Origin of the sequence: Ornithinibacillus xuwenensis (assembly GCF_039614845.1) — a bacterium.
Classification (GTDB): Bacteria; Bacillota; Bacilli; order Bacillales; family Amphibacillaceae; genus Ornithinibacillus; species Ornithinibacillus xuwenensis.
Map to the genome: position 1 here is coordinate 1 of NZ_JBDIML010000009.1, position 57671 is coordinate 57671.

Genomic DNA, 57671 nt, shown 5'->3' on the forward strand with positions numbered 1-57671 from the left:
GCCGCCCAAACATTTAATTTACCAATGGATATTGAAAATAAACCAACGAAAAATGGTTCCAATCATCATTTTTTGATGTTTGGAACCACTTTTCATTTATTTTTGGCTAGTTATGTCCCAGCCTCTTCACAAAATATCTATTCAAATAGCTTATTATTAGAGTTTAAAACGATCCACTAAACCATTCAAATCGTCTGCTAATTTTGCTAATGTTTCCGCATTATTCGAAACCTCTTCCATCATGGAAGCTGATTGTTGAATTGTTGCGGAAGTTTCTTCTACACCAGCACTTGATTCCTCAGAGAATGCAGCAATTTCTTGTATCGTATCATTCATACTAGAGCTGTCTGCTGCAACTGAGCTTAAGTTATTCGCGATATCTTTAATATGCTCCACCATATTCGTGATCGAAGAATTTATATTAATAAAGCGGTCCTCAGTAGATTTAATCTGAACTGTACCTTGCTGAACCTCGCCATACCCTGAATTCAACGTCGTAACAACCTTGCCGGTTTCGTTTTGAATATCCGTTACAATCGTCGAAATATCTTTTAGTGATGCCGACACTTGCTCCGCTAGTTTTCGAACTTCATCCGCTACAACAGCAAAGCCCTTCCCATGCTCCCCAGCTCTAGCAGCTTCAATCGCTGCATTTAAAGCTAATAGGTTGGTTTGTTCTGAGATATCCTGAATAACAGAAACCAATCCAGAAATTTTCTGTGACTTGGAATCTAAGCCCTCGACTCTTTCTACCGCATCTTTTACTAATTGATCAATCCTCACCATTTGCTGTGTAGACTGATTAATTAATTCTTTCCCCTCAGTAGCCATCTCCAAAACATCATAGGATGAAGCTTGTACATTATCGCCTTTTTCACTAGTCTCTTGAATCTTTCCAGAGAACTGATACATGATAGAAGCCAAATCACTCGTATTATTAGCTTGTTTTTCTGAGCCTTGAGCTATTTCCTGCATCGTTACTGCAATATTCTCTGAGCCAGTCTTTACCTCATCTGCAGACTTTAATAGCTCCTCGCTACTACTAGTGACTTGTTTGGAAGCCTGGTAAACCTCTGTAATTATTTGATGCAAGTTATCCTTCATTAGTCGCATAGAATTTGATAATTGCCCAATTTCATCTTTGCTTTTCACTTCCGCTATCTCGATATCTAATCTACCTTTTGATAGCTCGATCATCGATTCAGAAACCTGTTGAATAGGTTTTGAGATTGCCTTACTTACTCGTATGGAAATTAGTAATACAATAAGTGTTGTAACGAGCACTAATGCAATTGTCATTGTGATAATATTATTTCCTGTTTCACTAATAACAGAGATATCCTGCGTAATTCCTACCATTCCAATAATCACCTTATTTGTTGGATCATACATTGGCAAATAAGTGATTGCTTCATTATCTTCTTGAACGGAATACGCTTTGCCATTCTCTACTTGGGTTAACACGTCTTTATTTTCTAAAGACTGTCCAACACGATCTTCAATCGAGGATAATACAATTGCACCTTCTTCATTATAGAGGTCTATTGTTACCCCTTTAAGCATTTCTTGTAAATCAGCTAGGAATGAAGCATCAAATCCCGTTTGCAAGGTTCCGATTACTTCATTATTATCGACAATTGGTACAAATGCACGAACGGATAACCCACTACTTCCAAATTCAAATCCTGACATAGATTGTCCATCAAGCGCTTGTTGAATAGAAGGAAGGTCTCCTTTTTCATCACCGTATTTCGTTGGATTATGTCCTCGATAAACTACGGTTCCGTCTGCATCTCCAATTTCAAATACTTCTAATTTATTCTCTTTTTCAACTCGTTGGTATAAATCGTCTACATACGCAGCAATTGCTTGACGATCACCTGTTTTTAAAACTTTCGCAAATGCCTCATCACTTGCATATATATTGGTTAAATACAAAAGCTCATTAGCAACTTGGTCTAATTGCGTTTGTACGGTATGTGTTGCTTCATCTTGCTTCTGAGTACTAAGCTCTGAAAAACCTTTATTGGATACATAAAACACAAGTGCAGCCAATATCATTATTGGAATTACTGTTAACGTAAGAAAGTAACTAATTAATTTTCCGCTAATACTATGTCGATTAAATATTTTTTTCATTATGCAGATCCCTTCGAAGTATAGTCAATATTTACTATATCATAAATAATGCGACTATTATAGTAAATCTTATATGGATTCGGAGGTAAATAATGGTTGATTAAGAACTCTAATACGATTTCCATCAATATTGCTTATTCTATATACTTTATTAGCATATTTTGCAAAAGTCCCTTTTTCCATATATTTACTTCCTTTATTTGGTTTTTAACGCATATATCAAATATATAAAATGTTAACGCTTTACTTAAGAATATAGATTTCTAAATTTATTTGCTGCTCTTAAACGTTTCATAAAGTTAATTAAAGCATCACTATCGGATTAAAATTACTTTTCTGAAATAGGATTAGCTCTTGCATCCGAAGTATATACCTTCCATTTACTACCCTCTAGTAGAATTCCAACCTCATTAGGCTTAATCGAGGTATTATTTAAGTTGTAAGAACTTAACTTTTCAGAATCTATTATTTTTTTAACTTCATTAATATCCGTATAATTTTCCTTGTTAGTTAACAATTTTCAATAATCCAAGTTCCTATAAAATCTATAGCATTTTCTTACAATTCATATACAAAACAATACTCAAAGATAGTAAAACCATCATTATCTATGATCTTTTTTAGCTTTCCTGTGCATAAAATTCTCACAACAAATATAAAGCACTTGTTGCCTGTAGGACAACCAAGCGTTATTTTGAGAATACTAAAAAGCACTCGTTGCCTTAAACGCAATCAAGTGCTCTATTTATGTAATACTTGGTATCTAATACAGTATTAGTCATGTAACTTATTAAGAAATTCCGTAAATGTTGCTGCAACGTAAAATACATTTTCTCTTGCACGTTCTTCAGCCTGTTCTTCTGTTAACCCTTCTTCTTCCATTAACATTTCTTTTTCCCATGCACCTTCATGATACCAAAAAACAACAATAGGTTCTTCCTTATTTCCCTTATAATCGAAACAGATTAAATTACCTGCTGGATCAATACCAAAAGGGAAAATATCATTTGGCAAGGTATCGCGATAGTTACCATATTCCTCCACTAGGTTATCATTACTCTCTTCATCATAAGAAAGTAGTGTACCAAAGGCCCTCTCTATTCCTTCAGCATCAAATCTATAAGGTATTACGTTGGCTCCATGATTAACCTTTGCACACTCGATATAATCCTGCGGAAACTTAACTCCTAATGATTCCCCTACTTTTTCAATTAATTCTCCTGTAACTGGATCATCTGCATACTTCCACACTAGATTTGTCATCTAATACCGCCTCCCCATAAACTATTTCCACCTAAGTGATTTACGCTATGAACTTTTTTTAACACTAATTGCATTTTTCCAGGTACTTGATGATGATGCCATACCAATCCATCGATTCTTGGCAATCCATCTTCTATCTGAGCCAATTGTTTTTTTGTAAAGAGCTCCTTCGGTACTTCTCCTTTATTAATTGATTCTCTTAATTTTTCGGTGCATTTCAAAAATTGATCGGTATCTTTCATGATATAGTAGTCTTTCTCTAATTTTAACGAGAACTTTACATCATCACCTTTAAATATTGGAAATCCTATTACATCATATTCTACACCTTTCACATGTTTTCCTCCTGCTAATCTTTTGTTTAGAATGTTGTTCTTAGGCGACGCATTTAAATAATCTTCTACATGACCTACTACCATTTTGAACTCTTCAACACTATCATAACCAAATTCCTTTATAGTTGTATCATCTACTACTTTCAAAAAGTCGTCAACACTATCATAACCTTTAGGAACCACAGATCTATTAATCAAGTTTCCATTTATATCGTAATCATTTTTAATTACTTCATCAATTTCTGTATGATGAACTCTATTACCCGTACCCTTAACACCAACACTTGCCGCGTCATCTGATACACCCATCATATCACTAATTTTATTCGCAAAAAAGTGTGTGTTTTCTGCCGGTATATGTACGCTTCCAATCTCATCAATCGCCATGACATTTCTAGGGGAGGTGATGTTTTTCGCAGATGTTATAACTGAATCGACTGCTCTTCCTACTTCCACAGCATCTCTTGCTAGTTTATCTTTCACTACTCTAGTTGCGTCCTTGATTGCCCCTCCTGCGTTACGCAAACGTGTTTCGGTTTGTTTTCCTGCAGTAATGACCATGTCACCTACATGCTTCAGTTCTTGTTGAATACTAGTTTTAAGACCTGATTTTAGGCCAGCCTGCCCCACATCAACTGCTTGATTGGCAAATCGAACTCCAGAACTGAATCTCTTAAGTCCTGATACGCCAGGAACAATGTCTAAAGGAGCGAGTAAACCTCGAAACCAGCGTTCTCCAGTATCCAGTTCTCTACCCGAGATCCAGTCCTTTCCTGAAATAGCACTACTGAGTTCTAATCCACTGTAGGCGACACCTAAACTCAAGCCAGCAGGTGGACAAATGATTGTTGTGGCAACTATTACAACCAGAGCAGCGATATTCACCCAGAATTCTTTACTATATTGTTGGTCCTTGATAGATTCATATTCAAATGCTCGCATGTTGACAGCGGCCATTCGAAACTCTTCCTGCGAGAAGTCTTGATCAGGATTCTCGGCTTTCCACATATCATATTGAATTTTCAGCTCTTCGGCGTAGTAATTATCACCGCTTAATAAATCATCTAAGCTGACTTCTGCTTTTGGAACCTTTCGAGTCTGTTGTGCTGCAGGACCATAACCATAATAGACAATTTGTTCTTCTGTCGCCCCAATTCGATTCTCGGTTGTGTAATTCGATATTGTAGCATCGCGCATCGCTTCGACGAAAGAATCGATATCCTCGTAGAATGGCTCTTCAATGACACGCTCTACAATATCACCTACTTTTCCTGTAAATTTATGTAATACCTTGAAGTCCTCAAACAAGGATTGATAGGTATTTTCCCTATCTTTATGACTGAAGGAGATTACGCCGTCACTATCATACTTTTCAATATCAGATTGTGCATCTTCTAGGTTTTCCGTAATATCCTTCAAGTCATCTATCATTTCTTTTCCATAACGATCTAATCCAATTAGATCGCCTAGACTTGATCTCATCTTATCCCAGTCTGCAGGGATGTATTTTACATCCATCGCATCAGACCTCCATCTATGAAATAAATACTATTAATCTTCAATTCTTATATTTTATACGCCTAATTTAGTTATGCTTTTTTGACCTTAATCACAAACCAATTTTTCGTAGCATAAAAGATAGTAGCAAAACAACTAACTATTCCTAGAACAGTTAAAACAGGTAATAATAGAGAACCAGCAAATATTAAAGCCATCGAAAGGAACAATAACAACATTGCAATAGGATTTATTGTAATTTCTACATTAGAATCATCTTCCACTTCCATTTCTGGACTTCCAAAATACCATTGTTTCGCTTTAATTTTGGTGGGGATATTAGTTGAATCAACGATAAACTCTTCATTTTCACTTAATTTAGCAGCTTTCTTGCTATCTATTAGTAATGATACACTCATCATTCCGCCCATAACACCTGTGTTTCTTCTCACTTTTATACTCATTTCTTCTCTCCTTATAATTTCTTAACACTTTTATTGGTTATTGCTTAGTCCTCACTTCAAAATTAGATGGGGCAATTAGTCTAGTAATTCCATCTTTTCATCAGTTAATAGTGATGAGATAACTAGCTTCAATCATTCCTACCAGTCATACATTTAGTTCTTCCAGTTGTACACTATTTTCCTTTAGAATCTTAAATGACTTACTAATAATATAGACTTCTACATTTATTAGCTGCTCATAAACATTTAAATAAGGCATCACTTTCGGATTCAAAATACTATTCTGAAATAGGTTACCTAATTATTTTTGAATATCTTTTCGTTGCTCCATTAGTAGAACTTCATCTTTTAACACCCATTTCTCGTAATAATATTTATCCGTTCTCTCAAAATTTAATTTTTTTGCTAATTTAGCATCACCAGTACCTAAACAAACTTTCCCATCACGTTCACGATTGCCAACATTAAATTGAGATCCTTTGTAATTGGCTTGTGGCTTTATATAATAAAATTCACTAAGTTCATTTTGGCTTATTTTCTTTGTATAGACACCACTACCATAAGTATCTACAAAATCATCTGTAATTTTAGCGGGATCATCTGTCATGATTAAAACATTGTTATCATTATCTTCAACGACCTTATACTCTTTTCCATTATAAATCCCGAAATATCCTTTTTTAATCATGTTTAATTTCCTCCACTATTTACTGAAACAAATTTTTCACCATCAAATGTTCCAACTAATTCTTCTACACCATTCTCCACTTTATATAGTTCTGCCCCTACTTTAGGAGAATGTCTATCTTCAAATCGCCATTCAGGAATAATTTCATCGTTTCTTGAGCCTGTAAAACCATTTAGCGTACATGGAGGTCCATCTGAATTATTTCCTCCAAGCCTTTCTCCATATGGTATTTCAATGTCCTCTACAGCACTTGTTTTAAATTTAATTTTACCGTACACATTCCCATCCTCAGGAAATGGCCTACTGCCATCCCATGATGTATAGTCTAATCGAGAGGACTCAACCACATCAGTATATCTATTAATGTGTCCAACATCATCAGCTTTTGCAACATAACCACCGATTTCCGTGTAGTCACCAGATAAATATTTTTCGATGTCCGTTGCAGGTATTGTTTTTTGCAAAGTAGTTTCTGGAGTTGGTTTAGGTACAGAATCTCTAATTTCTTTCATAATCACTAATTCCCTATTCGATAGTTCATCTATCGGCTTTAGCTTCACTTCATGGAACTTTTCGATATCCCAATCATATTTTTCTAATACTTCACCAATCTGGTTTTTAAAAGCATTAGGAGAAGCTTTTGGATCTAGTAATCTAGTAGTTCCTCCACCATTAACTCCTTCCGCCTTACGTAACGTATCCCTTATCCTATTCTCAAAAAAGTGTGTATTCTCTGCTGGCATTTGCATTCTTCCTACATCGTCAATTGCCATGACGTTACGCGTGGATGTGATGTTTTTGGCTGATGTTATGACCGAGTCTACTGTTCTTCCTACATCGATGGCATCACTTGCGAGTTTATTTTTTACTACACGAGTTGCGTCCTTGATTGCTCCACCTGCATTACGCAAACGAATTTCTGTTTGTTTCCCTGCGGTAGTTACCAGGTCTCCTACATGCTTTAATTGTTGCTGTAGGCTGGTTCTTACTCCTGTTTTCACGCCGATTTGCCCTAGATCAGCTGCCTGATTGGCGAAACGGACTCCAGTGCTGAATTTTTTAAGTCCTGCTACACCTGGCACAATATCTAACGGTGCGAGTAGACCTCGAAACCAGCGTTCTCCTGTATCCAATTCTCGACCTGATATCCAGTCTTTTCCTGAAATTGCAGTGCTAACCTCTAACCCACCGTACGCAATACCTAACGCTAATCCTGCTGGTGGACATATGATTGATGCACCAATAATTACAACCAATGCACCAATATTCACCCAGAATTCTTTGCTATATTGTTGATCCTTGATAGATTCATACTCAAACGCTCGCATATTAACAGCGGCCATCCGAAACTCTTCCTGGGAAAAGACCTGATCAGGATTCTCGGCTTTCCACCTATCATATTGAATTTTCAACTCTTCGGCATAGTAATTATCACCGCTTAGTAAATCATCCAAGCTGACCTCTGCTTTTGGAACCTTGCGAGTCTGCTGTGCTGCAGGACCATAACCATAATAGACAATTTGTTCTTCTGTCGCTCCGATTCGATTCTCGGTTGTATATTTTGATATCGTAGCATCTCGCATTGTTTCCACAAACGCATCGATATCCTCGTAAAATGGCTGGTCAATGACACGTTCTACAATATCGCCAACCTTCCCTGTAAACTCATGTAAGACGTCGAAATCATCAAACAGGGATTGATAGCTATTCTCACGATCTTTATGGGTGAAGGATATTACACCATCACAATCATATTTGGCAATATCGGATTCCGTATCCTCTAGATTTTCTGTAATATCTTTGAGGTCATCAATCATCCCTTTTCCCCAACGACCGAGTCCAATAAGGTCACCTAGACTAGCTCTCATCTTCTCCCAATCTGCGGGGATGTATTTCACATCCATCGCATCAGACCTCCAGCTTCGCGATAATCTGCTCGGCAACTGCTTGGTCTGTTGCCATCATTTTATTCAGCACCTCTATGACCAATGATGAAGCCCGCAGGTAATTATCGTATAAATCTAGCATTTTTTCATTTGCCTCTCCATAAGCCTCCATCGCTTTTTTGGCTTTTCCATCCTGATAGAAGTCTAATTCTCCAAGTCTTTGGATATTTGGCGTTACATTGCTCTCTAGCTCCGTAATAATAGCTTGTAGCTGATTAAAAATTGATGTAATTTCATCTGTATTAATCGTAATATTCGAAGCTCCTGAAGCAGTACCGGCTGTCTCGATTAATTTATGCATTTAATTGGCCTCCTTGTACGGAAATTCCATTTCATCAAAGAGTATTTTTAAAAACCAATATTGACTTGCCTGATAATATTTACGCGCTACCGTATCAACCATGAACAGGTTTTCCTCATTCGTAAAAGCTAGCCATTGTTGATAAAAAGAAGGATTGGTAGCTTCCTGTGGTTTTTCATCTAAATGGAAAAATTCTAGATTTAGTAATGAATCTCCTGGATCATATTGCTCAATCTCATGTCGCTCTTGATTGGTTAATTCTTCCTTCAAGTAGGTTTTCTCTTCCTCCTGAGGTTCACGAATAACAATCGGGAATCGCTCGCCTAACATTTTTAAAACAATCGCTTTTGATACAACAAATAATTTATAGAGTGACTTTTCCTCTAGCTCCACTAATAGGATTAATTCATCCTCATGATGAGAGCTAAATGCAAACATTAAATTATTGATTCGAACATATTTCTTGCTTTGATGGTAATATTCTATTGCTTGGATGATAATTGCGCCTGCTTTTGTAACTTTTCCATCTGGTGATAGAATTTGTTTTTCGATTAGACGCTTATGGGCCTCTTCAAAAACTTCCTCACCCTTTAATTGATAGATTTCCTTTTCAGGAAGTCCAAACAATACATTTCCACCGAAAGCAGCCGCCAATAAATATAGCTCAGGGACATTGAAGGCGTCTGTTGACTGATATGTCATAGGTTTCTCACTTCCCTAACAGAATTGTCTTTAGAAAAATCATCAATATATCCATCTAAGTTATTAAGTGCCTTTGTTTGTAAGCTTGCTGCCTTTTTTAAATCCTTATGGTACTGATAAATAATTTCCAAATACGTGATAAACGCATCGCGAGATTTACCTTCCCATTTCGCTGATTGAACAAAAGAAATCAAGTCTTCACATTGGCTATACGTGGATTTTAGTGAAGACTCCAACGTTTTCGCCGCATTTTTTGCCTCATTTAATCTGCCTTCATCGATTCTAACGTCGCCCATTTAATCTCTCCCATAGCTCTTTCAATTCTTTTTCCCTTCTTGCTCTTTCCGCCTCTTCTTCTCTTATTGCCATTGCTTTATAATGCTCATATCGTTCATATGCCTTAGAAGCTGCATCCACAATATCATTACGTTTGTTTTTTTCGTAATCAAAGTATTTTAGTAATTTGGCATTTAATTCCTCACGCTTTGAATCAAAATCATTAGTAGGTATTTTAAAATTTGACATGTAAGGAGCAGAGCGAATATATCTTGAGTAAGCATCCTCTGCATCACTTACTTTCTTATCATGATAGTCTCTTGCTGATTGCAGTTTTTCATAGAGTTTATGATAGTCATCTCTTTTCTTCTCGGTATCTGTTTTAATCCATAAGATCATAAGCTAATACTCCCCTCTATTTTAAAAAGGTGCTACAATTTTTATCTTCTCAGCCTTGCCCTGCTGGATATAATACGCTTCGTAAGGTAATAAATTATTCTCACGATATGGTCTATTGGTAACCTCTAATATGTTTTGATCAGATATTCTACCAATTAATACTCCATTTTTCTGCTTCTTCACTACTTTTGTAACATCATCATACAATCGGTCAATTGCACTGTGAACAGCACCAATAATAAAATAAATTCCCATCCGTGGTCCATTTTCAATTAGCTTAGAAATGGTCGTTTGTGTAGACAACGATACATGGTCAATGACATAGGATACATCGGTGATTAGTATAACCATTGGACGAATATCTTGGAGAAAATCATTTACGGTTACTTGACCATTTGTCTTACTTTGTGCTTCTCGATAAGCGTCTTCTCTCGCTTCATATAGCGCTTGAACACTAATGGCAAAGTCTTCCATTGTTGTTGAATCGCTAGCGTACACATTCGTATTGTCTTTATAGGCTCTGAATCTGGTTGATTGGTTATCGATTAAACCAACATCGATATGGTTATTTGCTGCAATACAGGTCATCAGTGTCAAGAACGTTTCCTCAATAGAATCCGTCATATCACCTAAGACGAGTGTACTTTGATCCTTTATCACGCTTATCTCTAATGGTTCAACTAATTCAAAATCAACAGCAAATGGAATACCGCCTCTGGATATCATATCCTTGGTGTTTGGATTTTGTATAAATTCATCTAGTGTTATTTTCTCTGGGACAACCGGTATTTCCTTAGGTCGATCCCCATCCCAATATGCATTCATTTCTTTTGCTAGCTGTTGAATAGCGTCAATTATTTCTAGAGACTCCTCTCCAGCTGTCGGTAGCATTGCTTGAAATAATGTCGGATTATCCAATTTGATAAGACCTCTTCCAGCTATCTCTTCGATTTGAATATCCGTTTTTCCAACGATTGCTCGTGCCTCGGTTGATTCAATTAAATATAGTGGAATCTGTGTCTTTATATTCGATAATAACGGCATCTTCATAGCGCTCTGTCTTCCAGCACTAATGGCCAAATGAATTCCAACACTTACACCCTCACGAGCGATTTGTGTGATTAGCTTTTCAATTTCTTCCGCGAAATCTGCGTCACGAATAGAGTCGAAATTATCAATCATAATGATGATATTCGGGACGATATCTCCGCTCGCCTTCTCATACATGGCCATATTCGCAACCCCGTAGTTACTCAGCTTTTGTTTTCGTTCCTTTATGGTACTTGTGAGAATCCGAATAAACTTACCAATCTTCTCTAAGTCGTCTATTAAAAGGGTGTCCGCCACATGCGGGAGATTTTTCAAAGGTAATAACCCATTGGTACCAAAATCAAGTAAATAAACATGTAAATGCTCTGGGTTATACTGGCGCATAAGGTCCATGGCAACAGTCTGCAAAAAGGTTGATTTCCCATATCCAGGACTGGAAAATACGGCAATATGCCCATCCTTCGTTAAATCAATTGTTAGTGGTGATTGCTGCTGTAATTCTGGCTGGTCAAGTAATCCAATCATTGCTTGCAATGGCTTCTTAGGCTCCTGCCATGCCTCTTGATAGTTTACTGGATGCAAATCTGGAGCATAGATGCGCTCTGGTAATGGTGGTAGCCAAGGTCTTAGAAGCTGCTCTATTTGTTGTTCTACCGTGTAATTTGCAATATAGTCAATAACGGCATCTAGCTCAGATGGTGTTTTCGAAATTTCTTCTTTTTTCTCGAGTCCACTTAAATCCTCTGTTAAAATTTCATACTGCCCTAAATCATTAATCGCATAAATTGTTGTATCGACATAGTCTTGATTATCTTTATCTGGAACATAATCTGCACCACTCCAAGCACTTTGGAATAATTCATAAATCTCGTTGTTCCCAACCTGTAAATACGCTCGACCTGGTAGTGTAATTTCTGCGGCATCAGGCGTTTTAAGAATCTCGTTGGAATCACTTGCATTCTGTACCTTTAATGCTAATTTAAACTTAGAGTTGGACCAGATTTGATCATCGACCACACCACTAGGTTTTTGGGTTGCTAGAATTAAGTGAATACCTAAGGAACGTCCAATCCTTGCTGTTGACACAAGCTCCTTCATAAAATCAGGCTGCTCTGATTTCAGCTCCGCAAATTCGTCTGAAATCAAGAACAAATGCGGCATTGGCTCATTTGCTTCACCTTGCTTATAAAGCTTTTGATACTGGTTAATATGATTCACATTATGTTCACCAAAAAGACGTTGTCTCTTCTGTAGCTCTGCTTTAATGGAAGCGAGTGCACGCATGGATTGACCAGCATCCAGGTTCGTTATCGTTCCCACTAAATGAGGTAGGTTTCGAAATAAGTTCGCCATTCCTCCACCCTTATAGTCAATTAGTAGAAATGCAACTTCATATGGATGGAAATTAACAGCAAGGGACAATATGTATGACTGAATAATCTCTGATTTACCTGAACCAGTCGTCCCAGCAACTAAACCATGGGGACCGTGCGCCTTTTCATGTAAGTTCAATTGCACAATATCATCTTTCCCGCGAAGCCCCAGTGGTACAGCTAAGCTTTTGTATGTCTCATTGTTCCTCCATCTGTCGGAGATAGCTAATTCCGATACCTTTTCCACGCCATACATGGTTAGGAAGGTGACACTTTCTGGGATAGAGTTCTTTAAGTTCTGCAAATGGTTAATCGGTGCTAAAGCACGAGATACTTCTTCTTTATCAAAGTTATTCGGAAAGTGGTCTGGGATAAATTGACGATTAACCAGCTCCCCCTCCTCCAAAATAATGTTGCCGTGTTTCGCATCCCGAATATCAATAACCGTTTTTACATGCTCTGGGAGGGCATGCATGACATCCTGAACAAATACAAGCGAGATACCCAGTTCACTCGGATCTTCATTAAAAAACTCCATAATTGTGTGATCCAGAATCAGTTTTTCGTCTGTGATTAATACTGTATAATGCGGTGTAAAATAGGTTTTCTCATGTTTGTTGGACTTTTCTTCTAATGTCTGTTTTCGTTCCTTAATAATTTGATACATGGAATGTAGTACTTGATCTCTTGAACGTTCGTGATACACAAAGCCTCGGACATTTACATCTCGAACACTAGCATGTGGTAGCCAGCGCATCCAGTTCCATTCATCCTTCTCCTCTTCGGGAAAAATCGTAATAAATTGCAATTCGTGGTAACTGTGAAACATGGCTAGTTGTATAACTAATTGCTGCAATTGCTCGAGTACAAGCTTTCTATGTCCGATATAACCCACAGGTCCTTTCATCAAGGATGTCATTACCGGAACATGTTCAATCTCCTTATACTGAGAGAGTAAATCTCGTGCAACATCAACTAATTCATCCTTATCCTGGGTAAATTCCTCTTCATTAAACTCGATGTCAAAACTCGAATCGACCTTCCCTAGGCCAGCACGAAAGTTTAAGAAATCATGATGATAAATGGTTTTTTCATAGATTCGAGCATCTACACTTACTGCCATTTCTCTTATTTCATCCACATCTGGATAATGATAGGTTAAAGCATGTCGCTGTTCCTCACTTGTTAGATAAAGCTCTTTTGTTTTGCGCTGTAAATATTCCTTATAGCTTTCATCCCGTTCCTTCATGTCCGTCTTATACTTTTTTACATTTTTCACATAAGAAGTGATGGAAAATATAATCGTCACGATTGTCATGGAGAGCATCGCGATAATATAGATCCCTCTTGGCTGAACCAACGAAATGAGGACGAGTGCAGCAATCATTACTAATGGTGGTACTATCGTTCGTGCCAATTGCTCACTTGGTTTTGAAGGTTTATTCGATGGCTTAGCAATTATCTTTTTTTCCTCTGGCTCGCGATAAATAATCCGCGGAGAACGGTGGAAATTAGGATATTCATCTTGGTAAGGATGGTCCACTCCCGGTAATTCTACTAGTTTAGAAGACACCTGCTTCTGTGATGGGATAACTTGAATATCTCTTTCACCAAAGATAAACAGAACACCATCTGCAAATAGCTGATCACCTGGTTGTACATGAGCATTATCAAGTACTCGAGAGAAATTGTGATAAACATTTCCTTGCTGAATTTCCAGTGTAAAGAACGAGTCTTCATCATGATTAACCAGTACTAAATCTGAACGAAGTCCTTCAATTGCCAGATCATCAAAATCATTCTCACCTATTGTTAACGACTGTTTCCCAGCAAAATCATAAATATGAACCTTCTCTAAGCTTAGTAGATAAAACTCCATTGGGTGACCTGAAGCTGTGAAATTATAATATTCGTTTACGACTTCTTCCCCTATGCAACAATTGCCTCCATCCCACTCGACCGTTAAAGAGCCTTCCATGTCCTGAAACGTAATGGTATCTGCCCATTGATTACTAATGGTTATGGTTTTTGCTTTATTCCCCCATAAATGGCATTTATGTAATTGGTTTCGATATAAGATCATGAGTAATTTTTGTGCCATCTGATTACTTCCTCTCTATTCCAACCGCAGAAGTTATGCTTTCAATGAAACGACTATTCCCCTTGATTACTCGTTTCATTACCCTCTTCTACCTCTTCTGTACTGGTACTATCTGTATTTTCACTTTGCTCTGTTTCCGTAACAGGATCTCCAGTGCTATCTTCGTTCCCACCTAAGTTATATTCCTCTCGGTATCTATCTAGCTCTTCTTGTAGAGAACGTACCGTTTCGTCACGTTCAGTCCCGGTTAGGTTAGGATTGTTTTTTGCCTGTTCTATTTGTTTAATTAATCCATACATAATTAACTGTGGATCATCAAGATATTTAGCCTTTTCAATTGACTTCTCAAATTCACCACGTCCATTATAAATCCAATATAATAAATAGTCCGTATCACTTCTTAAGCTTACATTTTTCATAATGGTCTCTTTTTCCGAATCAGATAATTTCTCTACACTAATATAGGAATGGGAAAGAATATATTTAGTCCTGTCAGGAAGCTTCTCTGGATCCTCATCTTGTAAGGTCGAAATGACATTCCCATAATTAGAGGCTAAGTATTCACCATGTGCATCCAATAATGTTTCTTGGTAAGGACTTTTTACAAACCCGTAATACACGAGCGGTGCAGCCAATAACACAGAGACGATAATCATGATAATGGATAACTGCTTAAATAAACGAAATCGCTTAGTAGAAACTAACACCATCGTGTTTTCTACTTTTTTCTTTTCCTTCTTATAGCTGTCTACTAGTAATGAATACAAAGCACTCAGGTCTTGTACTTCACTTACTTGACGCTCAAATTCTGTTTCTTTTGCGTTATTCAACGAACCATTGTATAACTGCTCAAAATCATATTTCTTTGAAAAAAGAGCAATAATAAGGCATTTGAATTGGCGTAAAAATACTTCCTCATCCATTTCATATGGCGGAACTACATTTCGAATTCCTCGATAAACAACCTTAGGCATTAAATTATCATCGAAAACTAAATTATCTGGATGAAGGAAAAATGTGATTCTAGTTGATAGGAATCTTTCTAGTTGTGCCACATTGCAAAGTAGGCGTAATTTATCATTTCGATTAAGCTTTTTCACCTGTTCCCAGCGCTTCATTGCTGGATCGATGCTCATATGAAATATAAATAAATCTTCTTGTTCTTCTATAGACAGCGGTAGAAAATAATCAGATGGATCCTTAATTAAATCAAGTTGCCTAACACTCTTCATGCTTGTTTCTGACTTAGGTAGTGAGAATTGCCAACTATCCTTATCCATCTTGACCTGAAGTCTGAGCTTATCAATTTGTATTGTTTTTTCCTGCATAATAGTTGACCCCTTTGTTAAATTGAAACGGTTTTAGTATGAATCTTTACCTTACTGTTTCATTGTCGTTACGTGAAACAAACACCAAAGTTCATTTCTCCTGTCCAATTGATGCTACTAACATAGATAAAATTGTTATAATACGATAAAAATATCTCCATCCGTAATAGGGTAATCGGATAAGATATCATCATCTGTCAGCAATAGATTTTTCGTAAGAACTTTAATGGCGCAACGTGAATCAGAGCCATTATCAACATTTACAATTTCCATGACATTTTGAAGTAGATGCTTAACAGTCAGTTGGACTGGAATACGTAAATCGTATTTCATCTCTGAATTCGTCCGTTTGCTAAAATCAAATGTCACATTAATATGTGTACGCTCCGACATCATGCACTCTCCTAATCTAGCAATTTACGCATCAAGACATATACCCCACCACATAATAAAAGCGCAAAGCCGATAAACACAGCTATAATAGGCGTGCCCCAGCCTGATTGCTTACGATCTTCTTGCTCTTGTACGGTAGTAGATGCTGATGCGCTATATTCTTCTGTAAACAATGTTTGCTTAATATCCTCAAGGGTTTCGTAGGACTCTGTCTCCATAGAAAACAGAGATTGCTCTAGTTCTTCTAAGGATTGTTCCTCTTCAATTTGTTTTGCTTGAATATTCGATTCTATTTCTTCAGTAAACAAAGTCGGAAATACTTTTTCCAGTTCTGTTTCACGAATTTCTTTGTCAGTTTCATTACCTTTTTCGATACGATCAATCTTAAATTCAAGATTCCCTCGATCATTAGAACTAGATTCAGCTGATACTAGATGTGCATTGCCACCTAGTATCAGTAGAATAGAGGAACATAATAGTACCCGCTTAACTAGCTTTAGCTGTACTTTCATCTTCTAGTTCTCCTTTTGATTGATTTCGATGTATGACAAATAAATTAGCTAGAATTCCTACAATTAATAAACCTAATAAAAACAACGTTGCTAAAGCATAATTAGGATTCCCTTGGATTATCTGTTGTAATAGCGTATCGACATACTGTAATGGTGAAAATGCTTTTAGTTTATTGATTGCCTCTATACCAGTACCAATCGCATTGGATGAGAATAAATATAAGCTTAAAACAATAAGCAATAAAAACATTCCAACCATCTTTAGTTGTCTTAACAAATAAGTTGCTATTAGAAGCATCACCACCATGACAGCGGATAGGAATAACGTCCAGATGATCATACTTCCCGCAACAATTTGTAGAAAATAACTAGACATGAGCCCAATAATAATTCCTTCTACTATCCCAATACAAGCCGTAATAATTGTGATTGGTAGGTTCTTATTAATCACTGATTTTTCAGCGGAAAACTGATCTTGCTCAACTCTTTTCTGTTGAATCGTAGAAATAACATATGCCGTAAACAATACAACGATAAAGCAAGTCAGAACTAAGAAATATGGTGAATAGGTTTCGCTCTTTGTAATAATTCCTTCATTACTTGTTTGAACAGGATGCGAGAGAAACTCATATAGGTTTTCATTTTGTCTTTCACCTATACGACTATTTGCAAGCACATTTGTGAAATTATCGGCAAACGCTTGGTCCTCTACAAGTTTATCTGTCATCTCCACTGATAATTGATTAGCCGTTTGAACAAGATCCTCGCCGCTTTGTTCAATGGCATCAGCTTGGGTATCAACCATCTCAAAAGCCTGATAAACCGTTTCAGCTGAGTCTAAGTTACCTCTTGTCTGCTCAACAAGAGACTGTGTCGCTGAAAGAATTGGCTGTAATTCACTACCAAGTGATACTAGCTCTAGCTGCTCATTATCCGCATTTGCTTGAACTTCACTCTGTTTATCCAATAAATTGAGACTTGACTGACGCCACTCGGCAACATCTTGTAAGGTTTCCTGCAAGCTATCATTTAATAGCACTGCTTGCTCCGAGGTTTTCAACACTTTAGCTACCAGTGCATTGGAATTCTTTTCTGCTACCTCAGCAAATTCTCGGTACGAAATGATTTGCTGTTGCAAATCCTCAATTGGCGTACGAATTTCTTCGGTAATGCCGCCTTTTACATTGGAGACCACATAATCCGTAATTAAGTCTTCAATTTCTTTTACATTAAACAAGTAATAAAGGGAGGACTCTGTAGCTAAATCAGCTAATGGATTACTATTTAGACGTCCTTTAAGTCCCGCACTATCCATATCAAGCCCAAAGTACATTTCATATAGGGATAGTAGTTGATTATAATTACTTACCGTATTGGTTGCAGCATTAATAAGCAATTCAGTACTTGAATCATATACTGGAGACATCACCTTATGACGAATAAAGTTATTGATAACCTCAACTTTTACCGGTTCAGGATCCGGTGTAGGTTCTGGATCCGGTTCTGGATCCGTTCCTTCAACTGGAGCTACTTCTCCGCCATTATTGGCTTCATTATTGTTAATGACTTCCACAGGTTCTTCTTCGGGAGTTGTAGAGCCTGATACATTTTCATCGATTATCGGTTCAGTTGAAGCAGGCTCTTCGGTTGTTTGTGTTCCTTCAATAGGATTACTCTCATTTACATCAGTACTATTCCCTGACTCCGTTGACACGCTCGCAACTAAAGATGCTTGATAAATAAGCGAGGCAACATCTTCTGGCGTATCTACATTTGTGACATCTCGTTGTTCCATTTCCCAGTTCCATGTTGCTGGTTGGAACACATCGATATCACTTGCTGCATCCTTTAATAAGAGGGTAACCGATACCGTAAAGATACCTTGTTCATTCGCAGGTAAACTTACTTCTCCATTCTCTTTATAGACATCTGTATAGTCTGCTTCCTCTTGATTTGGCATTGTCAGCGTTAACCGATTTAAATCATATGCAGCCGGAATGTCCAGTCTGAAGATTTGACCTTCCTTTTCATTTTTGGGTAATTCAACTGTATCCGCCATCGTAACACCAGTTGATGCTAAATGATTCTTTATTGCTTGAATTTGATATTTTAGCATTCCACTATTGTCTTTTGGTGAAGGAGTATAATTAAATTCCTGCAAATATTTATTGGTAACAGCAATAACATTCCCTAACTCCAGAACTTGTTCCCCCGATAATCCAGCGTTTTGAATATCTGTCTCAACTAGAGAAGGTAATGTTTCAATTTTTTCTTGAATTTGCTGATGTGCTTGTTGATCAGGTGCTTCAAATAATGTATTGAGATTCATATTTTGATTATGAAATGCATCAGCAAATATTTCTCTCAATCGTTCTTCTATATTGCTAACTAAATCAGATTCGAGCGTCTCTGTTAATGTTCCTTCTATTTGCCTTACCTTTTCATTCGCATCTAGAAAATAGTCTCGTAGTTTCATAGAATCAAAGGCAAGATTATTTGGCTGTTCGATATCTTGCTGCTGTAATTGTTGATTGATGAAATTATTGGTAGCTTGTAACTGATTTAGTTGTTGGTCAACATCATCATGTTTTAGTGCTCCATCAAACTGTGTTAATGCTTCCCCATAATTTAGTAGTGATACATAATTTGTTTCTTTTAGAGTTGAAAACTCATCTATATCGGTTAAATAACGTTGGCCAGTATCAATGTTATCGATTAACTGATTCTCAATCAGCTGTAAAGTATCCTCAAAACCTGAAAAGGTCTCGCGTGAAGATAGACTATATCCTTTTAAAATTTCAAACTGATTTGTATAACCTGAAAGCGGACCATTAACGTTATGATTAAACATATTCGTATATTGTGTTTGTTGGTTAATAATCTCACCAATAGAATCTTGTGCATCCTGTAAATTTCCTATAATACTAGCAAAGTAAACATCGATAATTCGACGATTAAAATCATTTAATATATTACTTACGGTTTTCTCTGCTTCAGCCTCAATTTGTTCATCATCTGAAGCATTTATTTTATAATCAAGTACTACTTGTTCTGGTGTTTCGGAATCAATCGATACGGATTTTTCGGAGAAATCATTCGGAATAACAATCATCATGTCGTAAACATTTCCGCTTAAGCCACTTTCTGCAACACCACGGCTTACAACAAACCAATTGTGCTCCTCATTATTATTCAGGCTCCTAACGAAAGCATCACCAAACGCTAGCTGTTCATTACCAAACTCAGCACCCTCATCCTCATTAACCAAGGCAATATTCATCTTTAGCATATCGCTTGATTGTTCTGCTCTAGTTTCATCCTCTTGCTTTAATACAAGATAGGATAATCCACTAGCTAATAATAAGCTTAAAACTAAAAATAATAGCCATTGTTTATTTAAGTTCTTCATTATTTCTCACTCCTACTACATCCATTAATAAAAGTCAAAAAGTACAACGAAATAGTAGAAGATACCATAAAGTAAAAAGCATTGTTAGGTAGGTATCAGTTACTCGTGGAATGAATATCACTATCGGTATCATACGTTTCGCGGCTTCTTGAGCACCCTGTTTTATCACTTGGTAGAATTATGTATAGTCAATGTATAATGAGCTACACAACTTTAGTCGTGCAGCTCATAGGTTCTTTCTTGTATCATAGTTTATGCCTTTATGAACTAGGCAATAAACTCATCGACGACTTTCTTGAAATTACAACGATTATCGTAATCCAAAGTTTTGTGATAAAGCTTGATCTTGTTGAGCAACAGCCTCAGCAGTTTTGGTCAATTGCATCTCAATATCTTGCATTAAGCGGGAGAAGTCTTGTACTTTTGGTGATAATTCTCTAAATTGATCATCAAAACGTTCAAACGCACGACCTTCCCACTCCCCTCTTAATTCTTCCTGTAAGTTTGAAAGATCTCTTAGGATTTGATCAATTTGCTGAGCACTTTGACCATAACGCTTCGCTTTGTCTTGTAATTGATCTGGTGACATCCGGATTTGACCTGACATAATATTCCATCTCCCTTTATAAATATTATTCTATGAGGTTACGCTATAAATGTACTACGTTATGTAATTCATTTAACCTATACAAATAACCTCAATTAAAGACTAAGTATCTTTATTTATAAAGTCAACGAAGGAATTGGATATTTTAGGAAAATGAATATTTGGAACTATTTACCATTAATAACCACATTATTCCATCTGCGAAATTAGGTAAAAATATCCATTACCTTTTGCCTGTCATTCTACAAACTTGTCAATATTTGTCGACGGACAATTCTTATGACTAGCTATACATAACAAAAATAGTTCCAATCACCTGTGATTAGAACTATTTTTCGATATTATTTACAAAAAAAGCATTAGCAGTTTAAATCAACTTTCTTCTAAGTAGACTATCCAATTCGCTTGCACATTGCGCCTGTAAATGTGTATATTATGCCACTTTATACTGATATAAATTAGTTACTTTCCTGTTAAAATTACAATGAATGAAGAAATAACCCATAATTTGCTAAAATAGTAAAGAATATGTCGGGATACTTCAAGAAGTGACAGGTACCTATACTTTCCGATATAATAAAAGAAAAAAGCAAAAAGAGGGTATGCATAATGGTATTGAAAGATTTCTTCATGGGAATGTCTCAAAATCAATTTTTAAATAATGCTGCAAAAAAATACGGTTTAAAAATGGGTGCTCAATCCGTCGTTGCTGGTACAAATATTGATGAGATGATCCAAAGTGTGAAAGAACTAAACATCCATGGTATTTCTGCAACAATTGATAATTTAGGAGAGTTTGTCCTAGAGGAAGAAGAGGCAATAAAAGCAAAGAATCAAATTCTTGAAGTAATCGAAGCAATTCATGCCAACGAGGTAGATGCACATATTTCATTAAAGCCTACACAGCTTGGGCTTGATATTGACTATGAGTTTTGTAAACAGAACTTAAAAGAAATCGTTTCCAAAGCTAGCGAATATGCTATATTTATTAACTTCGATATGGAAGATTATGGGCACTTGAAGCCATCCTTTACATTAATTGATGAGCTTTCAACCGAATTCGATAATATTGGAACCGTTATTCAAGCTTATTTTTATGAATCTGTTAAAAACATTGAGAAGTATAAGGATTACCGCCTACGTATTGTTAAGGGTGCGTATAAAGAACCAGAAACTGTAGCTTATCAGGATAAAAAAGATATCGACCAAAACTTCTTAAAGCTAATCGAATATCATTTGCTAAGTGGTAAATTCACTTCTATTGCAACTCATGATCATCATATTATTAATCATGTGAAGCAATTTGTAGAGGAGAATAATATTCCATTAGACAAATTTGAATTTCAAATGCTATATGGTTTCCGTAAAGAAATGCAGTTAGAATTAGCAAAAGAAGGTTATAACTTCTGCACATACGTTCCTTTCGGTGATGATTGGTATGGCTACTATATGAGACGCCTAGCAGAGCGTCCACAAAATATTAAATTAGTCGTTAAACAAGTCTTCAATAAGAAAACAAATACTGTACTCGGTGTTGCAGCAGGAGCATTCTTACTTGGTAGATTAACAAAGAAAAGAAAGAAATAATAGCTTAGTTGAAAAAAGATGCGGAGGTCGCATCTTTTTTTGTTAGAATTCTGTCTACTTAATCGTTGTAAAAGGAAGGATTGAAAACACTGCCTCTCCCTGTATTTTTTCCTTTGCAATTGGACCTACCTTATTACTTCTACTATCCAGGCTCTCTCCTGGATTCCGATTATCCCCGATAACAAAGTAGGCATCATTCGGTACCACCACTTCCTTCATGTCCTGCGCAATTCCAGTAATATAATCTTCTTCCATCGCTTCCCCATTCACAAATACCACGCCATTTTCAATCGCGATAGTATCATTCGGTAATCCAATGACTCGTTTAATGACATGAAACCCTTGATCGTCTCGGTATACAATGATGTCATCACGTTCAATTGTGTAAAGCATATTACTGGTCAGAATAAAATCGCCGTCCTCTAAGGTTGGATTCATGGAACTGCCACTGATAACCGTAAAGCCGATGACATATTTGACGAACAAAATGATACCTACAAGAATTGCTATGTACATTACCCAGCTTACGATACTCGATTTTTCCGTATCATCTTTTTCAACTTTCATGTTCTTTTCCAATAGTGTATCAGTTTGCATCTGCATCACCCTGTTCGTTTTGGTTAGAGCTGCCCTCACCTGAATTAGCAGAATTATCGTTTACAACAGCACTCATCTCGGTCTTGGCTTCATCCAAAATTTGATTTAATTTCTGTAGCATAGCTTGACCGGATTTCGTTTCAATATCAATGCTTTGAATTAATGTGTCCGTGTAGTTTTCTAATTCTGTTATTCGATTGGTCTTCTCTCGCTCTACGAATTGATTAAATTGTTTCTCCGCATTCTGTATGGCTGCTTGCAATTCCTCTTTTAAACGAGTCGTTTGCTTCGCTTGTTCTTGTGTAATGGCTTTATCAATTTCTTCGATGGATTCTTCTGTTTTGTTATGCAACCAATTCGAAATCATTCCAGCTATATCTTGATCTGCAAAGGCTACTTTAACCCCGCTACCGATAATCAACAGGACAAGTATAAATCCGATTAGCTTTTTAGATAGCTTTATACGCATATATTATCCCTCCTACAAATACTCAAAGGGTCCCTCATCAAGAGACCCTAATTGTATACATGAAACGAAAATAATCACCTACTTGAATACCTTCGTTTGCTACTGCTACTATTTACTCCGTAATACCGTCTACAACACTGTCTAGAGCAGCTTTTGCTTCATCTTCTAATTCTTGTGCCTTAGCAACAATGATTTCTTTTTGTTCATCCACTAAGGTTTGTAGTAAAGCAGTTACCTGTTTACGTAAATCTTCAATTGCCCAGTCCACCTGATTTTTTAAATTATCAATTGTAATTATTTCTTGATTATCTAACTCAGCACCTAGTTGCTCTTGTGCCTGACGAATTGCCTCTTCTAAATCGGCAACTGCTTCATCTCTCGCCGTATGGATATCCGTCGTCATTTCATCCACAGCAGCTTGTCCAACTTCACCAGTAAATGCTGTTAGATCATTTGTCGCATAATCGAGTCCTTGAGCGGATAAATCTTGTATTTCAAAATATCCATCAAGAAATACACCATAAAATTCCTCACCGATGGTAGCTAGAATCGCTTGTTTTTCCGCATCAAGTGATTCTAGATGGCTTAATTTAGCGTTCATAATTTCCTCTAATGATTGGCCAGTTTCAAGCTCTCTTGATAAATCAATATCAACCTGAACTTCTTCCTTTAATGCCTCATATTCTGCAGTTAATTCTGGAATTTTGCTCTCGCCATAAGCACTTACTTCATCTTCAATTGTTTGAACTGACTGGTCAAACATACCTTGATACCACTCTCGAATCTTCTCACCAGCATCTGTGTTTGCAAACGCAACGCCTGTACTTGTAAAGACCCCTACAACGATAACTCCTGTAATCACTTTTTTCTTCATTGACCCTTTAAATAATTTCAACTCGCATTCTCCTCTATTCATTATTTTTAGTAGCTTCAGTCTCTAATAATTCAAGCAGAAAATCTTCCAGATCCGCTTCTATTTCTGTCTGTATCTCCGCTTGTTTCTCTTGGGTATACTCGTGAAATAACTGTTCACTAGAAAAGCTTTCCCTTTCACTGGAAAGACTCGATAAATAATTCCGATTATGCGCTTCTATTTCCTCGACCGTTTCACTAGAAATCGCAAGGTAAATATCGTCCACTTTGTCTTCAATTGTTGAAGAACCGCCATCCTCTAGGTCATAAAATAATTCATGAACCCCATCCTTTTGAATGTTTAACCATTCTTCCATTGTTGAAATGGCATGTTGAAGCATACCATTGTCTAGCAAACTATTTTTTGAACTAGCATAAACGTATACTTCTTTCGCCAGCATAAGAAGCAATACTATCATAAGTCCTACCAATACTTTTTTCTTCACTATCACCTATCCTTTCTACTAGAAAACATGCATCCATATACGTATTCATGACTCGGTGTACCCATATTAACAGAAAAACCCAAATAAAAAATCAGAATAATATACTATTTATTTAATAGTCTGATAGTTTTAAAAACCTACTAGAGAAGGAGAAAAAAATGTAGATTTGTGAAATCAATAACTAGGAATGTGAATAATAAAGACAGATCATGTAAAAAAAGGTAAAAATAATCCAACTTAATGAGGGGATAGGAATGAAAGTCATGAGCTTACTAGAACTTTACTCGCAGTATGTAATCCCCAGGTAGACACCATTACTACACGAGTTAATCGTCATAATTTGTCATATTTTAACTACTTCTAGCAGCAGTCAAACAATCTAGTACGTTTTACTAGATTAATGGTAGAATAATAGGAAAAATTTCTAGTTAAAATGGGGGAATAAGATGAAAATCAGACTGATAAAACCATCTGATGCAAAGGAATTTCTTGATTTATGTAAGCATGTTGAAAAATCCGGTTTTATGCTATACGAAGCAGGGGAAAGAACAACAACAGTAGAACAACAGGTGAAAGCCATTGAAGGAATCTTAGCACAGAAAAAATCTACTGTGTTCGTTGCCGAAGCAGAGGAGGGGCTTGTAGGATATTTAATGATAATAGGGGGGACTCTAAAGCGAATCCAACATAAAGCCTACCTCGTATTAGGTGTTGATGAAAACTATCGCGGTCAAGGTGTGGCTACTAGACTATTCCACCAAGCATTTACATGGGCAAAAGAAAAAGAAATCACACGGCTAGAACTTACGGTTATGAAGCATAATACAAAAGCCTTTAACCTTTACCGAAAGATGGGGTTTATAATAGAAGGAGAAAAGGTAAACTCGCTCATGATAGAAGGAGAGCCAGTAAACGAGTATTATCTTTACAAGCTACTATAAGGAAGAGGAAGGGACAAAACTAATAGGGAATTCTGAAAAGCCGAACGATAAACTAAACTAGATCCGGAAATATGCGTAGACTCCTGCGGGAGGAAAGGCATCGGTGAGACCCTACAGTGCGTTAGCACGAGGAGGCTCACCAGCCGCCCGCGGCAAGGTAGACACTGTGAGGTTGCTCACGAACAGTTGTCGCCCCTGTACTGGAAGTGAAAGCGAAGTATATTTCCGGATCGGGATATATGCACTAGCTATAATTGTTCGTTTTTTCCTTGCTAAAAATACTTTAGTCCCAGCCCCTTGATTACTTGATAGTCTTTTGATGGTCGTAACAATACTAGTCAACCACAATATACGTTACTTGGATTGGCCCATGAACACCTACGATTAAATTCATTTCAATATCCGCACTATTAGATGGACCGGTAATAAAACTTACGCAAGACGCTACATCATTCCCCTGTTGATTGGCGTCGTGAATCTGTTTTGCAGCTTGCGTCATTCTCTGAACAATCGTTTCTTTTGGGATGATAGCAATATATGTCTTCGGTAATAAACTAATGGATCGACCATTATACCTATTATTAAATAATGTGACCGTTCCAGACTCTGCTAGTGTTATATCACTAAAAGTAATACCGACATCAGCACGCTCAGCAAACGTTATATTATCCTTTTCTAATTTGGAATCCCATACATGAACTTCTTTCCCTTCTTCCATTAACCTGCTAAATAACACTTGAAGTCCAAATTCCTTATTTCTGGGATCATTAGCCGCTACAATGGACTGGCCATTATAACCTTCGATAACTTTCCGTAATACTTGTTCAAGGCTTGCCCTATCTGTTCGCTTAAAGTCTGTATGAATTACCTGACATTGCTTTTCCAGTATATCTATTAATTCATCTGACGATAGGTGCTGATAGACATCCCACTGTGGTTGAACACTCCATGTCGGACGCTCTACTCCTGTTATTCTGCGAGGGCGTCCAAGATTATCTGCTAAATTAGTTAAGAATGTTTCCCGATTTAAAACAGTCATTCTGATTTAGCCCCCTTTTCTCTTTCCTTATACCAAGCACGAAAGGATTTTTTACTTGGTGCTGGGAAATGACGAGAATTTGTCCAGCCTTTTAATGGACCTGGTCCATTCGTTATGGTTTCGTCCTTTGTCCACAGTTTTAGTGATGGACGGGCAACTTTTGTACTAAGCTTATAAGCGGCGGGACTAGAAGCCCACTTGGCATATCCCTTCATCATTGCTTTTTCAGCTACTGGATATTTTTTCTCCTTTTCCACAATAATTTGTCTATGACGAATTAACATTTCATGTAATGGTATTTTTACAGGACAAGCCTCCGTACAAGCACCACATAAGGAAGAAGCATATGGTAATTCCTTATGTTCATCATAGCCATCCAATAGCGGGGTTAACACTGCACCAATTGGTCCAGGATAAATGGAGCCATATGCATGGCCTCCGATATGACGATAAACCGGGCATGCATTAATGCAAGATGCACAACGAATGCAGTGCAATGCTGCTTGAAATTCCGTTCCTAGGATTTTAGAACGACCATTATCCAATATGACTAAATGAAACTCCTCTGGTCCATCTACTTCATCCTCTAAACGTGTTCCTGTTATGGATGTAACATAGCTAGTAAGCTTTTGCCCGACAGCAGATCTGGTCAGTAAGCTCACCATTACCTCTAGGTCCTCCCATGTCGGTACCAGTCTTTCCATCCCCATGACCGTAATTTGTGTATCTGGCAAAGCCGTTACTAATCTAGCATTCCCTTCATTTGTAACAAGGGTAACTGCTCCAGATTCCGCTACAGCAAAGTTACAGCCCGTGATGCCAATATCAGCACGTAAAAAATCCTTCCGTAACTGTTCTCGTGCAAATAAACCAAGCTCCTCAGGAGTATCCGACTTATCATATCCCTTTTTCTCAGCAAATGTTTTGCGAATTTGTCCTCTGTCCTTATGCAGAGCTGGTGTTACAATATGAGAAGGGGGATCCTCATCTAATTGCAGAATCCATTCTCCTAAGTCCGTTTCAACTACTTCGGCACCCACTTCTTCAAGGGCATGATTTAACCCGATTTCTTCTGTCACCATTGATTTAGACTTTACAATTTTCTTGGCATCTTTTTCCTGAATGACATGCTGTATATACGTATTCGCCTCTTCAGCGGTCTGGGCAAAAAACACCTTTCCACCACGTTTTGATACCTCATCACTTAGTTGCTGCAAATAATAATCGATATTTTCTAATGTGTGACTGCGAATTTCTTCCCCTAAGGTACGCCAATCCTCCCAATTGCCCAATTCAGTTGCAGCTGCTTGTTTCTGACTTCTAAAGCGACCTTGAGCAGAGGAAACAGCCTTTCGCATAAAATCATTTTCTATACCATGCTGTACCCGTTCATCAAATGGAGCATTTCCAATTCTTACACTCATTTATGATACCTCCATTTATTTCTGATAGTTTAATATCTCTGTGATGTGTACTACTTCTACTTGTTTTCCTTCACGAGCCATTCGACCACCAATATTGAATAAACAGCCCATGTCACCACCAACTAAATATTCAGCACCAGTTTCTGAGACATGCTGGGATTTTTCGGACACCATCTGCTCTGAAATTGCAGCATTTTTTACAGCAAATGTCCCACCAAATCCACAGCAATCCTCTGCAACAGGTAGCTCTATTAATTTCACACCCTCAATATTATTGAGCAACGCTTTCGGTGCATCCTTCACACCTAAAATACGTGTCATGTGACAGGATGGGTGATACGTCACCTTTCCTTTAAATGTAGAACCAACATCCACAATACCAAGCACATCAACAAGGAATTGTGTCAGTTCATAGGATTTCTCAGCTAACGCTTTTGCTTCCTCTTCCCATACCACATCTCCTTTGAAAACCTCCGGATATTCTCGTAACATCCCTACACAGGAGCCTGATGGCCCAACAACATATTCCGAATGTTTAAAGGCTCGCATCATTTGTTTCATCGCTTCTTTGGATTCCTTTACGTAGCCACTGTTATATGCTGGCTGACCACAACAGGTTTGGAGCTCCGGAAAGTCAACCTCACAACCGACTCGTTCTAATATTTCTACTGTATCTTTACCAACATTCGTCGAAAAAATATCACACAGACATGTAATGAACAAGGAAACGTTCATGTCGTTCACCTTCTTAATAGATTAGTTGTGAAAATAGGATAACCCTTGACGGATTGAAAATTAGCTGTTCCTCCATCAAGGGAAATATAGTCATTTACTTAAAAAATATGTGCACCAATAATGGTAATAATCAAGACAACAAACCCAGCAATTGCCTCACTCACCGTATAAGTCTTCATACCACCCTTAACGGTTAAACCAGCGATTTTTGTTGTAATCCAGAATCCACTGTCATTCACATGTCCAAGCATTAATCCACCGGAAAGTGATGCCATCGCTACCCAAACTGGATGAATATCTACACCAGCTGTAACACCAGCCATGATCGTCATGGTCGTGATTCCAGCAACAGTACCAGAACCCGTTATGGTGCGGAATAGAACACCCATAAAGAATGCCAGTAAAATAACACTTAATGTAGATTGTGCGTCACTTACAAAGATGTCTAGAATGGCCTGATCAATACCTGTACTACGAATAATATTTCCAAATGCACCACCAGCGCCTGTAATTAATAATACGATACCAGTTGCTTGCATTGCTTCGGAAGCTGTATTGTCCCGTTGGGTTTTGTTCATTGTTTTCGCCGCTACAAAATAGGCAGCTATTGTACCTAGTAATAGTGCAATAATCCGGTTACTTAAGAATGAAATAACCTCAGGATTCTCTTCATAGAAAACGCTACCAACAGAACCTAACAAAATCATAATACTTGGAAGTATAATCGGTATAATTGCTAGCCATGCAGATGGTGGATTTGCAGGAACCTCCATGTTTCCATATGGATTTTCCATTGTTGCATCCTCATCTGTTTCTTTTTTCCAAAATCCTCTTTCTAAAATAAAGAAGTAAATTCGAATGGTTACAACTGTTGCAATCCCACCAACAATTGTTCCAACTAAAATCATGATACCTAAATCGAAATTTAGAATACTTGAAGCCGCTAATGGATTTGGTGTAGGCGGAACTAACGTATGTGCAATAGCTGCTCCAATAATAATGGCACCAACTGGATATGGTAGTGGCTTATTCAACTGTTTCCCAATTTGGATTGCAAGCGGTATCAAAATAATGAATGCAACATCAAAGAAAACTGGAATTGCCAAAACAAATGCCGCAAGACCGATAGAATACAATGCTAGCTTTTCAGATGTTTTACTCACAATTGCATTTGCAATAGAGTAGGCACCACCTGAATCAGAAATCAATTTACCTAAGATTACCCCGAGACCAATTGGAATACCTAAATCTCGCATCATATTCCCGAATCCGTCTGAGATTCCACCTAACGTTCCGGTTAGCCCTAATCCTGATACAATCCCCATAAATAAACTTGCGATAACTAACGATATGGCAACATTTAACTTAAAAAATACGACAAGGCCAAGCATAATCGCTAACGCTATTACTAGATAAACAATCAACATCATATCTGCACCCATAAAACTTCCCCCTTTGTTTTATATAAAGATACTTCTATGAAGGTGCTAGATGTTCCATACTAGCACCATTCATTATTCATAATCCCCTAAGTAAGTAGACTGTCGATGCGGTTTATTTTGTCATTTTATTCTAGTTGTCTATGCATCTTTTAAAATTTGTTTTAAATCAGCATCCTTGGATAACGTAACACCGAATCCAGGACGATCGTCTAATTTCACTTTACCGTTTTCAGGAATGATTTCTCCTTCTAGTAATGGATAATATTGTGGAACAACCTTATCTGCATGTGGGCTCATCACGAGATATTCGGCAAATGGGCTGTTCGTTTTTGTCATGACATAATGATAGCTATATACTCCGCTACCATGTGGTACGACATACTTGCCATAGCTCTCTGCTAGATTACCAATCTTAATAAGCTCGGTTAAACCACCACACCAGCCTACATCTGGTTGAAGAATATCTAAATCACAATAGTCTAACAGCATCTTAAATCCATAACGAGTTGCCTCATGCTCACCACCAGTAACCATGACATTATTTGGCGCTCGCTTCTTCAGATCACGGTAGGCCCAATAATCATCTGGGTTAAAGCATTCCTCAATCCAACGAAGACCATAATCATTCGATTTTTCCATTAGCTTTTGGGCATATGGTAAATCTAGTGCCATCCAGCAATCCCACATTAGCCAGAATTCGTCACCAACCTTTTCACGCATCTCAGCCAGCTGGGTAATGTTCTTTTTCAAGCCTTCCTCACCATCTGCATGTCCATAGACTAGAGGCATCTTTCCACCAATAAAACCCATCTCTTTGGCTAAGTCAGGACGTGGACCAGTTGCATAACAGGAAATTTCATCTCGCACCTTGCCACCTATCATCGCATATACGGGCTCCTGCCTAATTTTTCCTAGTAGGTCCCATAATGCTAGATCGACTGCAGAAATGGCGTTCATAACAACACCTTTTCGACCATAGTACATAGTCGAACGATACATTTGATCCCACATTTTTTCTACCGCTTCAACTGCCTGCCCCTTGATGAAGCGATCCAGGTGATTCATGACAATCCATGCAGCTGGAAATCCACCCGTTGAAATCCCGACTCCTACTTCTCCATTATCTGATTCTACCTCTACAACTAGTGTCTTTAATGCATTAATTCCAAAGCTAGTTCTTGTTTGTTTATATTCTGGATAAATGCTCATTGGTGTTGCAATTTGATTCACTATCCAGTGCTCCCCGTCCTGGTCATGATAGTCTGCTCCACCTCCACCAACAACATAAGCACGAATGTCTACAATTTTACGCCCTGTAACGCTCATTTTCTTTTCCTCCCCTAAGCGTGATTACTCTAGCAATTTATATTAAGGAAAATTTTACTGTTTTTAACCTTGCCTTCTACTAAATCCATAAAGGATTGCTGCCCTTCCTCCAAAGTACGAACTTCCGTCCATCCTTTAGGCGTAACCTTTGATTCTACTAAAAGCTGAACTGCATCTTGGAAGTCCTGTCTTGTGTAACAGAATGATCCAAGCACCGTCACTTCACTACGAATAAAGTGGTTAATTGGAACTGTTGTTTCATCAATCCCAAGTCCAACATTCATAATGACACCGCCAGGGTTAACGAGCTTAGCAGATTGTGAGCGAGTTGGTTGGAAGCCAACAGCATCGATGATAACATCGACACCCTTATATCCAACAATATCCTCTAATTGTTGTTCAAAGTCGTCTTTACCGTTGTTTAACGTGTACGTAATACCAACATCTTTTAGTGTTGCTAAGCGTTCCTCATTAATATCTGCAACAATCACTTTATTTGCCCCAAGCTCTTTTGCAACAAAAGAGCTTAATAAACCAATTGCACCAGCTCCATAAATTAATACATTTGGCACCGAATGTAGTGCCATTGCTCTCCGTACCGCTCGAAAGCAACATGCTAAAGGTTCTGCTAAGGATGCTGCATATGAATCGAGGCTTTCTGGTACTTCTACAATAGCACTTGCTGGAACTGCAACATATTCTGCAAATGCTCCGGAACGATGGATACCAATAATTTGTCTGTTTTCACATAGGGTTTCATTTCCGCGCACACATTGCTTACAGGTTTCACATGTCAGGAGTGGGTTTACCACAACCTTGGCTCCTTTTGTTACCCCAGTTACGGCAACCCCTAGCTCTGTTACACGTCCACTAAATTCATGCCCCATAACAAGTGGTGGCACTCGCAAGCTATTATGTCCTAAGAAACCTTCAATCTCTGAACCACAAATTCCAACTACATCCACCTTTACCAACACTTCATCGGCTTTTATCTCTGGTACTGGTCTTTCTTCAATATCCATTTGTTTAGGACCATTCCATGATAGTACTTTCATATTATTCATCCCCCAAGTAATTTTAACGTACGGTGTTTTCTAATACCCCAACATTTTCAATTTCTATCCTGCAGGTGTCCCCTGATTTTAAGAAAACCTGTGGATCACGGAAAACACCTACCCCATGTGGTGTACCAGTTGCGATAATATCACCTGGTTCAAATGTAAACCCTTTTGATAGATAGGAAATAATAAATGGGATGTTAAAAATTAAATGCTTCGTATTGGAATCTTGTAATCGCTCACCATTTACATCAAGTTTTATATCAAGCTTATGTGGATCTTCTATTTCCTCCTTTGTTACAAGGACTGGACCAATTGGAGCAAATGTATCATAGGATTTACCTCTCACCCACTGAACATCTTCAAATTGAACATCTCTTGCACTGACATCATTCATAATGGTGTAACCGAAAACATAATCCATCGCTTCTTCCTCTGTTATGTTTTTCCCTTTCTTCCCGATTACAACAGCAAGTTCTGCCTCATAGTCCACTTGAACAGAATCAGTCGGTAATTCAATGGCGTCATCTGGACCTACAATGCACGATGCCCATTTTGAAAATATCATTGGCTTCTTCGGCGGCTCTACATTTTGCTCCATACAGTGATCCATATAGTTATTCCCTACACAAACAACTTTTCCAGGCCTACGTACAGGAGCCAGAACCTTTATATCCTCAAGGCTATAGGTGGCGTTTGAGACAGCATACTTATTTTCTTTCACCCATTCCCATACCTTTTGTATCGTTGGCATCGTCTTTGAATTTTGTACGACGATACGATCTAAATCATTCGAAATGGATAAATTCTCATCGTTTTCCTTGTTAAACTGCTCCACCAATGCCACTAAATCGTAAACGTTTTCTTTTTCTTGTATCCCAACCCGCTGTTGCTCCTGATGTTGAAACGTTAATAGTTTCATATGTACACCCCTTTATGTCGTATATTCGTTGATAACGCTTCCATTGTGTATAAAAAAATATACTTAGTTTTCGCTGCAAGATGCTAATTTTCTTTTGTGGTTTAATATAAAAAACTAAGTTTTATTTGATAAACCAATTATAAAATATAGCGTGGATTATTGTCAAAGAATTTTCCAAATTCTTTTAAATTATTTTTAAACCTACGTAATTGCTCGAAAAATAAGCAAAAGAAAATGCGACAAAATAGTATTTGTCGCAGATTAAATAGCTTATTATTTCTCTCCTAATATAATAATCTAGCAAATTCTATGATGAAAAAGTAATATCGATAGGAATGAGAAGTTTCAATTTGAGATGGTTTTTGTTTTTAATACGATTGGTACTGTTCCAAGCTAATTAGCCGATATGGCCACCATTTGTAGATAATTTCCTTGCGAGTTTCATAATTTCCTCACGTGCTACGTCTTTTTTCTTCTTCCAACTGTGCTCTGTCATCGTAAAGCTCACACCATATGCGATTTGATTGTTATGATCGTATACCGGGGCAGCGACACAATAAAAGCCTTCTGCACCTTCCTGCTCTTCCACCACATATCCATTAGCTTGTGCTGCTTTAAGTTGCTCCCATAGCTGGTCAACCGTTTCAACTGTATAGCTGGTTTTCTTGACAAAGCTTCCTTCAGGATAAACCGCTTCCAATTCTTCATACGTATACTTGGATAATTGTATCTTTCCGATTGCAGAAGCATATGCAGGATAACGAGTTCCAGGATCAGTAACCAATCTAACTGGAGAGCTCCCCTCTTCTCTTCCAATATAAAACACATCACTTCCAATTAACTTTCCAAGCTGGACATGTTCATCCACTTTTGCAATTGCTTCTTTTGCTTCCTTTGAAAAAGTCTCTAGAATATTAAATTGATTCAAATAGGTGGATCCTATAAAGCCTAGAACAGATCCCAATGTATAGGTTTCACTCTTCTCCTTATTAATCCATCCTAATGTTTCCAGTGTGTTCAATAATGAATACATGGAGCTCTTATTAATTTCTAATCGATTCGATAAGTCAATTAGTCTCAATTCATTTGGATGCTTGGCTATTTGTTCGATGATTAGGTTTGCCTTTTCTATAGCAGGTACCCAATATTTCTTAACCATACTGTAGCCCCCTTATTACTTCTATATATAAACTAAGTTTCGTATGATGAACTGCCTCCATTTTATATAGGAATTTCACACTCGTCAACAATTCTATTGTAACCCTTTTCAAATAGGATGTAAGTGACCTAACAATATTTTTTCTATTTCGTGTATAAATCTAGTATTTCTTGGTCATCCTTTTTACTAGATTAATAATCTACTAAAGGGGAATGATAGAATATGAGAAAGATTATGAATATGTTTTTAATTACAGGAATATTGGTCATTATATTTTCACTAACACCTCAGGTATTGGCACATGCAGAATCTGTTGATAATGGTAAGCTATTTGAGGTAGATATCTCCTATTTAAATATGAGAGCGGCACCAGACGATGAAGCAGAAATCGTCGGTCAATTAGTAAAAGGAAACAAACTACGAACCTTTGATGAAGAAAATGGTTGGGTAAAGACCTTCTTTGCTGGTAAACCGGTATGGGTCTTCTCGGAGCATTTAACTGCACTTGAGGAGGCAGCAACGATAGAAGAAATTGATCAGGATCCAAAAGATGAAATAGAAGCTGAAAATAAAGTAGAAAAACAATACAAAGAAAAAACAGAGGCGCAAGAAAGCGAAGCTACATCAGGTGAAACATTTTCGTTGGAGCATCCAACAGAAGGGAAAATCACGTTACCAATTGGTATGACAGAACCTAACAAAGTACAAATATCGGAGGACTCGATAACCGTAACAAAAGAACAACTGGCAGGCTATCATATTTTAATAGATGCTGGGCATGGTGGAAAGGATTCTGGAGCAATTAGTAAGGATGTATATGAAAAGACTCTCACATTGTCAACCGCACAAAAGGTAGCTGATCAATTAACATTAAAGGGTGCAGAAGTCGAACTTACCCGTGAGGACGATACGTTTATACCATTAGAAGATCGGGTACAACATAGTAACAATGACGAAACAGATGTGTTTATTAGTCTGCATTATGACTACTTCGAAGATCCATCGGCAAATGGTGTGACGACCTATTATCATGACCAATCAAGCCAAGAACTCGCAAAAGACATTCAAGATTCATTAATGGGTTCTGTTTCCATGACTGATCGAGGCATCCGAAAGGCTGATTACTATGTTTTAGTAAATAATAGCAAGCCTGCATTGCTTTTAGAGCTGGGCTTTATGAGCAATCCTGATAATTTGGAGGTCATTCAAACGGAAGAATACCAGGATACCGTCGCTGAGGCTATTACTGATGGATTGCTAGAATATTTTGAGGAAGAAGAATAACCAAGTAATCTATGAAACCCTCCCTTACAATATAAATTGCCCCAGAATCAAGTGACTCTGGGGCATCTTTTATTAAAATTCATACGCTATTTTTTCGATGCGATATTCTTCTAAGGATTCCTCATCAATTGAATACCCGATTCCAGGTTCGGTTGGGACTTTGATGATACCATCTTTTACAACAACCTCTGGGTGGATAATATCCTTTTTCCAATAGCGGGATGATCCAGCCGTATCACCGGGTAGGATGAAATTGGATAATGTTGAAATCGCAACATTGTGTGCACGACCTACTCCTGCCTCAAGCATACCGCCACACCATACAGCTATTCCATGTTCCTGACAGTAATCATGAATTCGCTTCGCTTCCGTCAGCCCACCAACACGACCTATTTTGATGTTCATGATTTTACAGCTACCAAGCTCAACTGCTTTCTCGGCATCGTAAAAGGAATGGATGCTTTCATCCAAACAAATCGGAGTTTCAATCCTTGCTTGTAGCTTGGCATGGTCAATGATGTCATGGTGCTGAAGTGGCTGTTCAATCATAAGCAAATTGAAGTCATCTAGTTGGCGCAGTAATTCTGTATCCTTTAACGTATAAGCTGAGTTCGCATCTACCATTATTGGCGTTTGTGGAAAATGCTTACGAACCTCTCGTAAAACGTCAACATCATAACCAGGCTTTATTTTAAGCTTTACACGCTTATAGCCTTCTTCCACAAAATACGAAATCTTCTCGAGTAGCAGTTTGACCGTTGGCTGTATTCCAATACTAATTCCAACATCAATTTCAGTTTTTTCTCCACCAAGTGCCTTAGCCAATGGAATTCCTTCCCGCTTCGCATAAAGATCCCAAATAGCACCTTCTATTGCTGCTTTCGCCATATTATTTCCACGAATCATTGAAAATAACGGAAATACTTCATCCGGATGGTTAATTTCGGATTCCCTGAGGATTGGGATTAAGTAATTTTCTATTATTTCTTTATTAGATTGGACGGTTTCCTCCGTATACCATGGAACTGAAAAGGCTACAGTCTCGCCAAAACCTCGATTACCGTCCGTATCAACAGCTTCTATAATATAGAATTCCTTATCTTGCATCGTTCCAAAGCTCGTCTGAAAAGGATCCATCATGCGCATCTGTAATTTATGTAAAATAATTTTTTGAAACGAAATTGCCATACCCTAACCTAGCTCCCCTCATTATTTTCAAAGCAATAATAACTGACAGCTTCACTTCCGATACTAAAAGCCGATCATTTTTTCTTAAGTGGAATAGGAGTTAGAGGAGATTGCCAGACGATTTCTCGTCTTACTGCATATGCCGTATTCACGTAGACATGAAATATCGCGAATTTCAATCTCCAATAAAAATCCCCTTATCCTTGGTATTCCGCTATTGTTTTTTTCACTGCTTTCACTAAGATTTCGACACTTGTTTCGATTGCATCATGATTGAACGACATTTTCGGATGATGTAGACCTGGCTCTAGGTCACACCCTATTGCAAGCATTGTCGCCTTTATCGATGGTCTTTTAATCGTATAAAAGTGAAAATCGTCTCCGCCTGTCGTGGTAACAATTGGTGCCAAATGCTCCGCTCCGACAGTGTCTTCAATCGCTTTTTTCATGAGTTGGCTAGCCTCTTCATTTAGTACTGCTGCAGCAACATTCGTACCTATCTCCAATTCGATCTTCACGTCATGATAAGTTGAAAGCATCCTTGCAATCCGCTCAATTTTCTCCATTAATTCTTCCATTGCCTCGTTTGTCTGTGCACGCATATCGACTGAAAAGTTTGCATTACCTGGAATAATATTAGCACTTTCACCACCAGCATGAAAGCTAGTCATTTTAACTGAATGTGGAATCATTGGATCGATATAGAGATTATTCAAATGCTGAAAGAATTCACTTCCAACCTGAATCGCATTAGCATTTAAATGCGGTCTTGCACCATGTGCATCCTCTCCAACGATAACGCCCTTAATAGTTCTTGACGCTCCATGACGAATGGCAGGAGAATACTGTCCATATTTCAGTTCCTGAATCGGTCGCAGGTGTAATCCATAAAGAAAATCGGCATCATCCACGATACCTTTTTCTACTAAGGTTAATGCACCTTCACCTTTTTCCTCGGCGGGCTGAAATATAAAACGCAACGTCCCTTTATTTGGCAGACCTTCCTGTAGAAATGTAAACAATACCCCAAGTACAATCGTCATATGGGTATCATGACCACAAGAATGATTTGCTTTAAATTCTCCATCAACCTCTTGCCATAATGCATCGATATCTGCACGCAATGCAACAACTGGTTTTCCACTCCCAATTTCTACAACGACACCCGTAATATCATTAAATGTCCGGATTGTACAATTGCTATTTTTTAATAATCGAACTATATATTTAGTAGTCTCATACTCCTTCCACCCAACCTCCGGGTTAGCGTGTAAGTGATTGAAAACTTCTTTTAATAATGGTTGTAAAGAACGGATTGTTGTTCCCATGATGTACTTGAGACTCCTTTCCATAATATCCTATGCATTATTCAAGTATTATTCTATATATCGTCCCAATTCCAATTCATATGTAATGAGAATATTTCCCTCCATTATTACTCTTGTATCAAAGCTTATGGGAAAACGAGGTCTGAGTCAATTGATGGTAGTTAATTGCCAAATTATTTCTACACTCATTCCGTAAATCTCTTTCCTTTATTAATCAGCGTCCATTCATTCTCCTGTCCATTATGATAAAATAAAGTTAGATTAATGGGAGTATAAGGAGTATAGAAATGAACATTGATGTTGAAAACTTAACAAATAATTGGAAGCGTTTCACTTTAAGCAATGATAACGGTATGATCGTTCAACTATTGAATTACGGTGGTATTATTACCAAGCTCCTCGTACCAGATAAACATGGTAAAAGGGAGAATGTCGTTTTAGGGTATAAAGATATTCAAGATTATAAAGATGACCCTAATTTTTTTGGAGCCATCATAGGTCGTGTTGCTGGAAGAGTAGCAGGTTCCACGTTTCAGATTGAGAATTATAGCATTGAGCTAGAGGAAAACGAGGGTGTAAATCATTTGCACGGTGGTCGTAATGGGTTTCATAAAGTCATATGGGACACAGAATCATTTCAATCCCATCACCAGGTCGGCATTTCGTTAACCTATCGAAGTCCTGATGGTGAAGGGAATTATCCAGGTAATCTGAAAACAACTATCACTTACACCTTAACAAATAAAAATCAGTTCATCATTGATTATGCTGCGGAGACTGATAAAGAAACACCCGTAACCCTTACCAATCATTCTTATTTCAATCTAAGTGGTAATCTACGTGAATCCATCCATAACCATTTTGTTACAATTGACAGCAGTAAGATTCTCGAATTAGCTGAAGATCTTATCCCAACTGGGAAAATGCTGAACGTTGAACATTCAGCATTTGATTTTCGTCAGGAAAGGCGTATTGGAGACGGTTTAAATGACGACTCGTCACAAAATAAAATGGTAGGAAATGGGTATGATCATTACTTTATTTTTGATAACCGAACAAAGGAAGCTGTAACGGTAAAAGAGCCAATATCCGGACGCGTGCTCACGATGGAAACAAACCAGCCTGGAATGGTTATGTATACCGCTAATAACCTAGCTAATACGCATGCGCTAACGGATAGGAGCTCTGAAAAATATATGGGGATTTGCTTCGAAACACAAGGCACTCCTGCCTCCTTGCATCATGACAATCTCCCTTCTATCCTATTACGTCCAAATGAGCTCTACCAAAAACAAACTGTATTTACATTTACAACTGATCATACGTAATCATCCTTTACACAGAAAAAAGGCTATCCCAATGCTAAGTTGAGATAGCCCTTTTTTTATTTACTTTCTAAATACGCGTAGTCGTTTATTGATTTGTATTGTATTGGTATATATCGCTTTATACACCTTAAACAATTCCTGATATCGGTTGACATTTTCTTGGATTGGTATCCATGTATAATCTTCTTTTAAAAATTGGGCTGCACATGAACGTAAGGATTCAAACCAACCACAGCCATATGCAGCAAGCATCGCTGCCCCCATTGCTGGACCTTGCTCACTATTTAATCGCATAATTTTAGCATTGAAAATATCTGCCTGCATTTGTAGCCAATCATCGTTTTTGGCTCCGCCACCAATCGATACGACCGTTTCAATCTTTTTACCATTTTGTCTAAAGATATCAAGCGATTCATTTAGTGAAAACGTAATTCCTTCCAGTACGGCCCGAACAAAATGCTTACGATCATGTGAACGATCCATACCAATGAAGCTTGCACGGATATTCGCATCAGCATGTGGTGTTCTTTCCCCAACAATATACGGTGTAAATAGTAATCCATTGGCTCCAATTGGCACATCTCCAATATCTGCTAATAGCGTCTCAAATGATTCTCCTTGTGCAAAAACTTGTTTAAACCAACTTAAGCTATCACCTGCTGCTAGTGTTACCCCCATCGTATAATAGGCATCTGCCGCTCCATGATTAAAGTAATGGACCTTCCCCTCAAATTCCTTGGTACCAGTTGCTTCATAGGAAAGAATTACACCTGAAGTTCCAATACTACATAAAGTTTTACCCTCTTCTAATATTCCCGAGCCAATCGCTCCACAAGCATTATCTGCTCCACCTGCAAAAACGCTTGTAGATGGTGATAAGCCCGTAACTGTTGCTACGTGGGGTAATATACTCCCAACTTCCTCATGTGATTCAACCAATGGTGGACAAAGCTCTATGTTAATAGCTAGCAAATCACAAATTTCTTTACTCCAGGCTTTCTTACTAACGTCTAGTAATAAAGTGCCTGCCGCATCGGAGTAATCCATATGCAGTTTCCCTGTAAGCCTATATCGTACATAGTCTTTGGGAAGAACAAATTTTGCTGCTTTATGAAACAGTTGTGGCTCATGTTGCTTTACCCAGAGAAGTTTCGGTAAGGTAAATCCCTCTAAAGCAGGGTTTTTGGTTATATCCAATAAGCGCTGTTTCCCAACTGCTTCGTAAATCTCCTGGCACTGTTCCGATGTCCGTGTATCATTCCAGAGGATTGCATTGCGTAAAACCTGATGATGTTCGTCTAGTAGCACAAGACCATGCATTTGTCCTGAAAAGCTTATACCGTCTATATCTTCCGGTCTACAGTTAGTATTCTTCAGCAGTTCTATTAAACCAGCAACAGTCTGCTCCACCCAGTTCTCAGGATTTTGTTCGGAATATCCCGTTTTTTCTTGCATAACTGGATAAGATTTAGATACTTCGCCACTAACCTCTCCGTTCTGATTAACTAATAAAATTTTCACTGCACTTGTTCCTAAGTCAATACCAATAACATACTTCATGGCAGCCACCTCCTTGCAGCACTGGTAATCTAGTAACCTTCTTACAGACATATTGCGGTTAAAAATTGATGAGCATGTTTTAGAGCCTAGACATGCTTATTCACCAGCAAATGTCTTTAATAAGTACTGATTAATATTCGCTTTAATAAGCTCTAATCTTCCAGAATGATTCTTGATTTCTGTTAAGCCTAAAGCATATTCCTCAAGCTTATGGAAATCTGTTTTTCCTTCTACAATATCAAGCCCAATTCCTTCGTTAAAGCTGTTATAACGATTATTTACCAATTCATCGATTACCTTATCATCAATTAATTTCTGAGCAACCTTTAGACCAACTGCAAAGCTGTCCATCCCTACTATATGAGCATGAAATAAATCTTCAGGTGTAAAGGAACCTCGGCGCACCTTTGCATCAAAATTCAATCCACCTCGGCCAAGTCCACCATTCTTAATAATTTCATACATTGCTAGGGTAGTAGAATATAAATCGGATGGAAACTCATCCGTATCCCATCCTAATAGTGGGTGCCCTTGGTTAGCGTCTACAGAGCCTAGCATACCGTTTACACGTGCATAACGAAGCTCATGCTCAAAGGTATGACCAGCAAGTGTTGCGTGATTTGCCTCAATATTGAATTTGAAGTGATCCTGTAAATCATAATGCTGTAGGAATGCATAGCCACTAGCTACATCGAAGTCATACTGGTGTGATGTAGGCTCCTTCGGTTTTGGTTCAATTAAGAACTGCGCATCAAAACCAATTTCTTTTGCATAGTCGATAGCCATATGGAAGAAACGGCCTAGGTTATCTAATTCAAGCTTCATATCTGTATTGAGAAGTGTTTCGTATCCTTCACGACCACCCCAGAACACATAGTTTTCAGCACCTAATTCCTTCCCTACTTCCAAGCCTTTTTTCACTTTTGCTGCTGCATATGCAAAAACATCCGCATTATTGGAAGATGCAGCACCATGGACAAAGCGTGGATGGCTAAAGTTATTGACAGTATTCCAAAGTAACTTTGTCTTACTATCCTTCATGTAATCCTTAATCATCGATACAATAATATCTAAGTTCTGATTGGTTTCCTTGAGTGTACCCCCTTCTGGAGCGATATCAACATCATGAAAGCAAAAATATGGGACATCTAATTTTTCAAAGAATTCAAAGGCTGCTTCTACTCGTGCTTTAGCCAAATCAAGCCCATTGTATTTATCCCAAGGACGAATAGCCGTACCGGCGCCAAAGGGATCCGATAAATCCTCTGTTAGTGTATGCCAGTATGCGACACCAAAGCGTAAATAATCTTCCATGGTTTTACCCCCGACCACTTCTTCGGGATTGTAAAATTTAAATGCATACGGATTAGTAGATGAAGAGCCTTCATATTTAATTTTATCAATATTGAAATAGGACATGATAATACCTCCTAAGATTTATGATTAGATTATAGCAATCAGTCATTAGTTTGTCTATTGAATAAACTAAGTTTATATACTATATTTATATCAGTACTTACTGTAGAATATTTTATAATCCTACTAACCTACTAAAAGAGTAGATTTTGAAATCAATGTGACTTATCTAGCTAACAAGGAGGTTCTAACACATGAATACTGCTAGCTCTCGACTTTATCATATATTGGATTGGATTACGAAGTTTGCCTATGTGAATGTATTGTGGATATTCTTCACATTAGTAGGTGGAATTCTCTTTGGCTTGTTCCCTTCTACAACCGCAATGTTTGCCATTACGAGAGATTGGTTGAGAGGAAAAACAGATATTCCTATTTTCCACTCCTACTGGTCGTATTACAAAAGAGAATTTATGAATAGTAACAAACTCGGAATTGTAATCGCTTTAATGATCGTGTTAATCGTTGTTGATTTTGCCTATATTCAATCCATTATGAATCACGATTTTCCCTGGATTGCAGTGCCACTATTTGCATCGATGCTACTATTTTTATTGTTTATGTTTTACCTATTTCCTGCCTTCGTACACTATGACATAAGCATCCTGCCGTTATTAAAAAATGCATTTTTAATCATGTTAATTAATCCGATACATAGCTTTTTCATTCTGCTCTGTCTCGTTTCTATCTATTTTGTGATGAGATTCATTCCAGCATTATTCTTTATCTTTGGTGGAAGTGTCTATGCCTTTATTACCATGTGGCTAGCCCTTCATGCATTTCAAAAAATTTCAAGAAAAAAAGCAGCATCCTAACCTCTGACTGCACCTCATCCCTCCCTAGAGATGAGGTGATTTTTTAAGACTATCCTTTCACAGCACTCGCTGAGATTCCTTCTACTACCTTGTTACTAAAGAATATAAATGCTAGTAGGATTGGCAAGACGCTAATGATCAAGGTTGCTCCAATTGCTCCCCAATCAGTCATGTACTGACCAATAAAGTTTTGAATCCCTACTGTAAGTGTCTTATACATATCAGAACTAATAAACGTATTAACAAACACAAACTCATTCCAGTTGTAAATCATATTGATAATGACAGTCGTTGACATTACTGGAGCAGTCATCGGTAAGATAATACGGAAAAACATCCGATTAATCGAACAACCATCAATTATTGCAGCCTCTTCGATTTCGCGAGGTAATGTATAGTAAAAACCTAGTAAAATCATAATTGTAATTGGTAGATTGTACGTTGTATAGGTGATAACGATGGACCATGGATTATCAATTAGATTTACATTTAAAAACATACTAAACAAAGGAATAATCGCTGAGTGAATGGGAATCATCAACCCAACCATAAATAATCCCAACACCAGCTTATTTAGCTTCCATTGCATCCTTGTGATCGCAAATGTCGCCATACTCGCAAATAACACCGTTAATAGAATTGCCATAGCCGTAATCCATAAGCTGTTCCAGAAATACGTTCCAATACCACTATCCCATACCTTCAAATAGTTTTCCCAACGTAATTCTGAAGGCAAAGCAAAAGGAGAGCCAGAGAATATTTCACGATTATCCTTTAGCGAGAAAAGGAATAGCCATATGATCGGAAAGATTTGAAACAACGCAACAATTCCTAAACAAAGGTATAGTATAAGATAGCCAACGCGCTTCATACAGTACCCTCCTTCTAATATTGAATTTCTTCTTTTGTCGCAGTAGCTTTTCGAACGATTACCGTCACAATTAGTGTAATAATTAACAATAAGAACCCTATTGCACTTCCGTAACCAAAGTCATTACTAGAAAAGGCTAGTTTATACATATAGGAAGCCATTACTTCACTAGCACCATTTGGTCCTCCACTAGTCATCACATAGATGAGATCAAAATATTTCAAAGAACCCACTACCGCTAATACAATGGTTACCTTTACAACTCCCATGATTAAAGGCAATTTAATACGATAAGCAATTTGTAGTGGCGATGCCCCATCTATTCTGGCTGCTTCGACAATTGATTCTGGAATATTTTTTAATGCAGCATAATAAATCAAAATATAAAAACCTGCATATTGCCATAAGATTGGTACGAATATCGCAAATAATACAACGGAAGGCTCAGCCAACCATGCAGGAGGATTTTCAATTCCAATTGCCATAAGAATATGGTTTAACATACCATTCGTTGGATTGAATACTTTTATCCATAACTGAGCAATTGCTACAGAGGATAATAGCATTGGGATTAGATAGATTTTTCGTAAAAGATCTGCACCTTTTATCTTGGAAGCTAATATAAGTGAAATCACTAGATAAATAATTAAACTAAGCGTAGAAAAAAATGCTAATAAAAAGGAATGCCAAGCACTTTCCCAAAATTTATCGTCTTGAAGTGCATTCCAATAATTTTCTAGCCCAATAAAATTCATCTCCCCGATACCATCCCAATCCATCAGCCCATAATACCCAGTTAAGATTAAGGGGACAAAGATTAGTATGGCGATTAACAGAAGTGCAGGAAGAACGTAAAATGCAATGATCCATTTATTGGACATAACTTTATTCATAACATTCAACCCCATATCGTATAAAGTAGAAAAGGACTTTCCAGATAGAAGGATAAGTCCTTTTCTTTCAGACTGGATAATTTCAAACCTTAGAAATCTATTAGTCTATTTGTTATTCAGCCGACAGAGCATCTTCATGTGCTTTCGTAAATTCTTCCGGCGTTACTTCATTCCCGAAAATAGCTTGGATCATATCTAAATGAACCTGTGCAGCATCAGGGCTCATTTGTACATCGGCAAATAATGTTAAGTTACTTGCTGAGTTAAGATCCTCTAATACATCGACATACATTTGTGGAAGATCTAAAGAACCTGCGTCTAGTTTAGTAGCTGGAATAACACCTGCTTGTGTTACAGATTTTTCGCCCCACTCTTGAACAAAGAATGATGCAAAATCTTTTGCCTCTTCCTTCACATCGGAGTTTTCTGCTACGAATAATCCAACTCCAGGACCACCAACAAAGCTGTTCATATCACCTTTACCGTCAACCGTTGGGAATTTGAAGTAACCTACAGAATCTCTAAACTCCTGTGGTACGTCTTCATTAGTTGTATAGTTTGGTAGATCCCATGTAGCAATTAAATACATGGCAGCTTGTTCATTCATAAACATGCTTTTTGCTTCCTCATCCGCTAAGCCATTGAAGCCCTTTACGAATGCATCCATATTTACTAAATTTTGAACTTCCTCAGCAGCTTGCACTAATGCTGGATCCTCAAATGTACCTGTACGATTAATGGCATTTGTTAGAACATCTGAACCGCCGATTCGATCCGCTAGGTACATATACCATAGTGAGCCTGTCCAACGATCCTTGTTCCCTAGTGCAATCGGTGCAACATCATTTTCATTCAATGTTTCAATAACTTGTTCTAATTCCTCAAGCGTTTTCGGTGCCTCAAGACCGTACTCTTCAAAAATAGCCTTATTATAGAAAACTGTTGCGATATTTAGCTCTAATGGTAGCCCGTAAGTCTTCCCATCAATTGCATAAGCTTCCGCTGTCCCCGAAACAAAGCTATCCTTTAAATCGCTTTCAATAATATCATCTAAAGGAGCGAACTTGTTGCCGTCTACATAAGGTTGTAAATAACCTGCAGCCCAAGTCATCCCCACGTCTGGTAATTCATCTGATGTCGATAATACTTGAATCTTATCCTTGTATTGTTCGTTGCTTAAAACCTCAAGCTCAACTTTCACACCAGGATTTTCATCTTCATAATCTGCAATGATCTCGTTAACAATTTCATTATGTGTTTTGGAACTGCCCTCTGGCCACAGATGCATAAACTTAATAACTTTTGAATCACCGTCAGAATCTGAAGCACTTTCACCACCACACCCTGCTAAAAGTAACATGGCAGATATAAGTATGGTAGCCAATAATGTAATCGCTTTCTTATTTTTCATTGCGAACCCCCCTAAAAGTTTTAAAATGGGTGCTTATCTCTAAGCTCATGTATAGAATAACAAACATCATTTTGTTTGTCTAGTGGATAAACAAAGTTTATAATGGTTTTATAAAATGGTATACTTAAATAAAAATGAAGCAGAGAGTGATGCAGTAAAATGATGAAAAACAAAACTTGGAATCAACATGTCGTAAAAAAAGAAAACAAATCTTTAGTATTAGAAGTAATTCGTACACACTCCCCCATTTCTAGAGCATCGATTGCAAATGATACTGGATTAAATAAAGGTACTGTCTCTTCTCTCGTAAGTGATCTCCTAGAGGATCAGTTGATATATGAATCTGGTCCAGGTGAATCTAGTGGCGGAAGAAGACCTGTTATGCTCCTATTTAACCAATTAGCAGGTTATGCTATCGGTATCGATTTAGGTGTTAATTACTTACTTGGAGTTTTAACAGATTTAGAAGGAAATATCGTTCTTGAAAAGCTTGTTCAATTTAATCATTTGTCCTATGAGGAAATAGAGATTGAATTATTTACTATGGTTGATTACCTAATGGAGAGTGCTCCGCCAAGTCCCTATGGCATTATCGGCATCGGGATCGGCGTACCAGGAACAGTTAGTAAAAGTGGTGAAATACTGCTTGCACCAAACCTTGGCTGGAAAAACATCGATTTAAAATCCATTATGGAAGATAAATATGACTTACCCGTTATCATCGAAAATGAAGCAAATGCTGGTGCGTATGGGGAAAAGAAATTCGGAGTCGGAAAAGACTTTAACCAAATCGTATACATCAGTGTTGGGATTGGTATCGGTGTCGGCCTAATCCTGAATGATGAATTGTATAAAGGTAGTAATGGTTTTTCTGGTGAGCTTGGTCATATGACAATTGAAGTAGGTGGCACAAAATGCCGATGTGGTAATGAAGGATGCTGGGAGCTTTATGCATCAGAACAGGCATTAGTCAAAAGTGCTGAAAATAATGGTCTATCTGCCAACAAGGAACTTACATTAGAAGGATTAATCACACTTGCTGAGGAAGGAAATGTACAAGCCATCAACTTATTTAATCAAATTGGTGATTATTTAGGTGTTGGAATTAACAACATCATCAATACCTTTAACCCACAGCAAGTAATCATTGGCAACCGGATGGCATTTGCCCAAGAATGGTTAACGGATCCGTTGAATAACCGTATACGTAGACAAACATTATGGTTTCAGCAACAGGATTTAGAAGTGAATTTTTCAGAGCTCTTAACACATTCAAGTGCTTTAGGTGTTGCGGCTTTTTCTGTTGAGAATTTTTTAATCACCATATAGACCTACTTTATAATACGCTTAATCGAGTTCAGATTAAGCGTACTCATAAAACTAAAAGAAAGCGCATTCAATTAAGGATGCCTGAGGAGGAGAAGCATGTTTACGATTCAAAACCCTATTTTAACCGGATTCAACCCAGATCCAAGTATTTGCCGTGCAGGAGAGGATTACTATATTGCCGTTTCTACATTTGAATGGTTCCCTGGTGTAGGTATTTATCATTCACGGGATTTGAAAAACTGGCGTCTAGTTTCCCGACCATTAAATCGGCTAAGTCAGTTAAATATGATTGGAAATCCAGATTCAGGTGGTATTTGGGCGCCTGCATTATCCTATCACGATGGCAAGTTTTGGCTTATATATACCGATGTCAAGGTGACAGAGGGACAATGGAAAGACTGCCATAATTACCTTGTAACATGTGATACCATTGATGGTGATTGGTCGGAACCAATTCATATGAATAGCTCTGGATTTGATCCATCCTTATTTCATGATGATGATGGTAGGAAATATTTCGTTAATATGTTTTGGGATCATCGGGTTGGAAACCATAATTTTTATGGAATTGTACTACAGGAATATAGTGTCGAACAAAAACAGCTCATTGGCGAGTCAAAAGTTATATTTAAAGGAACTGATATCAAATTAACGGAAGCGCCACATCTTTACAAACACAATGGCTACTATTATCTATTAACTGCAGAGGGTGGCACAAAATATGACCACCAAGCAACGATTGCTCGTTCTAAGGATTTATGGGGAGCGTATGAGGTTCATCCGGAAAACCCATTAATTACTTCATTTCCTAATCCTAGAAATCCATTACAAAAAGCAGGTCATGCCTCCATTGTACATACACATACAGACGAATGGTTTTTAGTACACTTGACTGGACGACCACTACCTAGAGAAGAGCAGCCCTTGCTAGATCCAAGAGGGTACTGTCCACTTGGGAGAGAAACTGCTATACAACGATTAGAATGGCGAAATGATTGGCCATATGTAGTAGGTGGTAATCAACCTTCTATAGTAATAGAAGGTCCGAACATGAAAGAGGTAAAATGGGATCAAGATTACAATGAAAAGGATGATTTTAATTCGGAAACATTGAATTTACATTTTCAAAGCCTACGTATTCCGTTAGGTGAGGATATTGCCTCTTTAACAGCTCATCCTGGCCATTTACGACTTTATGGGAAAGAATCCCTTACATCCAAGTTCACCCAAGCATTTGTGGCGAGACGTTGGCAGCATTTTAACTTCCTTGCAGAGACAAAGCTTTCATGTAACCCTGAATCCTTCCAGCAATCTGCTGGTCTCGTAAACTATTACAATACACAGAACTGGACAACTATCTCGGTGACATGGAATGAGGAAAAAGGACGTATTCTTGATTTAATGACGTGTGATAACTTTACTTTTGCACAACCATTGAAAGAAAATGAAATCATTATTCCAGATCATGTAGCATATGTCTATCTTCGCGTAGAAGTAAACACCCATACGTATGGATATTCCTACTCCTTTGACGGAAAGGAATGGATAAGCATTCCTATTGCATTCGAATCCTATAAATTATCCGATGATTATATACAGGGTGGTGGTTTCTTCACTGGTGCATTTGTAGGGATGCATTGTCAGGATACCTCTGGTAAGAATATGCATGCTGACTTTGATTATTTCACATATAAAAGCATTGACTAACTACGTATATAGACAGTTTCAACATAGCGGGGTTTATGTCCCCGCTATTTGCATCCAATTCAATCTTCCATTATAGTATTATCACGAAGGATAGATGGGAGTGTTCAAAACATTGATTGAAGTATATACAGACGGAGCATCAAGTGGAAATCCCGGATTAAGCGGAGCTGGTATTTACATAAAAGCCAGTGGAAAACATTATGAATATAGCTTTCCTTTAGGAGAAATGACCAATCATGAGGCTGAATTCCACGCCATAATAAAAGCATTAGAAGTATGCCAAGAAGTATTCCCTAATGAAATTCTATCATTTCGTTCTGATTCACAAACCGTTGTTAATGTAATTGAAAATGACTTTACCAAAAATAAAACCTTTCTACCACTTCTCGAAAAAATTCGGGATGAATCCAGGAACTTCCCTTATTTTTTTATTAAATGGATACCAGAAAAAGAAAATAATCATGCAGATAAGCTTGCTCGAAAAGCAATTCAAGTGCAGCGAAATAACACATAGGGCAAATTTGAAATCACAGAAAAAGCTACTAATACCCGTTAAGGATTAGTAGCCAGCATTCTTCTCTTATCATTAATGTAACTTCTCAACATCTGTGACGGTAAAATTATTCTTTTCTAAATCAACTTTAATCGTTTCCGCCAATTCTGCATCAACTTCATGAGGCAATACAATACATACTCTTCTGACATAATTCGAGTTGTTATTTAATGAAATAACACTTTGAACATTACAAAACTTGTTTACGACGCGTAACATTTTTTGTAAAGCACCCGCATACTCGATCGTCCCAATCGTGAAGGAGTAGCTACCATTATGAACACCCCAAGCATTTTCTAATACTTGAATAACATTTCCATTGGTCAAAATACCTAAAAAGTCTTTGGAGTCATTTACAACTGCTAGAAAAGGAAGCTTTTTAATCGAAGAGAATACTTTGAAAAAGGGATCATCTTCTTTTATGTACCCTTCTTTGTCAGAAATAAGCTCAGATAATTTTCCTACTAACGAATGATCAATTTCGTATTCCAACAAATCAACCTTATACACATTTCCTACGTACTTTTCTCCACTTTCATCGAGAACAGGAATACAGCGGTAACCGGAATCGTCGAATATTTTCATGACTGTCGCTAGGCTATCTGACTCTTTCACAAACACAACATCTTTCTTATTCACATAATCATTTTTAACTAGCATTCATATTCCCCCCAAGACGTTTAATGGGATACCATACAATGGCACCATTATCCCTTAACTCATTTTCCTATATTTTCAGCAAAATATCAATACTCTGATTTAGATTAGGTATCAATAAGCCACGAAAACTAAAAAAACTGTTAAATGGAATATACTATCACATCATTCCCATTTAACAGTTTCAATTAATCTAGAAGCTTATTCGTTTATTTCTTCTTCTTCAAATCCATATTCTTCCACTAAAGAATCCCAATGCTCAGCAGCAGCCTCATCCAATTCAAACGCTTCGGCATTCAAATCATCTACTTGCGTTTCTATTTCTAAAATTTCCTCTTCTGTTGCAGCAGGATCTATAAGGACAGTTAAGAATTCATGCTCTTTTTGAACAACCTCATACAATTTATTCGTTAAATCTAAACGCATTTGGTGATATTCCTTCGCCACATCCGATTTAACCTTTTGTGATTCAAAGTATTCCTTCATTTCTTCAACTAATGGTATTAAGCCATTTTCAAAAATTTCAATTGCTTTCGCTTCGTCTTCCATAGCAGCTGTTGAAATCTCGTCATACATCATTTCTATTTCATCGATTTTAGGATTTATCTCGTCAACCATTTTATTATGATATTCCAACACTTCATCTTCTTCCGATGAGCCACATGCTGCAAGAACCATCAACAATACGAATCCAGTAAGTAATAATATCTTTTTCATCCAAACAATTCCCCTCTTATTTTGATATGTCCATATGTATTTTAAACCAAAAACAAAAACTGTCAATTAGGCAAATTCTCCTAAATCAAAACCGCTAGTTATTTAGTCTTATATTTTGTCGAAATCTCGTCGAATTATAACGAACGCATCAAAAAGAAAGAAGGTAATCAAGTCTATTAATCTACCATTTTTTGTAAAAATAATGGGTATTCGGTATCATTTTTGGTAATTTTTTCATTTTCATAAAAAAACTTCCACCTTTATCTTGCATTAGGTGGAAGCTTTACTTGTACCCGTTCTCTTCCTTGGGAGTTAACAATAATGATACCTATCGCAACCAATACAATGGCAGCAAATATAAAGCCATTTAATGTCTCATTAGGAATAAATAGTGCTGACATACATGCCCCTGAAACAGGTACGATAAATTTATACATACTTAACTTGCTAGCTTGATTATATTTTAACAAAGAGTACCAAAGTGCAAAGGCAACTGCCGAGAGAAGCGCTGAATAAAGAAATAATCCCGTCCCAAATGGCGTAAACACGATTGCATCCTCTGATAATATTGGAAATCCAATTAGAAGCATGATTGCCCCACCAAGTAATAATTGCCAGCCTGTAATAGCAATTGGATGTATGCCTGTTGCTAGCTCTTTAGCCATGATTGTTGCCACAGCTACTGTTACACCTGAGAGAATCATAAAGCCCTCCCCATCAATATGGAAGGAAAATGATAGCTCTTCACCCCAATTGACCACTATAATTCCTAAGAATCCAGTAATTAATCCGATCGTTTTCCGCCAATTCATACGATCATTTCGATAGTAAAAATGCGCTAGAATAACCGTAAAAAATGCACCTGCAGACGATAGAATTGCTCCTTGCATACCCGAGACATTAGCTAGCCCGTTGTAAAAGAAAAAATACTGTAGAGAGGTTTGGACAATCCCTAATAGTGTTAACACTAAAAACTGTCTTTTCGTGATTAACAACTGTTTTCGATTACTTGCCAGAAGAAATACTAACACAAGAACTCCCGCTAATAAGAATCGCATTCCTGCAAATACAATTTTTGCTACAAGGTCATCGGGCGCCATTTGTAGCTCTTCATAGCTTAGCTTTAATACTGGAAAAGCACTTCCCCAAAGAATGGAACACAATACTGCAATTCCAATAACCGACCACTTATTTTGAAATATACCTTTCACCGCTGTCATCTCCCACAAAACAAGGTTGCATCCAAGTAATCATCTTATGTCAAAGTATTCAATTAAGCAAGACCAACGATTCGGTAAAAACAAACAAAAACAAAAGTGCCCTGCATAGAGACGTACGGACTGGACTGATCCGTAGGAGATAAAGGAATACGGTGACCGAAGGAAGTCGATGTTGACTGATCGTATGAAGGCGAGGAAAGTCCCGCTAGTCTCTGGGCGCCGGAGCTGGACGTGGCTTTTCCAGTAAATGAATGGAATCACTCCACAGATTTATCCTCTCTATACTTAAGATAAAAAGCCTCCATCCGAGATGGAAGCTCCTTATTCTGTATCATGATTTCAATCGGTAGTCGTTAGCGAATGAGTTTATCACACCAGTTGCCAGATTACTATACACACTGACTAGATTTAATTCATCCACTCCAAATTCTTTTACTCTTGCTGGAACAGTTAAATAAATCACGCCTCTAACATAACCTTGTATGGTAATCGGAACAGCTAAAATAGAATCCCAATCTGGTAACCCGTTTACCTTATTATCACGCTCTGCTTCATCCCAATTAATGGTATAAAGACCACGTTCCTCGTTCATAATGGAATTCACAATCGCTTGATTGAAAGAAATATTCCGTAGCCAGTTTTCTTCCTGTGCTTTTCTTCCATATGATTTGGTTATCTTACTATCTTCTATTAAAAGAATATATCCGACCTGTGCCTCTGTAATCTCGATGATTCTTCCTAAATAATAATACAACTTTTCTTCCATTGACATCGGTTTATTCATTAACTCAATAAGCTCCACCATTGCTAATACAGTTCTGGAATCTTTTATTTCATCACCAGACAGAATACCGGTTAGTTTATTGGCAGGTTTCGATTTGTTAGCGAAGTCCTGACTCCAAACCTGACAATTATTTCTACCGCTTTCCTTGGCAACATATAGCGCTTGGTCTGCTTTCTCAACAAGTTCTTTAACGGTTTGTCCATCATTCGGATAAGTTGATACTCCCATACTTACAGTCACATCAAACTTATCTCCAAGTAATTTTTGGGCAGCAATCGTTTTTCTCAAGCCTTCCGCAATCTCATACGCATTGTCTGAGTGAACAGCCGGTAGAATAATAATAAACTCTTCGCCTCCATAGCGACCAAAGTCATATTGCTGTTTTAGGTTATCCATGACAACGGAGGCTACTTTTCGTAAAACGCTATCTCCCACTTGGTGACCATAGCGATCATTAACTTGTTTAAAGCGGTCAAGGTCAAACATGATAATACTAAATCGTTCCCCATTTTTTCTTGACGATTCGACTGCTTCATGTAAGGAGTCATCTAAATATTTCCTCGTTAAGGAACCAGTTAATTTATCAAGGGAAGCAGAAATCTTCAATTGGTGCTTCTCCAATAATAGCGCAAGAAAACTACTAATTTCTTTGCAATTTTCCAGGCCACTATCATTAAAATTATTGGCTAATTTATCCGTTTCTAAATAAACATAGCCCAACAGGACATTCTTCTCTTCTGAACTTCCTTGTCGATTGATAATTGGAATGTATAAGCTTGCCCTTAAATCCTTTGATAAGAAATTAGAATCTACCTTGTTATCTCCCATCACGCCAGACAGTAATACTGGTTCCATGGTGGTACGAACTCGGTTAAATAGGAATAGATTTTCTGGCATTTCCATCTTATCATCGGTTGAAGCAAGCACCGTAAACTCATGCCGCTGATTCTCAGTTATGACAAGTCCACGAGTCGCAAGCGTTATGCCAGCAAGATAACGAATGATCATATCAATATTTTTAGTGGTATCAGCACTCAAATTCTTCAATAAGTCGGTAGTTTTACGTACCTTATTAGAAAACAGAGCTAAATGCTGATCACTAATGTACTGAAGGAATGCTTTATTCTGAATGAAGTACCCAATTTCATCTGCACCAATAATCTCGTCCAAATCTGCAATTGAATCGATCGAATAGGATCGATTATTACATGCCAAGGAAATCTGCTCACCTGTTAATTGATCATTCATTTCTTTCAAACGAATAAATCCTCTGCCAAGATTATGACGACTCACATACATGAATCGATATTGTTCAGGAACTTGATAAATAAGCGTACTTGCAACATCACTACCCTCTAAATAATAGTTAGCAGCGTCAAATAGCTGGTCTCGTTCATCATAATAATCACCCAGCAGTAAATTTACTTTTGCAACTAATTCAGGACTCTTTGATTTTTTGGCATATTCTAGACTTTTTCTTAAGCTCTCAACCGACTCATTGCCTTCTCCTGAAATACCCTTTGCATAATAATAGCTAGCTAGTAAATGGTCTGGTGTATCTGATGTAAGATAATCATTAGCTTTTAACATTATTTCATTGGAATAAGCTTTATTACCCTTTTGACTTAAAGCAATTGAAGCCATACTTAATGCTTTCAAATTAAATTCCTTACGTGGAATCTTTTCAATTAAATCTAGTATTGTGACGAGTAAATTTTCAACTTGATTAACATCTGCATTTCGCAGTCTGTTTATCGTTTGATAGACAATCGCTGCAAAGCTATAGATATTTTCTCTACCTTTATGGTATTCAACAATCTTTTGACTATATCTATCTGACTCTTCGTAATGCCCAATAGATTGGTATAATTCCATACTCGTATTATAGTAATCGAAAATATCAAGTCCTAAATCCGTTTCTCCACTCATTTTTTCTTCTATAAGCTTGTAATAGTAAAAAGCTTGTTCATAGTCATTCATTTCTACACTCACAAAAGCTAATGAGTTATATAGATGTACAATCGTCCGAGACATACCTACTCGTTCTGCCTTCTTCAATGCAAACTTATAGTGTTCAACTGCGGTTTGTAAGTCGTTTGTATTATGATATATTCCAGCGATATTACTTAATGCCTGAATTTCTGTTAATACGATCCCGTACTCTTCACTTAAATCTCTTGCCTTTACAAAATACGTCATCGCTGTTTCCGCATCACCTAGATAACCTTGATAAATAATTCCAATATTGTTCGTTGCACCTAAAACACCCTTTGTATATCCAGCTCGTTCCAAAAGGTTGATAGCTTGTTGATAGTATTTCAATGCTTCTGTTATTTTATTGTGCTGCAAATAAACAAATCCAAGTAATAGATAGGTATTACCCTTAATACGAGGGAATTCATCATCACATTCTGTTACAATACTGTGTAAGATTTTAGAAGACTCCTCTATCCGATTCTCAACGTTTAATAGAAAAGCTTGAAGTCTTCTGAATTCTAATCTCGACTTTTTATCTTCATAATTCGTAAATGCTTGCTCTACCTTTTGCATATACGCTTTTGTTTGTTCAATATCATATAGACTTGAATATACACCAGCTATATTCAAATAAACATGTACAACATTTTCAGCATGGTTGGTGGATATAGCAAGCTGTTCAGCGATATCAAAGGACTTCAATGAATTTTCCGTTTCATTTAGTTCGGAATACAACACACCTATCTCCATCAATAGCTTTGTCTTTTCTTCAATATCCTCCATCAAGGAAAGAGCCTTTTCTAGGTTAAGAATTTCCCCTTTTTTATTTCCCTCTGAAAGCATTTTGGAAGCATTCTCCAAATAATACTGCTTTGTTTTTTCCCAGTTTTTTGCTCGTTCATGATGAAAGATTAGTTCATCAGGAGGTGTATCTAATTCTTCCTCCAGTATGACTGCTGCTTCCATATGCTTTTTAATTCTTTCATCAGCAGAGATTCTATCGTAAACGATTTGCTTTAACACCTTATTGTTAAATTCAAATAAGTAACCAATATCAGATACTAACCGTTGAATGATTCCTTTTCTTGCAAGCTTAGCAAGATGCTCCTCAATATGTTCCATCGGTAGCTGTAAGAATTTCGTAATTGTTTCGATCGTGACAGGCTTGTTAAATATTGCAACTGCTTCAAGAATTTCTAGCTTTTGTTCAGTCAAGTCCTGCAATTGGTTAACAAGAGCCTGTTCAATACTATCTGGAATCTCCAATAAATCATAGTCTCTAGCAGAAAGATTTATACTCCACATTCCATTTTGTGGATTTACCTCCATAATATTTCGACTATAAAGATCCTTAATTACCTCGCTTATAAAAAGTGGGTTTCCAAATGAGCGAGAATAGATTCGCTCTGTTAACCGAACCGGTATATAGGATATGGCTAGAATATTCCGGATCATCTCACCTGATTGCTGTGTATCTAAACGTCTTAATCTTATAATCTCCGAGTTCTTCCGCCTTTTAAGGTTTTCAACGCTTTCTCGATATGCTTTATTTTCGTTATCCTCGCTACTCGCACCCGATAACAAAAACATCAGATTATTTTGTTCTAATATTTCTGAACATAAATAGTTTAACGTATCGAATGTAAAATCATCGGCTAGGTGAATATCGTCAATCAGTATTATTGCGGGCTTATTTTTGACACTTTCATTAATAAATCCACCAATACGATTCAAAATACGATATTTAGAATTTACACCAAGCGAGTTGTCAACTGTAGGCGATTGCTCTTGAT

49 protein-coding genes (1 of these 49 running past the window's edge) are annotated in these 57671 nt (G+C 37.5%); 9 read left to right on the top strand and 40 right to left on the bottom strand.

Going from position 1 to position 57671, the window contains the following annotated elements; translation table 11 throughout:
- On the top strand, nt 1-180 hold a 180-nt coding region (locus ABC228_RS17535; protein ID WP_345826476.1), incomplete at its 5' end, for a hypothetical protein.
- On the opposite strand, the gene ABC228_RS17540 is transcribed toward ABC228_RS17535, so the two are convergent.
- The 17 genes from ABC228_RS17540 to ABC228_RS17620 all read right to left on the bottom strand — a co-directional run bounded on the left by ABC228_RS17540 (nt 157) and on the right by ABC228_RS17620 (nt 20783).
- The gene (locus tag ABC228_RS17540) at nt 157-2139 is read right to left on the bottom strand and encodes a methyl-accepting chemotaxis protein (protein WP_345826477.1); all 1983 of its coding nucleotides are present in this window, start codon (nt 2137-2139) and stop codon (nt 157-159) included. The genes ABC228_RS17535 and ABC228_RS17540 overlap by 24 nt on opposite strands.
- A gap of 328 nt (nt 2140-2467) precedes the next feature.
- Nucleotides 2468-2656 carry a hypothetical protein gene (locus tag ABC228_RS17545; protein ID WP_345826478.1) on the bottom strand — a complete coding sequence of 63 codons (189 nt, stop codon included), beginning with the start codon at nt 2654-2656 and terminating at the stop codon, nt 2468-2470.
- Between the two features lie 257 nt (nt 2657-2913).
- Nucleotides 2914-3402 (bottom strand): SMI1/KNR4 family protein, encoded by a 489-nt coding sequence (locus tag ABC228_RS17550; RefSeq protein WP_345826479.1) that lies wholly within the window; start codon nt 3400-3402, stop codon nt 2914-2916.
- Entirely contained in the window at nt 3399-5255 is a 1857-nt protein-coding gene (locus ABC228_RS17555; RefSeq protein WP_345826480.1) for an HNH endonuclease, read from the bottom strand. Before ABC228_RS17555 ends, ABC228_RS17550 begins: the two co-directional genes overlap by 4 nt.
- A 71-nt stretch (nt 5256-5326) precedes the next feature.
- Nucleotides 5327-5698 carry a hypothetical protein gene (locus tag ABC228_RS17560; RefSeq protein WP_345826481.1) on the bottom strand — a complete coding sequence of 124 codons (372 nt, stop codon included), beginning with the start codon at nt 5696-5698 and terminating at the stop codon, nt 5327-5329.
- A gap of 301 nt (nt 5699-5999) precedes the next feature.
- A complete protein-coding gene (locus tag ABC228_RS17565) occupies nt 6000-6386 on the bottom strand; it encodes a hypothetical protein (protein WP_345826482.1) in 387 nt (128 codons plus the stop codon).
- 2 nt (nt 6387-6388) lie between these two features.
- The gene (locus tag ABC228_RS17570; RefSeq protein WP_345826483.1) at nt 6389-8290 is read right to left on the bottom strand and encodes a hypothetical protein; all 1902 of its coding nucleotides are present in this window, start codon (nt 8288-8290) and stop codon (nt 6389-6391) included.
- A 4-nt stretch (nt 8291-8294) separates the two neighbouring features.
- Complete coding sequence (locus tag ABC228_RS17575) at nt 8295-8633, bottom strand: hypothetical protein (RefSeq protein WP_345826484.1); 339 nt, start codon at nt 8631-8633, stop codon at nt 8295-8297.
- Nucleotides 8634-9335 (bottom strand): DUF5081 family protein, encoded by a 702-nt coding sequence (locus ABC228_RS17580; protein WP_345826485.1) that lies wholly within the window; start codon nt 9333-9335, stop codon nt 8634-8636.
- Nucleotides 9332-9631 (bottom strand): WXG100 family type VII secretion target, encoded by a 300-nt coding sequence (locus tag ABC228_RS17585; protein ID WP_345826486.1) that lies wholly within the window; start codon nt 9629-9631, stop codon nt 9332-9334. The genes ABC228_RS17580 and ABC228_RS17585 overlap by 4 nt, the downstream gene beginning before the upstream one ends.
- Nucleotides 9618-10010, bottom strand: coding sequence for a chorismate synthase (locus ABC228_RS17590; protein ID WP_345826487.1), 393 nt, complete (start codon nt 10008-10010; stop codon nt 9618-9620). The genes ABC228_RS17585 and ABC228_RS17590 overlap by 14 nt, the downstream gene beginning before the upstream one ends.
- Before the next feature lie 21 nt (nt 10011-10031).
- Nucleotides 10032-14534: a type VII secretion protein EssC gene (essC, locus tag ABC228_RS17595; RefSeq protein WP_345826488.1), complete on the bottom strand. Its 4503-nt coding sequence runs from the start codon at nt 14532-14534 to the stop codon at nt 10032-10034.
- 53 nt (nt 14535-14587) lie between these two features.
- Nucleotides 14588-15862: a type VII secretion protein EssB gene (gene essB, locus ABC228_RS17600; protein ID WP_345826489.1), complete on the bottom strand. Its 1275-nt coding sequence runs from the start codon at nt 15860-15862 to the stop codon at nt 14588-14590.
- Between the two features lie 135 nt (nt 15863-15997).
- On the bottom strand, nt 15998-16255 hold the full coding sequence (locus ABC228_RS17605; RefSeq protein ID WP_345826490.1) for an EsaB/YukD family protein: 258 nt from the start codon (nt 16253-16255) through the stop codon (nt 15998-16000).
- Nucleotides 16256-16266: 11 nt separating this feature from the next.
- A complete protein-coding gene (gene essA / locus ABC228_RS17610; RefSeq protein ID WP_345826491.1) occupies nt 16267-16767 on the bottom strand; it encodes a type VII secretion protein EssA in 501 nt (166 codons plus the stop codon).
- Complete coding sequence (gene esaA / locus ABC228_RS17615) at nt 16742-20176, bottom strand: type VII secretion protein EsaA (RefSeq protein WP_345826492.1); 3435 nt, start codon at nt 20174-20176, stop codon at nt 16742-16744. Before esaA ends, essA begins: the two co-directional genes overlap by 26 nt.
- A 310-nt stretch (nt 20177-20486) precedes the next feature.
- Nucleotides 20487-20783, bottom strand: a complete 297-nt coding sequence (locus ABC228_RS17620; protein ID WP_345826493.1) for a WXG100 family type VII secretion target — start codon at nt 20781-20783, stop codon at nt 20487-20489.
- 609 nt (nt 20784-21392) lie between these two features.
- Here ABC228_RS17620 and ABC228_RS17625 point away from each other — a divergent pair.
- Nucleotides 21393-22370 carry a proline dehydrogenase family protein gene (locus tag ABC228_RS17625; RefSeq protein WP_345826494.1) on the top strand — a complete coding sequence of 326 codons (978 nt, stop codon included), beginning with the start codon at nt 21393-21395 and terminating at the stop codon, nt 22368-22370.
- Between the two features lie 54 nt (nt 22371-22424).
- On the opposite strand, the gene lepB is transcribed toward ABC228_RS17625, so the two are convergent.
- The 4 genes from lepB to ABC228_RS17645 all read right to left on the bottom strand — a co-directional run bounded on the left by lepB (nt 22425) and on the right by ABC228_RS17645 (nt 24794).
- Nucleotides 22425-22967: a signal peptidase I gene (gene lepB / locus ABC228_RS17630; protein WP_345826495.1), complete on the bottom strand. Its 543-nt coding sequence runs from the start codon at nt 22965-22967 to the stop codon at nt 22425-22427.
- Nucleotides 22957-23436 carry a hypothetical protein gene (locus ABC228_RS17635; RefSeq protein ID WP_345826496.1) on the bottom strand — a complete coding sequence of 160 codons (480 nt, stop codon included), beginning with the start codon at nt 23434-23436 and terminating at the stop codon, nt 22957-22959. The genes lepB and ABC228_RS17635 overlap by 11 nt, the downstream gene beginning before the upstream one ends.
- Before the next feature lie 112 nt (nt 23437-23548).
- Nucleotides 23549-24331, bottom strand: a complete 783-nt coding sequence (locus ABC228_RS17640; RefSeq protein WP_345826497.1) for a hypothetical protein — start codon at nt 24329-24331, stop codon at nt 23549-23551.
- A 13-nt stretch (nt 24332-24344) separates the two neighbouring features.
- Nucleotides 24345-24794 (bottom strand): hypothetical protein, encoded by a 450-nt coding sequence (locus ABC228_RS17645; protein WP_345826498.1) that lies wholly within the window; start codon nt 24792-24794, stop codon nt 24345-24347.
- A gap of 446 nt (nt 24795-25240) precedes the next feature.
- On the opposite strand from ABC228_RS17645, the gene ABC228_RS17650 reads away from it, so the two are divergent.
- A complete protein-coding gene (locus ABC228_RS17650) occupies nt 25241-25735 on the top strand; it encodes a GNAT family N-acetyltransferase (protein WP_345826499.1) in 495 nt (164 codons plus the stop codon).
- Between the two features lie 334 nt (nt 25736-26069).
- Here the strand turns inward: ABC228_RS17650 and ABC228_RS17655 are convergent, their stop codons facing one another.
- The 8 genes from ABC228_RS17655 to ABC228_RS17690 form a co-directional block, all read right to left on the bottom strand.
- Nucleotides 26070-26774, bottom strand: a complete 705-nt coding sequence (locus ABC228_RS17655) for a LutC/YkgG family protein (protein WP_345826500.1) — start codon at nt 26772-26774, stop codon at nt 26070-26072.
- The gene (locus ABC228_RS17660) at nt 26771-28198 is read right to left on the bottom strand and encodes a LutB/LldF family L-lactate oxidation iron-sulfur protein (protein ID WP_345826501.1); all 1428 of its coding nucleotides are present in this window, start codon (nt 28196-28198) and stop codon (nt 26771-26773) included. Before ABC228_RS17660 ends, ABC228_RS17655 begins: the two co-directional genes overlap by 4 nt.
- A 15-nt stretch (nt 28199-28213) precedes the next feature.
- Nucleotides 28214-28933, bottom strand: coding sequence for a (Fe-S)-binding protein (locus ABC228_RS17665; protein ID WP_345826502.1), 720 nt, complete (start codon nt 28931-28933; stop codon nt 28214-28216).
- Nucleotides 28934-29031: 98 nt separating this feature from the next.
- Nucleotides 29032-30375: a GntP family permease gene (locus tag ABC228_RS17670; protein ID WP_345826503.1), complete on the bottom strand. Its 1344-nt coding sequence runs from the start codon at nt 30373-30375 to the stop codon at nt 29032-29034.
- Nucleotides 30376-30513: 138 nt separating this feature from the next.
- Complete coding sequence (gene rhmD, locus ABC228_RS17675) at nt 30514-31701, bottom strand: L-rhamnonate dehydratase (RefSeq protein ID WP_345826504.1); 1188 nt, start codon at nt 31699-31701, stop codon at nt 30514-30516.
- Nucleotides 31702-31730: 29 nt separating this feature from the next.
- Nucleotides 31731-32756, bottom strand: a complete 1026-nt coding sequence (locus tag ABC228_RS17680; protein ID WP_345826505.1) for a galactitol-1-phosphate 5-dehydrogenase — start codon at nt 32754-32756, stop codon at nt 31731-31733.
- Between the two features lie 22 nt (nt 32757-32778).
- Nucleotides 32779-33681: a fumarylacetoacetate hydrolase family protein gene (locus ABC228_RS17685; protein ID WP_345826506.1), complete on the bottom strand. Its 903-nt coding sequence runs from the start codon at nt 33679-33681 to the stop codon at nt 32779-32781.
- Between the two features lie 397 nt (nt 33682-34078).
- Nucleotides 34079-34840 (bottom strand): IclR family transcriptional regulator, encoded by a 762-nt coding sequence (locus ABC228_RS17690; RefSeq protein WP_345826507.1) that lies wholly within the window; start codon nt 34838-34840, stop codon nt 34079-34081.
- A 222-nt stretch (nt 34841-35062) separates the two neighbouring features.
- On the opposite strand from ABC228_RS17690, the gene ABC228_RS17695 reads away from it, so the two are divergent.
- The gene (locus ABC228_RS17695; RefSeq protein WP_345826508.1) at nt 35063-36124 is read left to right on the top strand and encodes an N-acetylmuramoyl-L-alanine amidase family protein; all 1062 of its coding nucleotides are present in this window, start codon (nt 35063-35065) and stop codon (nt 36122-36124) included.
- A gap of 72 nt (nt 36125-36196) precedes the next feature.
- Here the strand turns inward: ABC228_RS17695 and menC are convergent, their stop codons facing one another.
- Nucleotides 36197-37312: an o-succinylbenzoate synthase gene (gene menC, locus ABC228_RS17700; RefSeq protein ID WP_345826509.1), complete on the bottom strand. Its 1116-nt coding sequence runs from the start codon at nt 37310-37312 to the stop codon at nt 36197-36199.
- Nucleotides 37313-37509: 197 nt separating this feature from the next.
- Nucleotides 37510-38640 carry a M20 peptidase aminoacylase family protein gene (locus tag ABC228_RS17705; protein WP_345826510.1) on the bottom strand — a complete coding sequence of 377 codons (1131 nt, stop codon included), beginning with the start codon at nt 38638-38640 and terminating at the stop codon, nt 37510-37512.
- 287 nt (nt 38641-38927) lie between these two features.
- Here ABC228_RS17705 and ABC228_RS17710 point away from each other — a divergent pair, with 287 nt between their 5' ends.
- The gene (locus tag ABC228_RS17710) at nt 38928-39968 is read left to right on the top strand and encodes an aldose epimerase family protein (protein ID WP_345826511.1); all 1041 of its coding nucleotides are present in this window, start codon (nt 38928-38930) and stop codon (nt 39966-39968) included.
- Between the two features lie 60 nt (nt 39969-40028).
- Here the strand turns inward: ABC228_RS17710 and xylB are convergent, their stop codons facing one another.
- Both xylB and xylA read right to left on the bottom strand, forming a co-directional pair.
- Nucleotides 40029-41528, bottom strand: a complete 1500-nt coding sequence (xylB, locus tag ABC228_RS17715) for a xylulokinase (protein ID WP_345826512.1) — start codon at nt 41526-41528, stop codon at nt 40029-40031.
- A 96-nt stretch (nt 41529-41624) separates the two neighbouring features.
- Nucleotides 41625-42947, bottom strand: a complete 1323-nt coding sequence (gene xylA / locus ABC228_RS17720) for a xylose isomerase (protein WP_345826513.1) — start codon at nt 42945-42947, stop codon at nt 41625-41627.
- A 191-nt stretch (nt 42948-43138) separates the two neighbouring features.
- On the opposite strand from xylA, the gene ABC228_RS17725 reads away from it, so the two are divergent.
- On the top strand, nt 43139-43759 hold the full coding sequence (locus ABC228_RS17725; RefSeq protein ID WP_345826514.1) for a YesL family protein: 621 nt from the start codon (nt 43139-43141) through the stop codon (nt 43757-43759).
- 49 nt (nt 43760-43808) lie between these two features.
- On the opposite strand, the gene ABC228_RS17730 is transcribed toward ABC228_RS17725, so the two are convergent.
- The 3 genes from ABC228_RS17730 to ABC228_RS17740 all read right to left on the bottom strand — a co-directional run bounded on the left by ABC228_RS17730 (nt 43809) and on the right by ABC228_RS17740 (nt 46934).
- Complete coding sequence (locus ABC228_RS17730; protein ID WP_345826515.1) at nt 43809-44630, bottom strand: carbohydrate ABC transporter permease; 822 nt, start codon at nt 44628-44630, stop codon at nt 43809-43811.
- Between the two features lie 14 nt (nt 44631-44644).
- Nucleotides 44645-45523 carry a carbohydrate ABC transporter permease gene (locus tag ABC228_RS17735; RefSeq protein ID WP_345826516.1) on the bottom strand — a complete coding sequence of 293 codons (879 nt, stop codon included), beginning with the start codon at nt 45521-45523 and terminating at the stop codon, nt 44645-44647.
- 112 nt (nt 45524-45635) lie between these two features.
- Entirely contained in the window at nt 45636-46934 is a 1299-nt protein-coding gene (locus ABC228_RS17740; RefSeq protein WP_345826517.1) for an extracellular solute-binding protein, read from the bottom strand.
- 159 nt (nt 46935-47093) lie between these two features.
- Between ABC228_RS17740 and ABC228_RS17745 the strand changes: the two genes are divergently transcribed.
- From ABC228_RS17745 to ABC228_RS17755, 3 genes are all read left to right on the top strand, one after another.
- A complete protein-coding gene (locus ABC228_RS17745; protein WP_345826518.1) occupies nt 47094-48263 on the top strand; it encodes an ROK family transcriptional regulator in 1170 nt (389 codons plus the stop codon).
- Between the two features lie 96 nt (nt 48264-48359).
- Nucleotides 48360-49970 (top strand): glycoside hydrolase family 43 protein, encoded by a 1611-nt coding sequence (locus ABC228_RS17750; protein ID WP_345826519.1) that lies wholly within the window; start codon nt 48360-48362, stop codon nt 49968-49970.
- A 112-nt stretch (nt 49971-50082) separates the two neighbouring features.
- A complete protein-coding gene (locus ABC228_RS17755) occupies nt 50083-50484 on the top strand; it encodes a ribonuclease HI family protein (protein WP_345826520.1) in 402 nt (133 codons plus the stop codon).
- A gap of 72 nt (nt 50485-50556) precedes the next feature.
- Here ABC228_RS17755 and cbpA read toward each other — a convergent pair whose 3' ends face one another.
- From cbpA to ABC228_RS17775, 4 genes are all read right to left on the bottom strand, one after another.
- On the bottom strand, nt 50557-51183 hold the full coding sequence (gene cbpA / locus ABC228_RS17760) for a cyclic di-AMP binding protein CbpA (protein ID WP_345826521.1): 627 nt from the start codon (nt 51181-51183) through the stop codon (nt 50557-50559).
- Between the two features lie 198 nt (nt 51184-51381).
- Nucleotides 51382-51897 (bottom strand): hypothetical protein, encoded by a 516-nt coding sequence (locus ABC228_RS17765; protein WP_345826522.1) that lies wholly within the window; start codon nt 51895-51897, stop codon nt 51382-51384.
- 260 nt (nt 51898-52157) lie between these two features.
- A complete protein-coding gene (locus tag ABC228_RS17770) occupies nt 52158-53108 on the bottom strand; it encodes a DMT family transporter (protein WP_345826523.1) in 951 nt (316 codons plus the stop codon).
- A gap of 340 nt (nt 53109-53448) precedes the next feature.
- Nucleotides 53449-57671, bottom strand: partial view of a diguanylate cyclase gene (locus ABC228_RS17775; protein ID WP_345826524.1) — the 3' portion only. The gene runs 1183 nt beyond the window's last position; 4223 of the gene's 5406 nt are visible here — the last part of the coding sequence; its start codon lies off the right edge, out of view — the gene reads right to left on this strand; its stop codon occupies nt 53449-53451.

What these genes read in the sequence shown, in the direction of transcription:
- ABC228_RS17540 (WP_345826477.1), bottom strand. Translation starts at nt 2,139, where the DNA reads ATGAAAAAAATATTTAATCGACATAGTATTAGCGGAAAATTAATTAGT.
- ABC228_RS17550 (WP_345826479.1), bottom strand. Translation starts at nt 3,402, where the DNA reads ATGACAAATCTAGTGTGGAAGTATGCAGATGATCCAGTTACAGGAGAA.
- ABC228_RS17555 (WP_345826480.1), bottom strand. Translation starts at nt 5,255, where the DNA reads ATGGATGTAAAATACATCCCTGCAGACTGGGATAAGATGAGATCAAGT.
- ABC228_RS17560 (WP_345826481.1), bottom strand. Translation starts at nt 5,698, where the DNA reads ATGAGTATAAAAGTGAGAAGAAACACAGGTGTTATGGGCGGAATGATG.
- ABC228_RS17565 (WP_345826482.1), bottom strand. Translation starts at nt 6,386, where the DNA reads ATGATTAAAAAAGGATATTTCGGGATTTATAATGGAAAAGAGTATAAG.
- ABC228_RS17570 (WP_345826483.1), bottom strand. Translation starts at nt 8,290, where the DNA reads ATGGATGTGAAATACATCCCCGCAGATTGGGAGAAGATGAGAGCTAGT.
- ABC228_RS17575 (WP_345826484.1), bottom strand. Translation starts at nt 8,633, where the DNA reads ATGCATAAATTAATCGAGACAGCCGGTACTGCTTCAGGAGCTTCGAAT.
- ABC228_RS17580 (WP_345826485.1), bottom strand. Translation starts at nt 9,335, where the DNA reads ATGACATATCAGTCAACAGACGCCTTCAATGTCCCTGAGCTATATTTA.
- ABC228_RS17585 (WP_345826486.1), bottom strand. Translation starts at nt 9,631, where the DNA reads ATGGGCGACGTTAGAATCGATGAAGGCAGATTAAATGAGGCAAAAAAT.
- ABC228_RS17590 (WP_345826487.1), bottom strand. Translation starts at nt 10,010, where the DNA reads ATGATCTTATGGATTAAAACAGATACCGAGAAGAAAAGAGATGACTAT.
- essC (WP_345826488.1), bottom strand. Translation starts at nt 14,534, where the DNA reads ATGGCACAAAAATTACTCATGATCTTATATCGAAACCAATTACATAAA.
- essB (WP_345826489.1), bottom strand. Translation starts at nt 15,862, where the DNA reads ATGCAGGAAAAAACAATACAAATTGATAAGCTCAGACTTCAGGTCAAG.
- ABC228_RS17605 (WP_345826490.1), bottom strand. Translation starts at nt 16,255, where the DNA reads ATGTCGGAGCGTACACATATTAATGTGACATTTGATTTTAGCAAACGG.
- essA (WP_345826491.1), bottom strand. Translation starts at nt 16,767, where the DNA reads ATGAAAGTACAGCTAAAGCTAGTTAAGCGGGTACTATTATGTTCCTCT.
- esaA (WP_345826492.1), bottom strand. Translation starts at nt 20,176, where the DNA reads ATGAAGAACTTAAATAAACAATGGCTATTATTTTTAGTTTTAAGCTTA.
- ABC228_RS17620 (WP_345826493.1), bottom strand. Translation starts at nt 20,783, where the DNA reads ATGTCAGGTCAAATCCGGATGTCACCAGATCAATTACAAGACAAAGCG.
- ABC228_RS17625 (WP_345826494.1), top strand. Translation starts at nt 21,393, where the DNA reads ATGGTATTGAAAGATTTCTTCATGGGAATGTCTCAAAATCAATTTTTA.
- lepB (WP_345826495.1), bottom strand. Translation starts at nt 22,967, where the DNA reads ATGCAAACTGATACACTATTGGAAAAGAACATGAAAGTTGAAAAAGAT.
- ABC228_RS17635 (WP_345826496.1), bottom strand. Translation starts at nt 23,436, where the DNA reads ATGCGTATAAAGCTATCTAAAAAGCTAATCGGATTTATACTTGTCCTG.
- ABC228_RS17650 (WP_345826499.1), top strand. Translation starts at nt 25,241, where the DNA reads ATGAAAATCAGACTGATAAAACCATCTGATGCAAAGGAATTTCTTGAT.
- ABC228_RS17655 (WP_345826500.1), bottom strand. Translation starts at nt 26,774, where the DNA reads ATGACTGTTTTAAATCGGGAAACATTCTTAACTAATTTAGCAGATAAT.
- ABC228_RS17660 (WP_345826501.1), bottom strand. Translation starts at nt 28,198, where the DNA reads ATGAGTGTAAGAATTGGAAATGCTCCATTTGATGAACGGGTACAGCAT.
- ABC228_RS17665 (WP_345826502.1), bottom strand. Translation starts at nt 28,933, where the DNA reads ATGAACGTTTCCTTGTTCATTACATGTCTGTGTGATATTTTTTCGACG.
- ABC228_RS17670 (WP_345826503.1), bottom strand. Translation starts at nt 30,375, where the DNA reads ATGGGTGCAGATATGATGTTGATTGTTTATCTAGTAATAGCGTTAGCG.
- rhmD (WP_345826504.1), bottom strand. Translation starts at nt 31,701, where the DNA reads ATGAGCGTTACAGGGCGTAAAATTGTAGACATTCGTGCTTATGTTGTT.
- ABC228_RS17680 (WP_345826505.1), bottom strand. Translation starts at nt 32,756, where the DNA reads ATGAAAGTACTATCATGGAATGGTCCTAAACAAATGGATATTGAAGAA.
- ABC228_RS17685 (WP_345826506.1), bottom strand. Translation starts at nt 33,681, where the DNA reads ATGAAACTATTAACGTTTCAACATCAGGAGCAACAGCGGGTTGGGATA.
- ABC228_RS17690 (WP_345826507.1), bottom strand. Translation starts at nt 34,840, where the DNA reads ATGGTTAAGAAATATTGGGTACCTGCTATAGAAAAGGCAAACCTAATC.
- ABC228_RS17695 (WP_345826508.1), top strand. Translation starts at nt 35,063, where the DNA reads ATGAGAAAGATTATGAATATGTTTTTAATTACAGGAATATTGGTCATT.
- menC (WP_345826509.1), bottom strand. Translation starts at nt 37,312, where the DNA reads ATGGCAATTTCGTTTCAAAAAATTATTTTACATAAATTACAGATGCGC.
- ABC228_RS17705 (WP_345826510.1), bottom strand. Translation starts at nt 38,640, where the DNA reads ATGGGAACAACAATCCGTTCTTTACAACCATTATTAAAAGAAGTTTTC.
- ABC228_RS17710 (WP_345826511.1), top strand. Translation starts at nt 38,928, where the DNA reads ATGAACATTGATGTTGAAAACTTAACAAATAATTGGAAGCGTTTCACT.
- xylB (WP_345826512.1), bottom strand. Translation starts at nt 41,528, where the DNA reads ATGAAGTATGTTATTGGTATTGACTTAGGAACAAGTGCAGTGAAAATT.
- xylA (WP_345826513.1), bottom strand. Translation starts at nt 42,947, where the DNA reads ATGTCCTATTTCAATATTGATAAAATTAAATATGAAGGCTCTTCATCT.
- ABC228_RS17725 (WP_345826514.1), top strand. Translation starts at nt 43,139, where the DNA reads ATGAATACTGCTAGCTCTCGACTTTATCATATATTGGATTGGATTACG.
- ABC228_RS17730 (WP_345826515.1), bottom strand. Translation starts at nt 44,630, where the DNA reads ATGAAGCGCGTTGGCTATCTTATACTATACCTTTGTTTAGGAATTGTT.
- ABC228_RS17735 (WP_345826516.1), bottom strand. Translation starts at nt 45,523, where the DNA reads ATGAATAAAGTTATGTCCAATAAATGGATCATTGCATTTTACGTTCTT.
- ABC228_RS17740 (WP_345826517.1), bottom strand. Translation starts at nt 46,934, where the DNA reads ATGAAAAATAAGAAAGCGATTACATTATTGGCTACCATACTTATATCT.
- ABC228_RS17745 (WP_345826518.1), top strand. Translation starts at nt 47,094, where the DNA reads ATGATGAAAAACAAAACTTGGAATCAACATGTCGTAAAAAAAGAAAAC.
- ABC228_RS17750 (WP_345826519.1), top strand. Translation starts at nt 48,360, where the DNA reads ATGTTTACGATTCAAAACCCTATTTTAACCGGATTCAACCCAGATCCA.
- cbpA (WP_345826521.1), bottom strand. Translation starts at nt 51,183, where the DNA reads ATGCTAGTTAAAAATGATTATGTGAATAAGAAAGATGTTGTGTTTGTG.
- ABC228_RS17765 (WP_345826522.1), bottom strand. Translation starts at nt 51,897, where the DNA reads ATGAAAAAGATATTATTACTTACTGGATTCGTATTGTTGATGGTTCTT.